At 46.7% G+C, this 57671-nt stretch carries 55 protein-coding genes (1 of these 55 running past the window's edge); 44 read left to right on the plus strand and 11 right to left on the minus strand.

The window, feature by feature from the left end:
- Positions 1-13: 13 nt before the first annotated feature.
- From RT269_RS05440 to sdaAA, 6 genes are all read left to right on the plus strand, one after another.
- Positions 14-826 carry a carbohydrate ABC transporter permease gene (locus RT269_RS05440; RefSeq protein WP_313181215.1) on the plus strand — a complete coding sequence of 271 codons (813 nt, stop codon included), beginning with the start codon at positions 14-16 and terminating at the stop codon, positions 824-826.
- Between the two features lie 14 nt (positions 827-840).
- Positions 841-3057, plus strand: coding sequence for an alpha-galactosidase (locus RT269_RS05445; protein ID WP_313181081.1), 2217 nt, complete (start codon positions 841-843; stop codon positions 3055-3057).
- 162 nt (positions 3058-3219) lie between these two features.
- Positions 3220-3903, plus strand: coding sequence for a helix-turn-helix transcriptional regulator (locus tag RT269_RS05450; RefSeq protein WP_313181083.1), 684 nt, complete (start codon positions 3220-3222; stop codon positions 3901-3903).
- A gap of 201 nt (positions 3904-4104) precedes the next feature.
- Positions 4105-5319 carry a dicarboxylate/amino acid:cation symporter gene (locus tag RT269_RS05455; protein WP_313181084.1) on the plus strand — a complete coding sequence of 405 codons (1215 nt, stop codon included), beginning with the start codon at positions 4105-4107 and terminating at the stop codon, positions 5317-5319.
- 27 nt (positions 5320-5346) lie between these two features.
- Positions 5347-6015: an L-serine ammonia-lyase, iron-sulfur-dependent subunit beta gene (sdaAB, locus tag RT269_RS05460; RefSeq protein WP_313181086.1), complete on the plus strand. Its 669-nt coding sequence runs from the start codon at positions 5347-5349 to the stop codon at positions 6013-6015.
- A 9-nt stretch (positions 6016-6024) separates the two neighbouring features.
- Positions 6025-6903 (plus strand): L-serine ammonia-lyase, iron-sulfur-dependent, subunit alpha, encoded by an 879-nt coding sequence (gene sdaAA, locus RT269_RS05465; RefSeq protein WP_313181087.1) that lies wholly within the window; start codon positions 6025-6027, stop codon positions 6901-6903.
- Positions 6904-6999: 96 nt separating this feature from the next.
- Here sdaAA and RT269_RS05470 read toward each other — a convergent pair whose 3' ends face one another.
- Positions 7000-7131, minus strand: a complete 132-nt coding sequence (locus RT269_RS05470; RefSeq protein ID WP_313181220.1) for a hypothetical protein — start codon at positions 7129-7131, stop codon at positions 7000-7002.
- Positions 7132-7461: 330 nt separating this feature from the next.
- Between RT269_RS05470 and RT269_RS05475 the strand changes: the two genes are divergently transcribed.
- The 5 genes from RT269_RS05475 (at position 7462) to RT269_RS05495 (ending at position 13222) form a co-directional block, all read left to right on the plus strand.
- A complete protein-coding gene (locus RT269_RS05475; protein ID WP_313181089.1) occupies positions 7462-7602 on the plus strand; it encodes a hypothetical protein in 141 nt (46 codons plus the stop codon).
- 76 nt (positions 7603-7678) lie between these two features.
- Positions 7679-10234 (plus strand): hypothetical protein, encoded by a 2556-nt coding sequence (locus tag RT269_RS05480; RefSeq protein ID WP_313181090.1) that lies wholly within the window; start codon positions 7679-7681, stop codon positions 10232-10234.
- Positions 10235-10450: 216 nt separating this feature from the next.
- Positions 10451-10900: a MarR family winged helix-turn-helix transcriptional regulator gene (locus tag RT269_RS05485; protein ID WP_313181092.1), complete on the plus strand. Its 450-nt coding sequence runs from the start codon at positions 10451-10453 to the stop codon at positions 10898-10900.
- Positions 10901-10908: 8 nt separating this feature from the next.
- A complete protein-coding gene (locus tag RT269_RS05490) occupies positions 10909-12297 on the plus strand; it encodes an MATE family efflux transporter (RefSeq protein WP_313181093.1) in 1389 nt (462 codons plus the stop codon).
- A gap of 34 nt (positions 12298-12331) precedes the next feature.
- Positions 12332-13222 (plus strand): alpha/beta hydrolase, encoded by an 891-nt coding sequence (locus RT269_RS05495; protein WP_313181094.1) that lies wholly within the window; start codon positions 12332-12334, stop codon positions 13220-13222.
- A 75-nt stretch (positions 13223-13297) separates the two neighbouring features.
- Here the strand turns inward: RT269_RS05495 and RT269_RS05500 are convergent, their stop codons facing one another.
- Positions 13298-14017, minus strand: a complete 720-nt coding sequence (locus RT269_RS05500) for an adaptor protein MecA (protein WP_313181096.1) — start codon at positions 14015-14017, stop codon at positions 13298-13300.
- A 349-nt stretch (positions 14018-14366) separates the two neighbouring features.
- Positions 14367-14768 (minus strand): pyridoxamine 5'-phosphate oxidase family protein, encoded by a 402-nt coding sequence (locus RT269_RS05505; protein ID WP_313181098.1) that lies wholly within the window; start codon positions 14766-14768, stop codon positions 14367-14369.
- Positions 14769-14906: 138 nt separating this feature from the next.
- On the opposite strand from RT269_RS05505, the gene RT269_RS05510 reads away from it, so the two are divergent.
- The 7 genes from RT269_RS05510 (at position 14907) to RT269_RS05540 (ending at position 21876) form a co-directional block, all read left to right on the plus strand.
- Complete coding sequence (locus tag RT269_RS05510) at positions 14907-15284, plus strand: winged helix-turn-helix transcriptional regulator (protein ID WP_313181099.1); 378 nt, start codon at positions 14907-14909, stop codon at positions 15282-15284.
- 47 nt (positions 15285-15331) lie between these two features.
- A complete protein-coding gene (locus tag RT269_RS05515; RefSeq protein WP_313181101.1) occupies positions 15332-16771 on the plus strand; it encodes a serine/threonine protein kinase in 1440 nt (479 codons plus the stop codon).
- A gap of 18 nt (positions 16772-16789) precedes the next feature.
- Positions 16790-17407 (plus strand): hypothetical protein, encoded by a 618-nt coding sequence (locus RT269_RS05520; protein WP_313181102.1) that lies wholly within the window; start codon positions 16790-16792, stop codon positions 17405-17407.
- Positions 17408-17496: 89 nt separating this feature from the next.
- The gene (locus RT269_RS05525) at positions 17497-17742 is read left to right on the plus strand and encodes a hypothetical protein (RefSeq protein ID WP_313181216.1); all 246 of its coding nucleotides are present in this window, start codon (positions 17497-17499) and stop codon (positions 17740-17742) included.
- A 235-nt stretch (positions 17743-17977) separates the two neighbouring features.
- Positions 17978-19639 carry a glycosyl hydrolase family 18 protein gene (locus RT269_RS05530; RefSeq protein WP_313181104.1) on the plus strand — a complete coding sequence of 554 codons (1662 nt, stop codon included), beginning with the start codon at positions 17978-17980 and terminating at the stop codon, positions 19637-19639.
- A gap of 34 nt (positions 19640-19673) precedes the next feature.
- Positions 19674-21101: a metallophosphoesterase gene (locus RT269_RS05535; protein WP_313181105.1), complete on the plus strand. Its 1428-nt coding sequence runs from the start codon at positions 19674-19676 to the stop codon at positions 21099-21101.
- 61 nt (positions 21102-21162) lie between these two features.
- Positions 21163-21876, plus strand: coding sequence for an N-acetylmuramoyl-L-alanine amidase (locus RT269_RS05540; protein ID WP_442913813.1), 714 nt, complete (start codon positions 21163-21165; stop codon positions 21874-21876).
- Between the two features lie 294 nt (positions 21877-22170).
- On the opposite strand, the gene RT269_RS05545 is transcribed toward RT269_RS05540, so the two are convergent.
- Positions 22171-23193 carry a LacI family DNA-binding transcriptional regulator gene (locus tag RT269_RS05545; RefSeq protein WP_313181107.1) on the minus strand — a complete coding sequence of 341 codons (1023 nt, stop codon included), beginning with the start codon at positions 23191-23193 and terminating at the stop codon, positions 22171-22173.
- Between the two features lie 206 nt (positions 23194-23399).
- Between RT269_RS05545 and RT269_RS05550 the strand changes: the two genes are divergently transcribed.
- The 22 genes from RT269_RS05550 to RT269_RS05655 all read left to right on the plus strand — a co-directional run bounded on the left by RT269_RS05550 (position 23400) and on the right by RT269_RS05655 (position 46217).
- Positions 23400-24572 (plus strand): diphosphate--fructose-6-phosphate 1-phosphotransferase, encoded by a 1173-nt coding sequence (locus tag RT269_RS05550; RefSeq protein WP_313181108.1) that lies wholly within the window; start codon positions 23400-23402, stop codon positions 24570-24572.
- A gap of 37 nt (positions 24573-24609) precedes the next feature.
- Positions 24610-25446: a triose-phosphate isomerase family protein gene (locus RT269_RS05555; protein WP_313181110.1), complete on the plus strand. Its 837-nt coding sequence runs from the start codon at positions 24610-24612 to the stop codon at positions 25444-25446.
- Between the two features lie 47 nt (positions 25447-25493).
- Complete coding sequence (locus tag RT269_RS05560) at positions 25494-26987, plus strand: lactate racemase domain-containing protein (protein ID WP_313181112.1); 1494 nt, start codon at positions 25494-25496, stop codon at positions 26985-26987.
- A 12-nt stretch (positions 26988-26999) separates the two neighbouring features.
- Positions 27000-27821, plus strand: a complete 822-nt coding sequence (locus tag RT269_RS05565) for a glucosamine-6-phosphate isomerase (RefSeq protein ID WP_313181114.1) — start codon at positions 27000-27002, stop codon at positions 27819-27821.
- Between the two features lie 15 nt (positions 27822-27836).
- Entirely contained in the window at positions 27837-29000 is a 1164-nt protein-coding gene (locus RT269_RS05570) for a class II fructose-bisphosphate aldolase (protein WP_313181116.1), read from the plus strand.
- Between the two features lie 56 nt (positions 29001-29056).
- Positions 29057-30319, plus strand: coding sequence for a glucose-6-phosphate isomerase (locus tag RT269_RS05575; protein WP_313181118.1), 1263 nt, complete (start codon positions 29057-29059; stop codon positions 30317-30319).
- Between the two features lie 87 nt (positions 30320-30406).
- The gene (locus RT269_RS05580) at positions 30407-31195 is read left to right on the plus strand and encodes an ABC transporter permease (RefSeq protein ID WP_313181119.1); all 789 of its coding nucleotides are present in this window, start codon (positions 30407-30409) and stop codon (positions 31193-31195) included.
- Positions 31171-31962, plus strand: a complete 792-nt coding sequence (locus RT269_RS05585; protein WP_313181120.1) for an ABC transporter ATP-binding protein — start codon at positions 31171-31173, stop codon at positions 31960-31962. The genes RT269_RS05580 and RT269_RS05585 overlap by 25 nt, the downstream gene beginning before the upstream one ends.
- Before the next feature lie 13 nt (positions 31963-31975).
- The gene (locus RT269_RS05590; protein ID WP_313181122.1) at positions 31976-33070 is read left to right on the plus strand and encodes an ABC transporter substrate-binding protein; all 1095 of its coding nucleotides are present in this window, start codon (positions 31976-31978) and stop codon (positions 33068-33070) included.
- An 89-nt stretch (positions 33071-33159) separates the two neighbouring features.
- Positions 33160-34665, plus strand: coding sequence for a sensor histidine kinase (locus RT269_RS05595; protein WP_313181123.1), 1506 nt, complete (start codon positions 33160-33162; stop codon positions 34663-34665).
- Positions 34666-34679: 14 nt separating this feature from the next.
- Entirely contained in the window at positions 34680-35363 is a 684-nt protein-coding gene (locus RT269_RS05600; RefSeq protein ID WP_313181124.1) for a response regulator transcription factor, read from the plus strand.
- Between the two features lie 90 nt (positions 35364-35453).
- A complete protein-coding gene (gene nagA / locus RT269_RS05605; protein WP_313181125.1) occupies positions 35454-36599 on the plus strand; it encodes an N-acetylglucosamine-6-phosphate deacetylase in 1146 nt (381 codons plus the stop codon).
- Positions 36600-36625: 26 nt separating this feature from the next.
- Positions 36626-37420, plus strand: coding sequence for a sulfite exporter TauE/SafE family protein (locus RT269_RS05610; protein WP_313181127.1), 795 nt, complete (start codon positions 36626-36628; stop codon positions 37418-37420).
- Between the two features lie 72 nt (positions 37421-37492).
- A complete protein-coding gene (locus RT269_RS05615; RefSeq protein ID WP_313181129.1) occupies positions 37493-38209 on the plus strand; it encodes a sulfite exporter TauE/SafE family protein in 717 nt (238 codons plus the stop codon).
- A 120-nt stretch (positions 38210-38329) separates the two neighbouring features.
- A complete protein-coding gene (locus RT269_RS05620) occupies positions 38330-39694 on the plus strand; it encodes an L-fucose/L-arabinose isomerase family protein (protein ID WP_313181131.1) in 1365 nt (454 codons plus the stop codon).
- 66 nt (positions 39695-39760) lie between these two features.
- Positions 39761-40771, plus strand: a complete 1011-nt coding sequence (locus tag RT269_RS05625; protein WP_313181132.1) for a LacI family DNA-binding transcriptional regulator — start codon at positions 39761-39763, stop codon at positions 40769-40771.
- 140 nt (positions 40772-40911) lie between these two features.
- Positions 40912-42264, plus strand: a complete 1353-nt coding sequence (locus RT269_RS05630) for an ABC transporter substrate-binding protein (RefSeq protein ID WP_313181134.1) — start codon at positions 40912-40914, stop codon at positions 42262-42264.
- A gap of 49 nt (positions 42265-42313) precedes the next feature.
- Positions 42314-42457, plus strand: a complete 144-nt coding sequence (locus RT269_RS05635) for a hypothetical protein (protein ID WP_313181135.1) — start codon at positions 42314-42316, stop codon at positions 42455-42457.
- Between the two features lie 17 nt (positions 42458-42474).
- Positions 42475-43398: a carbohydrate ABC transporter permease gene (locus RT269_RS05640; RefSeq protein ID WP_313181137.1), complete on the plus strand. Its 924-nt coding sequence runs from the start codon at positions 42475-42477 to the stop codon at positions 43396-43398.
- Positions 43399-43412: 14 nt separating this feature from the next.
- On the plus strand, positions 43413-44252 hold the full coding sequence (locus RT269_RS05645; RefSeq protein ID WP_313181138.1) for a carbohydrate ABC transporter permease: 840 nt from the start codon (positions 43413-43415) through the stop codon (positions 44250-44252).
- 16 nt (positions 44253-44268) lie between these two features.
- Positions 44269-45123, plus strand: coding sequence for a class II fructose-bisphosphate aldolase (locus tag RT269_RS05650; RefSeq protein ID WP_313181140.1), 855 nt, complete (start codon positions 44269-44271; stop codon positions 45121-45123).
- Positions 45120-46217, plus strand: coding sequence for an SIS domain-containing protein (locus RT269_RS05655; protein WP_313181142.1), 1098 nt, complete (start codon positions 45120-45122; stop codon positions 46215-46217). The genes RT269_RS05650 and RT269_RS05655 overlap by 4 nt, the downstream gene beginning before the upstream one ends.
- Positions 46218-46309: 92 nt before the next feature.
- Here the strand turns inward: RT269_RS05655 and RT269_RS05660 are convergent, their stop codons facing one another.
- The 5 genes from RT269_RS05660 to RT269_RS05680 are packed head-to-tail and all read right to left on the minus strand — an operon-like array spanning position 46310 to position 51264.
- Entirely contained in the window at positions 46310-47149 is an 840-nt protein-coding gene (locus tag RT269_RS05660; protein ID WP_313181144.1) for a sugar phosphate isomerase/epimerase family protein, read from the minus strand.
- Between the two features lie 24 nt (positions 47150-47173).
- Positions 47174-48001, minus strand: a complete 828-nt coding sequence (locus RT269_RS05665) for a carbohydrate ABC transporter permease (protein WP_313181146.1) — start codon at positions 47999-48001, stop codon at positions 47174-47176.
- Positions 48001-48891, minus strand: coding sequence for a carbohydrate ABC transporter permease (locus RT269_RS05670; RefSeq protein WP_313181147.1), 891 nt, complete (start codon positions 48889-48891; stop codon positions 48001-48003). The genes RT269_RS05665 and RT269_RS05670 overlap by 1 nt, the downstream gene beginning before the upstream one ends.
- Positions 48892-48941: 50 nt before the next feature.
- A complete protein-coding gene (locus RT269_RS05675) occupies positions 48942-50204 on the minus strand; it encodes an ABC transporter substrate-binding protein (protein ID WP_313181148.1) in 1263 nt (420 codons plus the stop codon).
- Between the two features lie 34 nt (positions 50205-50238).
- A complete protein-coding gene (locus RT269_RS05680) occupies positions 50239-51264 on the minus strand; it encodes a Gfo/Idh/MocA family protein (RefSeq protein WP_313181149.1) in 1026 nt (341 codons plus the stop codon).
- A 633-nt stretch (positions 51265-51897) separates the two neighbouring features.
- On the opposite strand from RT269_RS05680, the gene RT269_RS05685 reads away from it, so the two are divergent.
- The gene (locus tag RT269_RS05685) at positions 51898-53094 is read left to right on the plus strand and encodes an ROK family transcriptional regulator (RefSeq protein ID WP_313181150.1); all 1197 of its coding nucleotides are present in this window, start codon (positions 51898-51900) and stop codon (positions 53092-53094) included.
- Between the two features lie 47 nt (positions 53095-53141).
- The gene (locus RT269_RS05690; protein ID WP_313181151.1) at positions 53142-54200 is read left to right on the plus strand and encodes a Gfo/Idh/MocA family protein; all 1059 of its coding nucleotides are present in this window, start codon (positions 53142-53144) and stop codon (positions 54198-54200) included.
- 240 nt (positions 54201-54440) lie between these two features.
- Here RT269_RS05690 and RT269_RS05695 read toward each other — a convergent pair whose 3' ends face one another.
- On the minus strand, positions 54441-54695 hold the full coding sequence (locus RT269_RS05695; RefSeq protein WP_313181221.1) for a hypothetical protein: 255 nt from the start codon (positions 54693-54695) through the stop codon (positions 54441-54443).
- A gap of 46 nt (positions 54696-54741) precedes the next feature.
- Here RT269_RS05695 and RT269_RS05700 point away from each other — a divergent pair, with 46 nt between their 5' ends.
- Entirely contained in the window at positions 54742-55725 is a 984-nt protein-coding gene (locus RT269_RS05700; RefSeq protein WP_331664085.1) for a methyl-accepting chemotaxis protein, read from the plus strand.
- Positions 55726-55830: 105 nt separating this feature from the next.
- On the opposite strand, the gene asnA is transcribed toward RT269_RS05700, so the two are convergent.
- Entirely contained in the window at positions 55831-56838 is a 1008-nt protein-coding gene (gene asnA, locus RT269_RS05705) for an aspartate--ammonia ligase (RefSeq protein WP_313181153.1), read from the minus strand.
- A gap of 180 nt (positions 56839-57018) precedes the next feature.
- Here asnA and RT269_RS05710 point away from each other — a divergent pair, with 180 nt between their 5' ends.
- A protein-coding gene (locus RT269_RS05710; RefSeq protein ID WP_313181155.1) for an L-threonylcarbamoyladenylate synthase crosses the window boundary here: on the plus strand, positions 57019-57671 show its 5' portion. Its footprint extends 436 nt past the window's final position; 653 of the gene's 1089 nt are visible here — the first part of the coding sequence; the start codon lies at positions 57019-57021; its stop codon lies beyond the right edge, outside the window.

Raw genomic sequence — 57671 nt, forward strand, 5'->3', positions numbered from 1 at the left:
TAAGAGTAGAAAAATTAAAACGGCCATCGTTTACTTTATTCTTACAATCGGGTCTGTCATTATGCTGGTTCCCTTTTTGTGGATGTTTTTAACGGCCTTTAAAAGCACGTCGGAGGCAACGCAGATGAATCCGTTCATCATTTTTCCCACGGTATGGAGAAAGGAAGCATTTTTATCCATCATAAGCAAAATGAACTTTTTAAGGCTGTACTGGAATACGCTGCTGCTTATCGTAGAACGGGTCATTTGCGCGGTGCTTACTGCGACCATGGCAGGATATGCCTTTGGACGCCTTCACTTTAAGGGAAAGAATCTGGCCTTTTCCCTGGTTTTGTTCCAGATGATGGTTCCATCCCAGATCTTTATTATTCCTCAATACATAATGGTGAGTAAGCTGGGAATGTTAAATACCTCCTTTGGCCTGCTTTTTCCGGGGCTCGTGACAGCTTTTGGAACCTTTTTATTAAGGCAGGCTTATATGGGGCTTCCATCTTCCTTGGAGGAGGCGGCCAGGCTTGACGGCTGCAATATCGGCCAGACCTTTCTTTATGTAATGGCTCCCCTTACAAAATCCTCCATGGTGGCGCTGGGTATCTTTACCGCGCTGTTTGGGTTTAAGGAGTTGATGTGGCCTCTGGTCGTCAACACAGAGCAAAATACCATGCCCCTGTCTGCAGCCCTTGCAAAGCTGCAGGGACAGTTTGAAACAAATTATCCGGAGCTTATGGCGGCATCCTTGCTGGCCTGCATCCCCATGATCATCATTTATCTGATATTCCAGAAACAGTTTATAGAAGGAATTGCTACATCCGGAGGAAAATTATAAAAGGAGTATGAATTATGTCTATCATTTATCATGAACAAGCGAACCAGTTCCACCTGTATAACCAGTCCATGAGTTATATCATTCAGATCATGGCCAATGGCCAACTGGGAAATCTGTACTATGGGAAACGGATTACGGACAGGGAGTCCTATGCATATCTCCTTGAGACAGGAGAGCGCGCCCATGCCGCCATAAGCTGCCCGGAGCCGGACCGCTTATGTCTCCAATATACGAAGCAGGAATATCCTGCTTATGGTACTGGGGATTACCGGTATGGCGCCTGCATTGTTAAGCAGGAGAATGGCAGCAGGATCACAAACTTTACCTATGCGTCCCACCGTATCTTTGAGGGGAAGCACTCCATAGAGCCTCTTCCTGCCACCTATGTGGAAGAGGAGAGGGAGGCTGCCACCTTAGAGATCACCCTTCATGATGATGTGATGGATACGGACCTGATCCTTTCCTATACGATCTATGAAGATATGCCGGTCCTTACAAGGCATGCCCGTTTTGACCACCATGGCAAGGAGGAGATCGTTCTCTTAACGGCTATGAGCGGAGCTGTTGACCTGCCGGATTGTGATTATGAGATGATTCAGCTTTCCGGGGCATGGTCCAGGGAGCGGTATTTAAAGAGGCGTCCCCTGGAACAGGGAATACAGTCCATCTACAGCATGAGAGGGATCAGCAGCGCAGAGCACAATCCATTCCTGGCACTTGCAAGAAAAGAGACTACGGAGAAAAGCGGCCAGGTATATGGCTTCAGCCTTGTGTACAGCGGCAGCTTCTTAGGCCAGGTGGAAGTCTGCACCCATGATACTACCCGGGTGCTCATGGGAATCCATCCGGATACCTTTGAATGGCCTTTGAAAGCAGGGGAATCCTTCCAGACTCCGGAGCTTGTGATGGTTTATTCGGAGCAGGGGCTTTCCTTTATGAGCCAGATCTTCCACCGCTTATACAGGACCCGGCTTGCGAGAGGGTATTGGAGAGACAGGGAAAGACCGGTGCTTTTGAATAACTGGGAAGCAACTTATATGGATTTTAACGAAGAAAAGATTCTTGCAATCGCCAAAAAGGCGAAGGAAACGGGCGTGGAGCTGTTTGTTCTTGACGACGGCTGGTTCGGCGAACGAAGTGATGACCACAGGGGCTTGGGAGACTGGCAAGTGAACCGGAATAAGCTGCCGGAAGGAATATCCGGACTGTCTGAGAAGGTGGAGGCCCTGGGCTTAAAATTCGGTCTGTGGATCGAGCCGGAGATGGTCAATAAAGACAGCCGGTTTTATGAGGCCCATCCAGACTGGATTTTGTCTGCTCCCGGCCGTTATGAAACGCCAAGCAGGAATCAGCATGTTCTTGATTTTTCAAGAAAGGAAATTGTTGATGCGGTTTACGGCATGTTAAAGGATATTATTTCCAATGCAAGAATCTCCTATATCAAGTGGGACATGAACCGGTATCTGACGGAATGTTACTCCAGAGGAACCACCCCTGACGGGCAGGGAATGGTGATGCATAAATTTATCCTGGGAGTCTATGACTTATATACCCGGCTCACCAGGGATTTCCCGGAGATCCTGTTTGAATCCTGCGCCAGCGGAGGGGCCAGGTTTGATCCTGGAATGCTGTACTTTGCTCCACAGGCATGGTGCAGTGACAATACGGATGCCATGGACCGGTTAAAGATCCAGTACGGGACCACCATGGTTTATCCCATATCCAGCATCGGAGCCCATGTCTCCGCAGTGCCCAACCATCAGGTACACAGAATAACGCCTTTGGATTCCAGGGGAAATGCAGCGATTTTCGGTGCTTTTGGATATGAACTGGATTTGAATCACCTGTCTCCCGAGGAAATAGAGACGGTAAAGCAGCAGATCGCATGCTATAAGAAGTACCGGAAACTTTTACACCAGGGAACATTTTACCGGTTAAAAAGTCCATTTGAAGGAAATGACACGGCATGGATGGCAGTATCAGAAGATCTGGAACAGGCAATCGCCGCTTATTATCAGGTTTTGAATCCTGCCAATGCAGGCTGGCTGCGGTTAAAGCTCCAGGGGCTTTGCGAGGATATGCTCTATAAAGTTTCCCTGCCGGGAGAGACCGGGGAATACTATGGAAGCGAGCTTATGTACGCCGGCATTCCCATTAACAGAAGCCGCCTTTTTAGAGAATCAGGGGATTTTGCCTCTTTCCTCATCTTTATTAATAAAAAAACAGAATAAAGAAAGAAGTCCGGGCAGGCATTGCCTGGACTTTTTTAATGTAATAAATTACATTACTGTTAAGTAATCTGCCTTTTTATTGAAAAATATTTTACAGCATGCTATAATTCCTAAAAATAATGCATGATTCCTTAAAAAAAATGAATGTAGGGGATGAATACAATGAAGGATTATAATGTACACTTAACACTGATTGACCGAATCATACTGGAATCCTATATGACCATGATGGAAGGGCTTGCAGATTATCTGGGGGGAGGCTATGAGATGGTGCTTCATAGTCTGGAGGATACGGAGCATTCCGTCATTAAGATCATCAATGGACACCACACAGGACGTACGGAAGGAATGCCGATTACGGACCTGGCCCTTCAGATGCTGGAAGAAATTGAAAAGGATGGCGAAAAAAGTTACATCTCCTATTTTACCAAGAACAAAAAAGGAGAACCATTAAAATCCTCTACCATTGTGGTGCGGGGGGAGGAAAAACGGATTATCGGTCTTTTATGTATCAATTTTTATTTGAATACAGGTTTTTCTGAAATCCTGACCAGCTATATCCCTGCAATATCTACTCATTCCATGGTTAAAACTGAAACCTTTGCTAAAAATGTGGATGAATTAATTTTCAGCAAAGTCCAGGAGGTTCGGAAAACGGTATTGGCAGATGAAGGGATACTTCCGTCTCTTAAAAATAAGGAAATCATTAATTCCCTGCATCAACAGGGGGTTTTTACCATGAAAGATGCGGTTGTAAAGGTAGCCGACTATCTGGGAATATCTAAAAATACCGTATATATGCACATTCGGAATGTGGGAGGAACTACAGAAAAAAAGAACGAATAAACATTAATACAGCGGAATAGATGATAATGAAAATTCCTGCAGGTTTTTGTGAGAAATCACAAAAAACCTGCAGATTTTTTTGGTTATTTGTTAGAAGAACATAATAATATTGCAATTAAAAAGCATATATGGTAAAATAAATTACATCATATAAACGAATACAATAAAATTTATTTTATTGTATGAAAGGAAGGTATTGATATGGAGGAAAGTAAAAAGAGTAAGAAGGGACTAGGATTGGTACCAAGGCTGATTATTGCAATTATCATTGGTATTTTAATTGGAATGTATTGTCCCAGTTTTGTAACTTCAATATTAATTACAGTATCAGATTTGTTTAAACAGTTTTTAATGTTTATCATTCCTCTTATGGTAGTGGCTTTTGTTACTATGGGAATTGCGGACCTGTCTCAGGGAGCCGGAAAGCTGCTGGCATTTACCGCAGCGATTTCCTATGCTTCCACGCTGCTGGCAGGCAGCGCATCTTATGTGGTAGCCAGTACATTTTTCCCTTCTTTTGTGAATGAAGAGGTTGTTGCAAAAGTTGCATCTGCAAGTGACAAGGCGATCAGCGGATATTTCTCCCTTGAAATCACACCGTTACTTGAAACAACAGCGGCTGTTGTGCTGGCCTTTGTACTGGGAGTATGCATCAGCACCATGAGGGGCAAAGAGATCGGAGATGCCCTGTATAATGTATTCAAAGAGTTTTCCGAGATTATTACTAAGGTACTGGGCCGGGTGATCATTCCGCTTCTTCCTTTGTATATCTGCGGAACCTTTGCCAAGATGACTTATCAGGGAACTACCTTTGCCATTATGTCAGTGCTTTGGAAGGTATTTGTGATCGTGATACTGCTTCATTTGATCTATCTGCTTGCGGCCTTTACCTTTGCAGGTATATTGACAAAAAGAAATCCGCTTACCATGTTAAAGAACCAGTTGCCCGGCTATTTAACTGCGATTGGTACCCAGTCTTCTGCGGCTACCATTCCGGTTAATATTAAATGTGCGGAAAGCAATGGTATTTCAGAAGAAATCCGTAACTTCGTAATTCCGCTGTGCGCTAACATTCATATGGCAGGTTCTATGATCACAATTACCTGCTGTGTGACTGCAACCCTGCTAATTTACGGCATGCCTCATGGATTCCTTACCCTGTTCCCGTTTATCTGTGTACTGGGAGTAGCCTTAGTTGCATCTCCTGGAGCTCCGGGAGGCTCTATCTTTACGGCGACTCCATTCTTCCCGATTGCAGGAATACCTGCAGTAGGAGATATTGCCAGCCTTCTTCAGGCAATGTATATTGCACAGGACAGCTTTGGAACTGCATGTAACGTATCCGGTGATAATGCGATCAGCGCGCTGGTTGATATGTATTACCATAAATATATTAAGAAAGATAACAAAGGCTAAGGTGATTGCGAAAGGAGAAGGCTGATTATGCCGTCTATCAGTATTTTCGAGGTAATCGGCCCTAATATGGTAGGGCCATCCAGTTCCCACACTGCGGGTGCTGTGGCAATTGCTCTTCTGGTTAAAAAAATGTTCAATGAACCCATTCGCGAAGTGGAGTTTATTTTGTACGGTTCCTTTGCAAAGACCTACAAAGGCCATGGAACCGACCGTGCGCTTCTTGGCGGCATCCTGGGGTTTGAGACTTATGATCTAAGAATCAAGAATTCCTTCCAACTGGCTGATGAATGTGGGATAAAGTATTCCTTCCAAGTGGATGAAAAGGAAACAGAAGTTCATCCAAATACAGTAGAGATTCATGTGTCCGGAGAAAAGGGCGGAACCATATCGGTCCGCGGTGTCTCCGTAGGAGGCGGTAAAGTTAAAATCATCAGGATCAACGGCATTGATGTAGACTTTACCGGGGAATACTCCACACTGGTTATACGCCACCTGGACTATCCCGGCATGGTGGCTTATATTGCCACCAGTTTAAGTGAGCGCAATGTAAATATTGCTTTCATGCGCCTGTTCCGGGAACAGAAAGGGGCGACTGCTTACTCTGTGGTGGAATCTGATGAGGAAATCCCGCAGGAATTGCTGGATAAGCTGCGGGAACACCCCAAAGTAGAAGATGTTATGCTTATACAGGTTTAGGAGGCTTTTATGGACTTTATATCAGGAAGTGAATTGTTGAAATTGTGTGAGGAAAATCACTGCCGGATTTCAGAAGTGATGCGGAAACGGGAAGCCAGTGAGTTCGGTGCCGAACCGGAAGAGACCATAAGCCGGATGAAGGAAGCTTACCGGATCATGAAGGAAGCCTGTCATAAGCCGTTAGATGAGCCGGTGGCTTCCATCGGCGGATTGATCGGGGGAGAAGCTGCAAAGGTACGCAACAGAAGGAGATCAGGAAAATCCATATGCGGAAGCATGCTGTCTAAGGCGATTACCTATTCTCTGGCTGTTCTGGAAGTCAATGCTTCCATGGGCCTTATTGTAGCGGCGCCCACGGCCGGAAGTTCCGGGGTTCTTCCTGGACTGCTGCTTGCTTTGGAAGAAGAGTTTTCCTTAGATCACGAACAGATCATAGATGGCCTTTTTACAGCAAGTGCGGTTGGTTATCTGATCATGCGGAATGCTACCGTGGCCGGAGCACAGGCCGGCTGTCAGGCTGAGGTTGGCGCTGCTTCCGCAATGGCTGCGGCGGCTGCAACGGAAATCATGGGCGGAACGCCAAAGCAGTGCATGGATGCGGCTTCCTCCGCAATCGTGAATCTCTTAGGGCTGGTCTGCGATCCGGTAGCCGGTCTGGTGGAGTATCCCTGCCAGAGCCGAAATGTTCTGGGAGCTTCCAATGCACTGGTATGTGCCGAAATGGCATTATCAGGAGTAGAGCAGTTCATACCATTTGATCAGACGGTGGACACCATGATGATGGTGGGACGTTCGATCCCATTTGAATTAAGGGAAACTTCCCTTGGCGGATGCGCAGCTACGGAGGCCGCTTGCAGGAAAACCTGTGAGATTTTTAAAACAAAATAAAAAATTAGTATGATAAGCGGTACCGGTTTTGTAAAATCGGTACCGCAGTATGTAGACAAATCGGTGCTCAGGACGCAATTCCAGGCACCGATTTTTTTAATGTAAATTTCTTTGTGTTTTAATAAATATACAATCAATAGGCTCAGCCATAAGCCCTAATCTTTGCTTCATTTTTGACAGCTTTTTCAGATCCATACATGCAAAGGTCAGTCCGGCTTTCATTTCCATTCGGGCTCTCCCGATCATTTGTGTATAACGGAAACCATGATTCTCATGCTGAAAATCAGTTGGCTCCTCCTTAAAATAGAAAAATGTCAGGGAATGTAAGTGCTTAACAAAAAATAAATATAAAATAATGACCAAAAATAAATGGTAAATATGTAAATGATATACAATGATTTCTATGCTGAAACTTAATGGGTATGATGAAATATTCTAATAGAAACTGGTATTTATGTATAAAATTAAAATAAAAGTAAAAATATAGTTGATTATTAATTTTCTGCGCAGTAATATTTAAATGTAAGCGCTTACACTACTATTATGGAAGAGGAAAAAATGAATGCTATATTGAAGAGGTGCAGGAAAGCACTTCTGGATACGGCCTCCACCGTCCGTTACCAGGAGCTTTGCAGAGAGCATTGGAGTACCGTGATTATTTCGTGCAGCTTCATGGAAACCCTAAGGATTCTTCTTTAAAGCATTACTGGGGAGGTGATTGAGTCGTACAGATTCACATGTCATTATTTTAAACCAGATCGGAGGAAATTTGACGTTGAAAAAGAAACTTAATTACATTTTAATCTGTGTAAGTATCGTGCTTTTGGCGCTGTCCGGCTGTAAAGCTTCACCAGCTAAAGCGGAGCCATCATCGGAGCCTTCAGCCGAAGCATCATCTGAGGCAGAGCCGTTGTCTGTAAGCAATATGGCTCATGAGCTTGAATGGAATTACCGTGCTTTCGGCCAGTCGGTTGATTTGCGCTTTCAAGCCTCAGGCAATGTTCCGGAGCAGGATGGCATCAACAATGTATGGATCAACCCGTCATGGTTGGATCGGCCGGATTTAAATGATCCAACGCCGGTTGTGGGCGAACCTTCTACCCGCCCCGGACATGTCGACCCTAACGGACAGGTGGGGAAATCAGGCGTCCGTCCTTATATCTTTACAAAAAGCTCGGCCTTTATTCCGCCGTTAGAGGGCGCACTTGAGCATGATAAACCGGTTAAGCTGAAGGAAGGCGACAAAATTGTGCTTGAAAGCCGGGGAGGTAAGATTACCAATGGACATGACGGCATTACCTTCTTTTACGTCACACTGCCCACTGACCGGCTGTACAAGCTGACCGCCGATATCACCAAAAGCTCCGTAGCCTCTAATCCAGCGTCCGGTGCAAATGGAACCAGTAACCAGGCCGGAGCCGGTATCATGGCCCGCGACTTCGTGGGAGAGCAGCGTGCGGAGCCTTACAGGGATGGATATGAGGAACCCCCTGTTTGTTCCAATTTTGCCGGAATCGGTCTGTGGAATGCGGCAGACGGCAGGCCCAGTTATGCCAGCCGGACAGGCGTTACCTCACCAATTCATGCAGTAGGCCACAACACCGAACGGGGAAGCGCCGTATATGGAACCGATGATACCGACATGAATGCGATTGCCGTTGGCCTTACCTTTACCTATACGTTAGAGCGTGGGAACGATGGCTTCTATTATCAGGTAGGCGAAACAAAAGCAAATGGAGGGAAGGTGTTGGTACCCCGTACAAAAATACCTGATTCCACCCCGGATATGCTTCAGATAATAGACGGTGTTAATATGTACTGGGGGTTTGCCGCTGCACGGGAAATTCGTATCCTGGTTGAAAACGTTGTCCTGACTGATGAGGGAGAAGCGAACTTTGTCCCGGCTCCGCCTGCTGTTACGGATATGAACCCGGATGCAGAGGTCGACTTGAGGAGCCGCAGCCAGACGGCAAAGGACAGCAGCGTCCTTGCCCTTCGGCCCAACCACAACGGCGTGATGAAAGTAACTGAAAAAAGTACCGGCGCAGTGGTCTTTGACGAGCCTGTTACCGCATACAACGAGGCTTATATCAGCGTAAACCTTGAGATGGGAGACAATGACTTCGATTATGAATTTGAAACTAAGGAACCAGATGTAAACGTTAAAATTGCCAGGGGTACAGCTGTCATCACCCGAAACGCTGCGACCCCCACAACGGATATCACCTATATATGGGCGGCGCCGGAGGCGAAAGGGAAAGGTACCGGCACTGACCGGGCAAATGCCATGGATATTTCCTCTGCCACAGCTGCCGCAGAGCCGGGTCAGACAATTTATTTAATTGACGAGACGTACACTGAAATATCTATCGGAAACAGCAGCAGTGGTTCGCCGGATCATTACGTCACCATCATGCCGGAGCCGGGCGTACCCTATGTCCGCGCGCGCAACGTAAAAGCGGAAGACCATAGCACCTATATGCATTTCAAGGGTATTCATGCAGGAGGGGAGGAAGGCAATCCCTATAAAGGGACTGATGGCGACGAGAATGGCAGCGTGTTTGACATGGGGCAGAGCGACTACATGATCGTTGAAAACTGTACGGCCATGTACAGCACCGGTTCCGGCTTTTCCCATAACGGAGGCGGCGGAAACAAAGGGACCTGGGCAAAGTACAATACCTATATAAACTGTACAGCCATGTATAACCAGGATGAGTTCAAGCAGAATTCCGACGGTTTCCAGATGCAGGGCTTTGGTGTGGGGAATAAGTACATCGGCTGCGTGGCTGCCTATGCCGGCGATGATGGCTGGGATCATTTCCTGCGTGTGGGTGAAGGTCCCGGCGGAGATATCTATTATGAAAACTGCATCGCCTACGGCAATAATGCCAATGGCTTCAAGCTTGGCGGCGAGGGCCAGCCGACGCCAATGGAGCTGGTAAACTGCCTTTCCTATGACAATGGCATGGCAGGGTTCTCCGATAACTTTAATCCTGGCAATGTAAAGCTGATCAACTGTACTGCCGTCGACAACGGGACTCAGAACTTTATCATGCGGGATAATCCAAACGTTACTCCAAAACAGGAATTGGCAGGCTGTATTTCTTACCGGACTGTTGAACCTGGGAAATTCTATATTGATGCTGTGGCGGGCAGCGTGAGCAATTCAGCGCTGATCCTTGACGACAGCAGGAAATCAGTTCTGGACGGAGAGGTTTTGTCAGATAGTGCGTTCGTTTCGTTAGACAAATCATTGGCTTATTCCCGGGATAAGGACGGCAATCTCGTGCGGGGGGACTTTGCCAGCAGAAGGAAAATCTCCAAATAAACGCATCGGCAGGGTGTTGTTTTAAGGGCAGTATGATGTTATACGGGATTTGATAAAACAGGCGGTATCGGGAAATTACACAGGATACCGCCTGTTTCTGTGTAAAATCACAGGTCCCGGATAAAAAATAGTTGCGAATGCAACCACTTTATGTTATGCTGTTTATCATCTTAAAATAAGATGAAATGCTGTCCAATAGGCTTGGAGGTGGAAATCATGTGCGAGCACAAGGAAATCGGGAAATATATCTCGATTATCCAGAGACTTAATAATATGTATTTTGCAAATCAATTATCTACTTATCAGATAGGCTGTGGACAACAGTTTTTTTTATTGCAAATTTTTAAAAAACCTGGTATGAGTCTGCATGAGCTGGCTTCTTTTGGACATTACGATAAGGCCACTGCCACCCGCGCGGTTAAGAAGCTGGAAGAAGAAGGATATGTTGTGACGGAAATGGCACAGGAGGATAAACGCATCCGGAGGATTTACGTCACAGACAAAGCGGCAGTTGTCGTGGGAAAGACCTTGGAGAGCGTAAATGAATGGGCAGATATTATATTAAAGGGGTTTACCAAAGAGGAACGTGATGCAGCAGAGCAGTTGCTCATTCGCATGGCTTACAATGCTCTCGATCACATCGTGGAACAGAAGGGAAAGGAATAGAATACTTTATGGAACAAAACAGGATAAGACAGGGGGAAAATCCCCTGGGATATAAACCAGTGGGACATTTGCTGCTTCAGTTTGCACTTCCGGCAATTGTCTCCATGCTGGTAAATTCGGTTTACAATATTGTTGACCAGATCTTTATCGGTCAGGGCGTTGGGTATCTGGGAAATGCGGCAACCACCATTGCATTTCCGATTGTCACCATCATTTTAGCCATATCGACTCTCTTGGGAGCGGGGGGAAGCGCCTATGCTGCCATTAAGCTGGGTGAAAAAAATGAGGAAGAGGCAGACAAGACCCTTGGAACCGTTTTTCTGATGACCCTGGCAGCCAGCATAGCAGTTATGGCGGTAGGATTCCCGCTTATGACGCCTATGTTAAAGATTTTTGGAGCTACCGCCAATACCATAGAGTATGCAAGGCAGTACACTTCTATCATATTACTGGGCACACCCTTTAACATGCTCTCCGTAGTGCTGAGCAATATGGCCAGGACAGACGGGAGTCCTGCCTTATCCATGTATGCCATTTTGATCGGTGCCGCTTTAAATACCATACTGGATCCGATTTATATTTTTGTATTTCATTGGGGCGTGACCGGAGCGGCCATTGCCACCATTACTTCTCAGATCATTTCCGCAGTTGTGCTGGTCCTGTATTTTGTGTACAAAGGAAAGCATATGCGCCTTAATAGAAATAGTTTACGCATTGATATGGATATCTGCAGACTGGCCCTGCCTCTTGGGATCTCAAGCGGTATCACCCAGATGGCGTCCACCATTTTGCAGGTTGTCATGAACAATTCCCTGGTGTATTATGGAAATAAGACGGCCATTGGCGGCGATGTGGCCTTAAGTGCCATGGGTATTGTAAATAAGATCGGCATGATCCTGATCTCCATCTGTGTTGGGATCGGCATCGGCTCCCAGCCTATTCTCGGGTTTAATAAGGGAGCGAATCAGCCAAAGCGTGTGAGGAAGACTTATCTTTCGGCGGCTGTGGCGGCAACCTCAGTTGCCCTTACGGGCTGGCTTGCCTGTCAGTTGTTCCCAAGGCAGATTTTAAGTCTGTTTGGGACGGAGGATGTGCAGTTCACCCAGTTTGCCATCCGCTGCCTGAAGGTGTATATGCTTGGAATCTTTTCGGCCGGATTCCAGGTTGTGACAACCAGCTATTTCCAGTCAACGGGACAACCCTTAAAGGCTTCCATTTTATCCATGCTTCGTCAGCTTTTGTTATTGATCCCGCTGATACTTATCCTTCCTCTTTCTTTTGGACTGGAAGGAATCCTGTATGCAGGGCCTGTGGCGGATATTACTTCAATGATCATTGTCAGCCAGTTTGTTCTGCATGAAATGAAAAAATTAAACTTATTATGCAAAGAATCGTAACGTGTGGAATAAAGGGAAAGGAGATGTGGAAATCATGAGCATGAAGACGGAGATGGCAAGATTTGCTGCAGAGCTAAAAAAAGCGGACAAAAAGATGGCCCTTGAACTGGAACAGCCGCCCAGAGGAACGGGGGCATTGACCCAGGAACAATTTACAAAAAAAGTACGGGTAAAAACCTGGAACATAGACGGTTTCCCCGGAGTCACCATAAACGGAAGTTATACAAAGACTGCCCATATCCTCATGCTGCCGGGAGGGGCCTATACCCTGGAGCCGTCAGAGCGTTACAGGGAAATGGCGGAGCATTTTGCCATAGAGAAGCAGGTAAAGGTGACCATACCTTCCTGCCCTCTGGCTCCGGAATATACGGCGATAGATGTCCACCGTTATCTGGTCCGGGTTTACACCTGGCTGACGGCAGAGTATCCGGAAGATGAACTTTTTCTTTTTGGGGATTTTTCCGGCGGTGGTCTGGCTCTCTCGTTATTGCAGGAGCTGCGGGACATGGGGAATCTGCCTATGCCGGTGAGAACTGCCGTGGTTTCCCCGTGGCTGGACATTGCCCTTAACAATCCGAAGATAAAGATAATGAAAAAAGCGGATCCTATCCTTCCTGTAGAAGCGTTAAAGGAAGCAGGTGCCCGCTACTGCGGCCCTTTGGAACCGGATCACCCCTTTGTCTCGCCCCTTTATGGAAACTGGGATGAGCTTGGACAGATTCTGATATTTTCCGGTACAGATGAGATCCTTACGCCGGACTGTGAGCTTCTGGCCGAAAAGGCGGGAAAATTTAAGGGAACGGAAATCATTTATAAAAAAGGGGCTAAGATGGTTCATAACTGGATATTGATCCCCAGCAAGGAAACGGATGCCACGTTAGAATTGATTTTTGCATTCTTCCTGGAAGAAGGTTTGGGATTTTAAAATGAGGCTCGGCCCTTTTAAGGGGCCGAACCTCATTTTTGATTTGTGATGAAGTACTATGAACAAAGGAACGGATTAAAGTTTGGCAAGAGACTGAAGGGCGTGACCTTCAATCAGCACCTCGTAATGTTCCCTGTAGTACGCTTCGGAGGCGTAGTCCTGGTGAATCTTGGAACCATATTCCGCAAGCAGGTTGCAGACACGGCTGAAATCCAGAGATTTGTCAGGAGTGTTCCTGATCACCAGATAATACTGCCTGGTATCAGGTTTTTTATATAATGTATTCTCGCCATCGTAAACCTGCCCGATGGTCCTTGCAGCATCAGATATCTGGTCCAGACTTTGAAAACAATAGATTCGTATCGAGGAAGCGCTTGATTGCTCTTTTGGCTCTTCGGTCTCCGGTTCTTCTTTCTTGTCAAGTCCTAACAGGTTTAACAGTCCGTCGGCGCCTTCCAAAAGTTCGCTTGCTAAGTCTCCTGGCATGGAATCCAAGTCTTCGTCGGCTGATGGTGAAAATTTTGCAAACCTTGTATCTAATTCTTCCGGATCTTCGATTTTTGTGATTACTAACATCACACTTTCATTGGACAATGGAATTGCTTCTACCATGAGAGGAATGTCTTCTGCTTCGAATCCCACTTCGTTAGAGGCTTTCTGAATCATCTCGCGGAACAGGTTGCGGGCTTTTTCACTGCCATAGGCAAGCTCGCCTAAATTTAAGTTTCTGACGCTTAAATCAAAGCTGGTAAGCGTACAGCGAATTTGATTTTCGTTAATACGTTCTATCTTCATAGGATCACTTCCTGTTCTTTTTAAAATGGTGAATGAATGTTTACATACTTCCTCAACATAACTATACTATATAATATAGCGAAAAAGCAATTACTATGTGAAAAAATTTATATAATTTTAAGGTTTGAATGCTAATAACCGGGAATCCTATTTGCTTATTGGAATTTCCCGGTTTTATTTTAGGTATGATGATAATATAATATAGATTTATTCAATTTCTTCGTAATCTTCACAAGGTGATTTAGAAGAAAGCTTCAATAACCATTAGTTTCTATGTAAATATAATCTAAAAGATTAATTTCCAAGTTTGCATAAAAAAGGAATTTTAATGGTTCATTGGCGTTTGCGGTTAAATGGTATAAGTTTTTGGGCCATCCGTAAAGCTGAAAGTTTCAACTCCCTCTACATCAATGTAGAAAAGCTCAAAAACAGGATTGTCTGGTGTATTGTACAGGCCCTTTATACCGGGATTCTCGTCCAGTGCACGAGCTTTTAAAGAAAGATCGTTGACAAAGGCAGCCTTGCCGTTTACAGATACCACCGGCGTAAAGTTAGTTGGGTAGGTGCAGAAAGAAACATTGGGGTTGGCCTTAATCTGTTCGTAGACCGGCTTTTTGTTGCTGGTGCAGAAATATACTTTGTTGCCGTCTGTAAACAGGTACTGGAATACCCGGGTTTTTACCTTGCTTCCATCCTGTGTAGCCAGGACGCCGTTGGGGTTCTTCTTCAAAACAGCTGCATAATCAATCATGACTGATCCTCTATTCTTTTATTGGCAAATTGTATTTTGTCTTGCCTTATGCTATAATTATAGTGTGCACAGATCAAAGTACAAGTACGATTTTTTAGTATAGTAAGTATCTAATAGGATAGTAATGGAGGTTTTATTATGAATAATGAAAGTGAAAAAAAAGACCTGTTCGGTATCTGTCCTTATTTTACCTCTCAAAAGGTATTGAGCGGGAAATGGGCGCTGCTGATTCTTCACTATCTGGAAGAACAAACACTTCGGTTTAAGGAATTAGAGCGTGCACTGGCTCCCATTACTCAGGCTACACTGACAAAACAGTTGCGTAATTTGGAAGAACATGGTCTGATTACCCGTACCGTTTATCATACCATTCCTCCCAAAGTGGAATACTCTTTGAGTGAATTGGGCCTTCAATTTAAACCGGTGTTGGATAGTCTGGAAAAATGGGGAGAGTTATACATTGCCCATATGGAAGGTAAAGACATCCAGGAAGTTTCAAGTTTCCGTAAAAAATAGTTGAAAAAACAAATAGAATATATTAGAATATACCCCAAGAGATGATATTGGACAGACTAAAGGAGGTGGTTTTAGTAAGCGCCGTTCTGTTTGGCAAATATCAGTTATACGGCATCTTGGGAACCGGCCGGGCAGGGACAGTTTTTCTGGCGGTTCATCTTGGGCTTGAGGAATACCGGGCAATCAAGCGGGTACCCAAAAGCTTTCTGAAATTCCAACGTCTAAGGCATGAAGCGCTTGTTCTTAAGGAACTTCGCCATCCTGGAATTCCCATTATTTATGATGTAGAGGAAGACGAATTTTATAGTTATTTAATCGAAGAGTATCTGGAAGGAGATTCTTTATATGACCTTGTGAAAAAACAGGGCCATCTATCGCGGGAACTGGCCATCTCATATGGAATCCAGTTGACCAGCATCATCAGTTACCTGCATCTCGCAGGACCAAACCCCATATTACATTTGGATTTACAGCCGAAAAACCTGTTATTGTGTCATGACATCGTTAAACTGATTGACTTTGAACTTGCCGCGTCCGTGGATGATGCAAATATGCCCGGAGAGCGGTATGGAACCGTAGGATGTGCGGCGCCGGAGCAGTATTCAAAGGATGGAGTATTGGATGAAAGGACAGATCTATATGCCATTGGTGCTATCATCCATTTTCTATTTACAGGAGAATTCCCCAAACTGCCCTATAAACCGGCTTCATCAATGGATGCAGATCTGGCTGCCGTCTTAAACCGGTGTATGAAAAAGGAAAAAGAAGAACGGTTTTCATCAGCACAGGAGCTGGGTGAGAGGCTTGGACAGCTTAAAAACATGGGAACGGCTGCAAAAGACCGTCTACAATCGTCATCTCTTACAATCGCTCTTGCAGGGAGCAAATCAGGGGCCGGAACGACTCATATTGGAATCGGCCTGTCTGTCTATCTTAGAAATCACGGATATCCCAATTTATTTGAAGAAAAAAATGACTCCGGCATGGGCACCGGGCTTGGTGATCATGCAGCCGCAAAGCGGGACCAGTTTGGCCTGATGAGGTACCGGGGGTTTATTTGGAGACCCTATTACGGGCCTGGAGTGAAATTAAAAGAGCCGCCTTATAAAATTCGTATTCTGGATTACGGAAAAAATGTTGAGCTGGCTCGGATGGGCAGCCCGGATGCATTGATACTGGTATGCGACGGCAGCAGCTGGAGCAGAAACAGTGCCTATTTCTCCGCAGAATATGTAGTGAAAGGCCAACGCTCCTACGGGATCGTTTATAATCATGCAGCCAGGACAGCCAGGATAAGGCTGCCTGAAGGGGCAGCCCCTTCCAGGTGCATTAAGGCCCCTTATTTTCCGGACCCTTTTGAGACAAATGCAGAAACAGGAGGCTTTTACAAGACTCTTCTGGAAGAGATTTTAGAAATAAAAAGCAGGAGGAAAAAAGGGAAAGGAAGGTATGGAAGACGGATCAGCGATTGGTTTTTTGTGCCATAGGGAAAGGATAAACGCCTTATGAATAGAACGGTAATAAAGGTGAGGAAGCTTTTACGATCCGGTAAAAAGCCGGTCAATCAGGAGATCATTGGGATCATCGGAACCGGAAGAGGAGTGGGGGTGACCCATTTTACTGTTATGACAGCAGGATACTTAGGTGGAGTCTTAAGAAAGCGGTGCGCGGTTTTGGAATGGAACAGCCATGGGGATTTCCGGAATATGAGAAAGATGTGCGCAAAGGAACAGTCCCAGGCCGGATGTTTTCATATACTGGAAGCGGATTATTATGAAAGGGCGGGGATCGATACGCTGTTATTGTGCAAAAAGTCCGGTTACCAGGCAGTGATTGTGGATTACGGAACCGTAAGGGATGGCAATCTGGAAGAATTTTTAAGATGCGGCAGGCAATTTGTTCTCGGGAGCTTAAGCGAGTGGCAGATGGAAACGTTTCTGGAGTTTGAGAAAAAAGGGAAAAAAGCGGAAAAGAGCTGGAAGACGCTCGTGTCATTTGGCAGCGAGGAAGCCAGAAAGAATGCAGAAAAGAGGCTTAACATACCCATCTCCCGAATTCCGGTTTCAGTAGACGTGTTTGCTGTCACCGGTGAAACCATAGGCTTTTACCAGCAGTTTTTTTAAATACCGGGGGAGGAATTGTGTCACGGCAAAACCCTTGTGGTCCTCCCCCGGCCTTTGTAACAAAAGAGAATCAGACGGGGGATATGCAGATGAGAACAGAAGATGCCAGGGAAAGGAACGGGCAGACAGAGAAAGGCCAGTATCTGGCAGGGCTTAAGAAATACCGGGATCAGGGAATCGCCATCATTATAGATGGAGAAGAACTGCCGGAGAAAGACTGGAATAAAATCTTTGAAATAAGGGAGGACGATAGTTTTTATATGGCCGATTTTGTTCCTGACGGAGAGACTGGAAAACTGCGGGAAATAAGATTTGACCGGGTTTATTACCGGTAAATGCTGGATCGTGCCAAAAGGGACGCATGCGGGATGCCATCTTCAGCCTTAAGCTGGCTGTTTCAGTGCGTCAGGGTGGGAATAGGGGATATGGAATGTAATGAAAATGTAAATTCCAAAAAATAAGAATTGTGATATAATGGGCAAAAGAGAGCGAAGATGAGTTCGCTCATGATATAATCCAAAGGATAGTACAGGCAAAAGACGATACGATCCATTAGCAGGAGGAAAACAGATGAAGAAGAAAACAGCGCCGGTTCTTGCGACGCTAGGATTGATTTTGTTAGTGACCGCCATATTTTCGGGGGTGTGGTTTCTGGAACGGTATATTCCCTCAAAGGAACAGGCAGATATAGCCGGACTGCTGGGAGTAAAGGGAGATGAAGTAGCCCTTTATCTCAATGAGGATCTGCAGGAGGCAAAAGGGCTTTACCTGCAGGAACAAACCTATCTCCCGATTGAGTGGGTGAATGATATGTTAAATGAGCGGTTTTACTGGGACAGCAATGAAAATCTTCTTGTGTATGCCCTGCCGGACTCCATTGTCTATGCGGATCATTCCACGGTCGGAATGTCTGGGAAACCCCTGATCTGGGTGAATGAGGACCAGGTTTATTTGTCTATCGGACTGGTGGCAAATTATACGGATATCCGTGTGACTGCCTATGACAGCGCAGAGCATAAGCGGATTTTTATTAATAATAACTGGGAGGCCCAGCAAAAGGCGCTGGTTTCCGAAAAGGGAAATGTCCGGGTAAAAGGCGGAGTGAAGAGTCCCATCGTAACATGGATTTCTCCAGGAAGCCAGGTCACTGTTCTGGAATCCATGGGAAAGTGGGATAAGGTGCGGACGGAAGACGGATTTGTAGGCTATGTGGAACGCAAACGGCTGGGGGAAGTGACTAGTGAGGTTCTTAAAAGTACTTTTGCAGCGCCGGTCTACACCAATGTTTCCATGAATGAACCGGTTTGCCTTGCCTGGCACCAGATGACAACCCTTGAAGGAAATGGTTCTTTTGACAGCGTGATCGCCAATACAAAAGGGGTCAATGTCATTTCTCCAACCTGGTTTGAGCTTACGGATAATGAAGGAAACTTCCGGTCCCTGGCCCAGGAGGATTATGTAAAGAAGGCTCATGACAAGGGCTTAAAGGTCTGGGCCCTCATTAATAATTTCAGCCCTGATGTAAATACGGAGATCCTGATGTCAAAAACCTCCATCAGACGGAAGCTGATTGATGCCCTTATGTCGGAAGTGGATCGGTACGGCCTTGACGGGATCAATCTGGACTTTGAAGGGATCAAGGAAGAAGCAGGGGTCCATTATGTTCAGTTCATACGGGAGCTTTCCATACCTTGCCGCGAGAAGGGGATCGTCTTATCCGTGGATAATTATGTTCCGGCTCCCGGCAATCAGTTTTATAACCGGAAAGAGCAGGGGATCGTGGCTGATTACGTGATTATTATGGGATATGATGAACATTATGCAGGCGGGGACGCCGGTTCTGTGGCTTCCATTCAATATGTGGAAAACGGTATCAAGGATACCCTGGCCCAGGTGCCAAAGGAAAAGGTGATCAATGGAATCCCCCTCTATACAAGGGTGTGGACCGAGGGACCTGACGGAAAGGTTACCTCCTCCTCCTTGGGCATTGCCCGTGCAAAGGAATGGGTCAGCGAAAAGCAAATGGAATTATACTGGCAGGAGGAACTGGGCCAGTATTACGGAGAATTGCAGTCAGAGGAAGGGCTAAAAAAACTGTGGCTGGAAGAAGAACGGTCCATAGGACTTAAGATGGATTTAATAAAGCAGTATGGCCTGGCAGGCGTGGCTTGCTGGAAGCTGGGATTTGAACCGTCAGACTTGTGGGATGAAATCCGGCTTGATAAAAAGTAAACGAAAGACGTGTAAGAGACAGAAAGGTCAGGTTATGAGAAACAGGATCGTATTGGCAGCATTGCTGGGCGTGGCATGTATGCTGGCAGGCTGCTCGTTCAAAGGAACAGAGCCGGAAAGCACCAGCGCAGAGAGTACAGCTTTGCAGGAGACAGAAACAACGGGGACGGAACCGGCAACCATTGAAGAATTCCCCCAAACCTCGGAGGAACCGGCTTCACAGCCTCTTAAGGAAGCCTTTGAAAGTGGCTGCAAGATCATTGTCGCTACGGATATGCATTATTTAGCCAGGGACTTGACGGATTTTCAGAAGGGCTTTCAATACAGTATAGACCATGGTGACGGCAAGGTGATGCAATACATCTGGGAGATTACGGACGCTTTTGTGGAAGAGGTAAAGATGGAACGGCCCGATCTGGTAATCTTAAGCGGAGATTTGACCTATGAAGGCGAAAAGGAAAGCCATGAAGAATTTGCCGAAAAGCTTGGTAAAATTGAAGAAGCCGGAATTCCTGTAATCGTTATTCCTGGAAACCATGATATCAATAATTCAAAGGCAGCTCAATTTGTGGGAGATACCTTTTTGGGGGCGGAAAATGTAACTTCGGATGAATTCGAGGAGATTTACCAGGATTTCGGATACAATGAGGCGGTCAGCCGGGACCCTGCTTCCTTAAGCTATGTTTATCAGGTAAATGATTATACCAGAGCCTTAATGCTTGATACATGCCAGTATGAACCGAGAAATCTGGTTGGAGGAATGATTCGGGATGATACATATGACTGGATTGAGGAGCAGATGGAGGAAGCCTGGAATCTGGGGATGAATGTGATTCCGGTAGGCCACCATAATCTTCTTGATGAAAGTGAAGTATACTTACAGGACTGCACCATTGAACACAGTGAACAGCTTATTGACCAGCTGGAAAGCTGGGAGGTCCCCTTGTTTTTAAGCGGTCACCTTCATGTGCAGCACTATATGAGGTCCAGAAGCGACTCCGGGATCTATGAGATCGTGACCAGTTCCTTATCCACACCGCCTTGCCAGTATGGGATCTTATATTATGGAGACGACGGAAGCTTCCGCTATCATACAAAGCCGCTGGATATGAAGGAATGGGCAAAAAAGACGGGAAGCACTGATAAAAATCTTTTGAACTTCGATGAGTTTGGGAAAAAGTTTTTAAGCAAGGTATTTTACAATCAGGCCCAGGATGAGTTCAATAGGCTTGATACACTAAAGGGATTGACCAAATCTCAGAAGGAACAGATGGCAAAGGTCTATGCGGAGCTTAACGAAGCCTGTTATGCAGGAAACGTTACAGACATCCGGGATAAGGCCAAAGCCAAGGCCGGCTACAAGCTGTGGGAAGAGGAAGGGTATCCCAGCATCCTGGCTCAATATCTGGAGTGGATTACCAGCGATGGGACAAGAGACTATAATGTATTGAGCTCAGAATAACAGGAAAGTCGCAGGGAGCAGTTCTTTTTTATTTCACTAAAAGATATAATTCATTAAGAAGATGAATCAGGTAGAAAATGTGAAATTTAAGAAGTGGGAACCCCTCATGGCACTGGTTTTGCTGGTGCTGGTATATGTAATATCAAGTCAGGCTGGAAAGATGACGGCAGGGGTCAAGGCAAAGGCCGGAAAAGAAAGGCCAGTCGTCGTCATAGATGCGGGGCATGGAGGAAATGATCCGGGAAAGATCGGCGTTGACGGAACCCTGGAAAAGGATATAAATTTGCAGATAGCATACCGGTTAAAAAAGTATCTGGAAGCTTCTGATGTGAAAGTGGTTCTGACCAGAGAAGATGACAACGGATTGTATTCGGAAAGGGACAACAGAAAAAAGATGGCGGACATGAGCAAGCGCTGTGAGATCATCAATGATGTAAGTCCTTCACTTACCGTCAGCATCCACCAGAACAGCTATCATGAGGAAAACGTATACGGAGGACAGGTATTTTATTATAAAAAATCGGATAAGGGAAAAGAATTGGCTGAGATTTTACAGAGCCGGTTTGATTATGTGCTGGGCGAGAAAAATACCAGACTGGCAAAGCCCAATGATAACTACTATCTTCTTTTACATGTGCGGACCCCGATCGTAATCGTGGAATGCGGCTTTTTAACCAATTGGAAGGAATCAGCTCTTTTGAATACCTCGGATTACCAGGACCGGGTGGCCTGGACGATCCACATGGGGGTTATGGAATATTTAAATACGAAATAAGGAAAGTACAGGTAATCTTGTTAATCGAATGAAGTGAATTGAGAGAAATCCAAGAAAAACCGTCCGGTATCGGGCGGTTTTTCTTGTTTGACAAATATATAGAATTGACAAATAAAATATTTAACTAGACAGTCAGCAAGGGAGGTTAAGGCTCCCCGCCCTGGCAAATAGTTTTACTAAGAACAGCCGTCTGCTTTGTCAGGAGCAGGGCGGCTATTTCTTATGTGTATAATTCAGGATAGATACGGTTAACCCAGCAATCCCTATAATAATCATGAATTTTTCAATCGAATTTTACCGTTTGGGAGCTGCACAGCTGTCACGGACAGCAATGTAAAACGGCAGGTCAATTTTAACAGGAAGACGGTGGCCGCCTTCGATACGGTCGATCAGGATCTTTGCCGTCATCTGCCCCATCTCCTCTACCGGGATGTGGACCGTGGTGAGCATGGGAGTTAAGTACTGGGCCGTGTCAATATCATCAATGCTGATGACCGAGATATCCTCAGGGATGCGAAGTCCGGATTCGTGAAAGGCTTTCATGGCTCCGATGGCCGTGATATCGTTGCTGCAGAAATAAGCGGTAGCGTCGCAGCCTGCTTCTAAAAGGCGCTTGGCTCCCTGATATCCTCCCTCAGAGGAGAGGGCCACGTTGGCTAGATATTCTGTTCGCAGGGGAAGCCTGCCGGCCTTTAATCCTCCGCAGTATCCGGTATAGCGGTTTTCCGCTTTGGTTTCTCCGATGTATGCGATCTTCTTGTGCCCCAGGCCGGTTAAATAGCTGGTGGCAGCAAGGGCGGCCTGATGCCCGTCACAGATGATCTGATCGTATTTTGCCTCCAGATTGTTTAAACCCGTATAGGCCAGGCAGTTGAAATACTTTTTTAAAAGGCCGAGAAGCGGTTTATCACAGCGCCCCAAAATGACCATGCCGTCTACGTGGTTGTCGGTGATCAGCCGGAAAGTGCCGGGGTGGCTGATATCAAAAGAAGAAAAGGAATATTTTAATACATAGTTTCGTTTAAAGGCTTCCTGCTCGATGCTCCGGGCAAGGGAGGAGAAAAATAAGTCAGTTACCGTATCCGTGGTCCTTGCAAACAGGCAGGCGATGGAACGGGAGGAGGTCAAAGAAGCTTTATTTTCTCCAAGCTTTAAGCTGCGGGCTGTGGGATTGGGGGTGTATCCGGTCCGGCGGACGATTTCCCATATCCGGTCCTGGACTTCTTTGCTGGCGGCGCCGGGAATGTTTTTGTTAACGACTCTGGATACGGTGGAAATGGACACGCCGGCTTCTTCCGCTATTTCCTTTAATGTCATAGGCTACCTCCGGAAAAGAATTATATTTCATGTTATTATAAACCATGATCAGTGAAAACAGTATATCATAAAACCCAAACGTTTGGGTAAAATTTGCACAAATCCGGAGGAGAATATGGTACGCTGATAACATAAGGACGGAAGACCGGCGGGTTCCGTAGAGAAACAGTGAAATGTTTTTACGAAAAGGAGAGTGGATCAAACATATGAATGGCAATGTTCTGGTGGTACATGGAGGCGGTCCTACTGCGGTGATCAATTCATCTCTTTACGGCGTGATCAAAGAGGCCAGGGAAAGCAAAAAGGTTGATAAGGTATATGCTGCCTTGGGAGGCAGCGAAGGGATTTTAAAAGAGAATTTTCTGGATCTCATGGAGTTTCCGGAGGAAAGGCTGAAGCTTCTTTTGGAAACCCCTGCCACGGCCATCGGCTCCTCCAGGTACGCGCTGGAGAAGGAAGATTATGAGGCCATGCCGGCCATATTTGAGAAATATCACATCAGGTATGTACTTCTTAATGGAGGCAATGGAACCATGGATACCTGTGGAAAGATTCATGAAGCCTGCAAAAAATCAGGAGTTACGGTGGTTGGGATCCCAAAGACCATTGACAACGATATTGCAATTACCGATCACACCCCGGGATTTGGCAGTGCGGCAAGGTATATTGCGGCTACTACGGCGGAGGTTGGAATGGATGTAAAATCTTTGCCCATCCACGTATGCGTAATAGAGGCCATGGGAAGAAATGCAGGCTGGGTCACGGCAGCTTCAGCCCTTGCCCGTAAAAAACCGGGAGATGCACCTCATCTGATTTATCTGCCGGAGCGTCCGTTTAAGGAAGAGGAATTTTTAGCGGATGTGAAGAAGCTTTATGAAGAAAAGGGCGGTGTGGTCGTGGTTGCCAGCGAAGGCTTAAAGGGGGAAGACGGAAAACCGGTGGTACCTCCGATCTACAAGACCGGGCGGGCAACCTATTACGGAGATGTAAGCGCCTATCTTGCCAATCTGGTGATTCAGAAGCTGGATATTAAGGCCAGAAGCGAAAAGCCTGGAATCTGCGGCCGTTCTTCCATTGCATGGCAGTCCCCGGTCGACCGGGAGGAGGCCGTGCTTGCAGGACGGGAAGCCTTAAAAGCAGCCATGGAAGGACAGGGCGGAGTAATGATCGGTTTTATCCGGGAGGAAAGGACGGATGGAGAATACTGCATCCATATGGAAAGGATTCCCATTGAAAAGGTCATGCTCCATGAAAGAGTCATTCCGGAAAGCTTTATTAATGAGCGGGGAAACGACGTGACCAATGAGTTTGTAACATGGTGCCGTCCACTGATCGGCCCGGAACTGAGGGATTTCATAGACTTTCATGAAAATATATAAAATTAGTGAAATACAAATAAAAGGGAGGATAATGTAAATGAAGCATATTTTTTTAAATTTAAAGCGGTTTGATATTCCCCGGGAAAAGGGCGGCGTGAATTCCATAGCGCCTGTCAGGGAGTGGGGAAGCTATATTGTTTCAAACACCCAGGAAGCTTTAAAAAAGTATGAGAATGATGATGTGGAGTTTGCCATGTATTTTCCTGAAGCCCATTTGATCCAGGCGGCAGGAGCTTTGGAGGAAAACAGCCCGGTGAACATCGGCTGTCAGGGAGTGTTCCGTGAGGATACTGCAGCCGGGGGGAATTTTGGGGCCTTTACAACGAACCGCACGGCAAACGCGGCAAAAGCCATTGGCTGTACCACCACGATCATCGGACATTGTGAGGAACGAAGGGACAAGGCAGGGATTCTTTCAGAAGCGGGAGTAACCGATTCCCATGCGGTTAACCGCCTGTTGAATCAGGAGGTTTTACAGGCGCTTAAGGCCGGACTGTCCGTGCTTTACTGCATTGGGGAAACCGCAGAGGAGCAGCCACGCTGGCAGGAGGTATTAAAGGAGCAGCTTGAGACCGGATTATCTGGTGTGGACACTGGGGGAGTAGTCATCGCCTATGAGCCGGTATGGGCCATTGGACCGGGGAAAACACCGCCGGATCAGGAGTACATAGCCAGGACCGGCTCTTATATCAAAGAAGTCACAGGAGGTCTTCCCGTCGTCTACGGCGGTGGATTAAAGGCTGACAATGCACAGATGCTGGCTTCCATTCCTGTCATTGACGGAGGACTGATCGCCCTGACCAGATTTCAGGGGGAAATCGGCTTTTACCCTGAGGAATATTTAGAGATCATAGGAGCCTATTTAGGAAAATAGGGCCTGAGTTATTTTTAAACAAAATTGGAGAAAAGGAGACGTGTAAGATGAATGTAGCATTAGAGTATGGACAGGGAACTGTAAACGTCACATTGCCCGATACTGCGGATCTATTTATTCCGGGGGAGACAGTACCGGATCCGCCTTATATTCCGGAGGATCAGCTGGAGGAAAAGACCCTAGAATCCTTACGAAACCCCATGGGCATGGAGCCGCTTTCAAAACTGGCTCAAAAGGGCTCAAAAGTAACCATTGTATTTCCCGACCGGGTAAAGGGGGGAGAACAGCCCACCTCTCACAGGAAAATTTCCATAAAACTGATTTTAAAAGAATTGTATGATGCGGGCGTGGAAAAGAAGGACATCCTTTTGATCTGCTCCAACGGTCTCCACAGAAAGAATACGGAAAAGGAGATCAGGGCCGTGCTTGGGAATGAACTGTTCCATGAGTTCTGGTACACCCATCAGATCATCAACCACGACAGCGAGGATTACGATCATCTGGTGGATCTTGGGACAACAGAGCGGGGCGATCCGGTTCTGATGAATAAATACGTGTACGACAGTGATGTGGCGATCCTCATCGGGCACACCCAGGGAAACCCATACGGCGGCTATTCCGGCGGCTATAAGCATTGTTCCACGGGAATCACCCATTGGCGTTCCATTGCCTCCCACCACGTACCGGAGGTCATGCACCGGGCAGATTTCACTCCTGTAAGCGGAAAATCTCTTATGAGGACAAAGTTTGACGAGATCGGGCAGCATATGGAAAAATGCATGGGAAAGAAATTTTTCTGCTGTGATGCGGTTCTGGATACAAAGTCCCGCCAGATCGAGATCAACAGCGGGTATGCGGCTGTGATGCAGCCCCACTCCTGGATTACGGCTGATAAACGCACGTACGTGCCATGGGCAGAAAAGAAATACGATGTAATGATTTTTGGCATGCCCCAGTTTTTCCATTACGGGGATGGGATGGGGACTAACCCCATCATGTTGATGCAGGCCATTTCCGCCCAGGTGATCCGCCATAAGAGGATCATGAGCGATAACTGCGTCATCATTTTTACCTCCACCTGTAACGGATATTTCCATGACGAGCTTTGGCCGTATTTAAGAGAAATGTATGAGATGTTCCAGCATGACCAGATGAATACTCTGCCGGATATGAACCGTTACGGAGAGTATTTTGCCACCGATGAAGCGTATATCAGGAAATACCGCTACTGCAATGCCTTTCATCCCTTCCATGGTTTTTCCATGATCAGCTGCGCCCATGTTGCGGAGATGAATACCTCCGCCATTTACCTATGCGGAGCCCAGGATCCCGGGTTTGCCCGGGGCATGGGATTAAAGACCAGAGCTACGGTGGAAGAGGCCCTGGAAGATGCAAAGAAGAAATTTGTGGGAGCAAATCCAAACATCCTGGTGCTTCCCCAGACCTTTAAGTTAAGTGCCGTCCATCTGATGATGAAGGGGGAGACTCCTGGCGGAAAAGGGAATGAGGATTGCGGATGCATGGCTCATCATCATAAATAAGGGGGAATTCACATGAAGCATGAATATTACGGATACCATAAGGAAGCCCTTTTAAAGAATCCCAAGATGAAACTGATTTGTATGAAGGATAACAGTGAAGTGTTCCGTCAGATGGCGGAGCAGATGGCGGAAGAGATAAAAAGCCATAATGCCAGGGGAGAAAAGACCGTATTCATCTGCCCGGTAGGACCCGTTGGTCAGTATCCTTACTTTGTGGAAATGGTGAATGAGGAAAATATAAGCTTAAAGAATGTTTGGTTCATAAATATGGACGAATACCTGGATGAAGAAAAAAGGTGGATCTTAGCAGATCACCCCTTAAGCTTCCGGGGATTTATGGACAGAAACGTTTATTCCAAAATCAGGCCGGACCTGATAATGCCGGGGGAGCAGAGAATTTTCCCGGACCCGGACAACCTCTCTTATATTCCTGAGCTGATTGAACGGCTTGGAGGTGTGGACATGGTCTTTGGAGGAATCGGCATTAACGGCCATGTGGCGTTTAATGAGGCGGACGGCACCATGAGTGCAGAGGAATTTATGGCCCAGAAGACAAGGGTTTTAAAAATAAGCCCGGAAACAAGGGCGGCCAATGCCATCGGGGATTTTAACGGGGCGTTAGAGGATATGCCTTCTTACTGTGTCACAGTCGGAATCCATGAGATTGCACATGCGGGAAAAATCCGTTTGGGCTGTTTTCGAAACTGGCACAGAGCCGTGGTACGGAGGGCCGGATACGGTGAGCCGACCCCGGAATTCCCTGTAAGTCTTTTGCAGAACCATCCGGATATCACCCTTACGTTTACAGAATTTGTAGCTGCCTTAACCGATTGAATATAGGAGAAACAGATGAGCTTAATACCATTGAGACCTCTTATGGAGGCCTCCATAAAATATGGCTTTGGTCAGGGAGGCTTTAACGTGAATGCGGTCGCCCAGGCAAAAGCAGTAATCGAAGTACATGAAATGTTCCGCTCCCCTGCCATTTTGCAGGGGGCGGATCTGGCAAATGGATTCATGGGAGGACAAGTTGATTTTCTAAATTCAACCCTGGAAGATAAAAAGGCCGGGGCAAGAAATATAGGGAATGCGGTGAAAAAATACGGTATGGATTCTGATATTCCGATTGTTCTCCATTTGGATCACGGCAGAGACTTTGATTCCTGCGTGGCTGCCATTGAAGGCGGTTATACGTCCGTCATGATCGACGGTTCTTCCCTGCCTTTTAAAGAGAATATTGAGCTTACCAGGGAAGTGGTAAAGTATGCCCATGGCAGAGGAGTCAGCGTAGAAGGGGAACTGGGAGTGCTTGCCGGTGTGGAGGATCACGTATTTTCTGATTCTTCCACTTATACCAATCCCTTGGATGCTGTAAAATTCTTCCGGGAAACCGGCGTTGATGCCCTTGCGATATCCTATGGCACCATGCACGGGGCCTCTAAGGGAAAAGATGTAAAGCTGCGCAGGGAGATTGTTATAGCCATCAGGGAATGCATGAATCATCTGGGAATTTTCGGCGCTCTGGTTTCCCATGGCTCTTCCACCGTACCGAAATACATCGTAGATGAGATCAATGGCCTTGGAGGAAAGCTGTCAGGTACAGAAGGCATATCCATGGAACAGCTTACGGCTGCCATTGGAGCAGGAATCAATAAAATTAACGTGGATACGGATATCCGTCTAGCTGTTACCAGGAACATGAAGGAATTCTTTGAAAAGTATCCGGAAAAGAGGAGCAGCAAGACAATCGGAGCCATTTATGAGCGGCTGGAAACTATGAAGGAAGCTTTTGACCCCAGGGTATTCCTGCCTCCCATCATGGATACGGTGATGTACGGAACCATTCCCGATGAGGATGTAGCTGCCATTGTGGACTGCGTGGAGCAGGGAGCAAAGGAAGTGGTAGGAACCCTGATCGTAAAGTTCGGCTCCTACGGTAGGGCCCCGCTGGTTGAATGTGTGACCCTTGATGAAATGGCAGAGCGCTACAGAAAAATTGATAAATGGCTATAAAGAAAAGCCGGTTCAGAGAAAGATCTGGATCGGCCTTTTTGAAATGGAGGGAAGGCATGAACGTTAGAATAGATTTGAAAAAAACAGAAACATATTTTGGGGAAGAGGATTTTAATGCCAGCCGGGAAAAGGCAGGAGAGGCCATGAACATGCTGCTTACCATGGAGGACCATGATAAAGTTCTGGGCTGGGTTTCCCCGGCCATACCGGATGATGAACTGGAGGCAATAAAGGCGAAGGCTGAGGAGATCAAAAGAGAGGGGGACCTTTTTGTCCTTGTGGGAGTAGGGGGATCCAACCAGGCAGCCAGGGCTATGATAGAGGCCCTGGCAGACGGGAAGGGGCCGGAGATCCTCTATATGGGAAATACGCTGTCTCCTTATTCTGTCAGCAAAATGCTCAAGCGGATGGAGGGACGGAACGTCTATATCAATGTCATTGCCAAGAATTTTGAGACACTGGAGCCGGGAAGCCATTTCCGCATCCTGCGCCAGTGGATGAAGAAGAGGTATGACAGAGAGGAGATGGCAAAGCGGATCATTGTGACTGGTACGAAAGGTTCCCGGCTGGAGGAGATCGCAAAGGAAAACGGTTATCTGTTTCTTTCCTTTCCCTCATCTGTAGGAGGGCGGTACTCCGCATTTTCTCCGGTCTGCCTGTTGCCCATAGCGGCAGCAGGGCTTGATCCGGACAAGTATCTTGCCGGGATGAAGAGGGCCGCAAAGGATTGCCGGGTCAATCCATCTTCCAATCCTGCAGTACTTTACGGGGCTGCCAGAAACCTGTTATATGAGAGGGGATATGATATTGAGATGCTGGTATCCTTTGAACCACGGTATTCTTATCTGACAAAATGGTGGGTACAGCTTTTTGGAGAAAGTGAGGGAAAGGAGAAACGGGGGATATTTCCTTCCTCAGCAATTTATTCGGAGGACTTGCATTCCATCGGCCAATATATGCAGGAGGGAAGACGCAGCCTGATAGAGACCTTTGTCTCAGCAGAAAATCCAGGCGCAGAGGCGGTGATTGAGCCTGATCCGAATTTTGGGGATGGCTTTGACTATCTGAATGGCATGGATTTTGACCAGATGAACAAGGCGGCTGAGGAAGCCACCCTGAACGCCCATTGGAAGGGCGGGGTGCCCTGCATCCGTTTTTTAACAAAAGATGTTTCAGAGGAAACCTTTGGAGAACTGTTTTATTATTTTATGATGGCATGCGGGATCTCTGGTACCATGATGAATATAAACCCCTTTGACCAGGAAGGGGTGGAGGAATATAAGAGGAGCATGTTTGCCGCTCTGGGAAAAAAGGTATGATAAAAGATCCCCCTCCCCAGACCGCTTTTTTGGGTGTAAACTACAGATAATAAAGCATTCGAGAAAGACAGAGAGGGAAAGGGTAGCATGAGCAGTAAAAAAAAGAACAGTATGTTAAACCGCATTCCTGCAAAGCTATGGATGCTGATGTCCATCCTGGCAGCATTTCTGCTATGGATCTTCATAGCGTCTACAGATGCAGGCGGAATCATCTTTGCAAAGCCGTGGGAGGTAATATCCAAACTGGCAGGAAAGCTGCAGGACGGAACCTTGTGGCCCCATATTTATATCAGTCTGTTCCGGGTAATCGCAGGTTTTCTCTGCGGCTTCATCGCATCGATTCCCATTGCATTTCTTATGGGCTGGTACGCACCGTTTCGGAACCTGGTGGCTCCCTGGATCCAGTTTGTGAGAAATATTCCGCCCCTGGCCTATATTCCCCTTGTCATTGCGGGAGCAGGGGTGGGGGAAAAGGCAAAGATCATCGTAATATTTATCGCTTCTTTCCTCGTACTGGTGGTCACCATTTACCAGGGCGTCTGCAATGTGGATGTAACATTGATTAAGGCGGCAAAGGTACTTGGGGCTACAGACCGGGACATATTTTTTCAGGTAGTCATACCGGCTTCCACGCCCTTTATCCTGGTGGGGGCCAGGCTTGGGCTTTCCGCTTCTTTAACCACCCTGGTGGCGGCAGAGCTGACGGGAGCGTCTAAGGGGCTTGGAATGATGATCCAAAAGGCACAGGGCTATTACGATATGGCGACCGTACTTATGGGAATCCTGATTATCGGCGTGATTGGCCTTGCCTTTGAACAGATTGTACGATACTTGGAAAGGAAGTTGACCGGATGGCAGGAGACAATGCAGCAGTAAAAGTAAAAATCGATCATGTGGTAAAAACATATAATACCCGCAAGGGAGAGATGACCGCCTTAAACGGAGTCAGCCTTGACATAAAAGAGAATGAGTTTATCTGTGTGGTAGGCCCATCGGGCTGCGGAAAATCAACGCTGCTCAATATCATCGCCGGACTTTTGGAGACTACCACAGGGAGCGTATACGTGGATGGCAAAGTGGTGGAGGGCCCGGGACCGGAGCGGGGGGTAGTGTTCCAGCAGTACGCCTTGTTTCCATGGCTCACGGTACTTAAAAATGTGGAATTCGGCTTAAAGCTAAAAGGGATAAAAGGGGTGCAGGCCAGGGAAGAAGCCATGAAATATTTAAGAATGGTGGATTTAGAACCTTTCGCGGGCGCTTATCCAAAGGAACTGTCCGGCGGAATGAAACAGAGGGTTGCCATAGCCAGAGCCTATGCGGTAAATCCTCAGGTGCTTCTCATGGATGAACCTTTTGGAGCTCTGGATGCCCAGACCAGGACCCAGCTTCAGTCAGAGCTTTTAGCTACCTGGCAGAAAGAGCGTAAAACCTGCTTTTTCATTACTCATGACGTGGACGAGGCCATTATTCTGGCTCAAAAGGTTATCATTATGAGCGCCAGGCCAGGGCGGATTAAAGAGATCGTAGAGATCGGGATTCCATATCCCAGAACCCAGGAAACAAAGATGACACCGGAATTTTTAGAATTAAAAAGTTATATATGGTCCCAGGTGTATCAGGAATATTTAGAGATCAGGAAATAAGGAGGAGAAAGGAATGAAAAAAAGAATTTCGTTACTTATGGGGATGGTAATGACGGCAGCGGCTTTGACCGCATGTACGGGCGGAGCGAAGACGCCTGCAACTACGGCGGCGCAGACAAAAGCAGAAGACACGAAAGCAGAGGAAACAAAGGCAGAAGAAACCAAGGCAGAGGAAACAAAAGCTCAGGATATCATAAAGCTCCGGATCGCCTATATGCCCAATATGGGAAGCGCTTCTCTGGCTGTTACGGCAAGGGAAAAAGGCTATTTTAAGGAAATGGGTCTGGAAGTGGAGATGGTGGAATTTCAGGGAGGTCCAGCCGAAATTGCAGCCATGGCTTCCGGTGATATTGATATTTCCCAGATCGGACACGGGGCCCATGCTCTTTGTGCATCAGGGGAAGCGGTGATCTTCCAGATCGACTGCACCAGCTTAGCCGATGCTGTCATCGGCAACAAGTCAAAAGGGATCAATTCCATTGAAGATCTAAAGGGAAAAAAGGTTGCCGTTACCAGCGGTACATCTGCAGAGATCATTCTGAACCTGGCTCTTAAATCCAAGGGAATGACGACAGATGATGTGGAGCTGGTGGAAATGGATGCCAACGGTACCGTATCAGCAGTCATCAGCGGTAATGTGGATGCATGTGCCACCTGGTCACCGGGAACCGGAACCATCATGAAAGCTCTTGGAGACAATGGAATCATGTTAGCCAATAATCAGGATTATTTAGATCAGGTCACATTTCCTTCCAGCTTTATCACCACCCAGAAATATGCCGATTCCAACCATGATGTTCTGGTGCGCTTTGCCAGGGCTCTTCAAAAAGCCGGGGATTACCGGGCGGAGAACATCGATGAAGTCGCAAAGCTGGTAGCAAAACAGTGTGAGGTTGATGAAGCCACCATGCTGGCAACTACGGAAGAAGGAAACTGGCTGACCGGAGAATTTGTGGGAAAAGCCCTGGAGGACGGAACCATCAAATCCTATTATGAGAACCAGCAGAAGGTGTTCTTAGACGCAGGCCGTCTGGAGAAGCCGGTAGATGTAAACAATTATGTTCTCTTTGATATCATGCAGGAAGCATATGATGAAAACCACAAATAATTAGTAATTTTAAATGGAGGTATCCGGGAATAACGGGACACCTCCATTTGTGGCGCACTGGGATCTTAAAATGATTCAGGAGGAAAGCTATGCTGTTTGTTGTATTGTTCTTTATTTTATCCTCCTCTATTGCGATTTTTTTCCTTAGAAGAGATAAACAGACAAAGCTCATGCTGGGGCTTTGCGTCAGCTTTGTCTGCATGTTTATCGGGATTATCATTTATCTGTCAAAGACAGGCGGGCTGCAGACCGGGCAGAAGTTCTTCTTATTTTTTGATTTAAGGATCCAAAGAAAATTGTCTTATATGATATTTCCATTAAGGAAGCTGGGATACATGATCGCTATGGGTAGAACCCTGTTTCCGGGATTTCTGCTTATGCTTGCCTTTGATTATTCCATGATTCCCTGGATCCTGCGTAGTAAATCCAGGCATATCCTGATTATGGCACTGCCCTGTATGACACTGATTCTCTATTATCCCTCCCTGTTTTTAGGGCTTGCAAAAACAGGAAAATGGCTGCAGTTTCTGGTTATTAATTTCACAATTTTGTGGATCGCCTGTTATCTGGCGGCGGCTTTATGGCTTCTGCTTCATGAATACAAAAGCATTACCATTCCTTACTGCAAAAGACAGTTTCGCTACATTATGGTGTTTCTGATCTGTATGGGAATTATGTACTGTTTTTATTTCCGCCAGGATCCCATTCAGGTATATCAGATGTATTCCGCAGAGTATATGCGTTATGGGGGGCTTCTTTATTCTTCATCGGCAAGCGGAGCCGTCAGCCGGTGGATGGTACTGTCTGTGTTTACCACGCTGTTTGGAATTCTGGGGTTCTTAAGCCTTAAATCCTATACGGTTATGGAACATGAGGAGACCAGGGGAGATGTCATTATCCAAAAGAAAATGGATATGGCAAGCAAAGGCCTTTCCGTGTTTGTCCATGGTATGAAGAATCAGCTATTGTCCAACCGGGTCATCCAGGAAAGGATCAGTGAGGAACTTAAAAAAGCCGATCCTGATAAGGAGAAGCTTCTGGAATATTCCCATATGCTTGAAACCATCAATCAGAATATGATTATCCGGATGGAAGAATTATATAGGAGCATTAAATCCAATTACATGACTTTGGTACCTACGGAAGCTTCAGAAGTGGTCCGTAAGGTTCTGGACCGGTTTCATGAAAAATATCCGGATGTAGCGGTGGAAACGGAGATAGAAGCCAGAACATTGATCCTGGCGGACGCTGTTCATTTAAGCGAAGCCCTGTATAACCTGGCGATCAATGGCTATGAAAGCATTCTGGAATCCGGCAGGCAGGAAAAGCACTTAAGCATAAAGGCATACCATGAACGGCTTTATGTGACCATTGAAATCCAGGATAATGGAAGGGGCATGTCCAGACAGGTACAGAAAAAAATATTTGACCCGTTCTATACCAGCAAGAATACCAATAATAATTGGGGACTTGGGCTATATTATGTGAGACAGATCATAAAATACCATTTTGGAATGCTGAAGTTAGAAAGTACGGAGGGAGAGGGAACCACCTTTTTTGTTGCGATACCGAAGTGTAAAAACCAGGATGAATAAGGAAGGGGAATAAGATGATAAAGGTGCTGATTGCAGAGGATTTTACCATACTTTGTGATGATTTAAAAAAGCAGCTGGAAAGGGATGAAGAGATAAAGGTAATAGGCTGCGCCTCCACAGGAAAGGAAATCGTGGAAATGGCCCTTATAATGGATGCAGATGTGATCTTGATGGACATTGAGATGGAATCCAGGAATGCCGGGATTCTGGCGGCCGAGCGCATCCGGGATATAAAGCATGACCAGAAGATCATCTATCTGACCGTTCACGAGACCGAGGACATCATCATTACTGCTATGGGAACCGGGGCTGTGGATTATGTTGTGAAAGGCGGAGCAATAGAAAATCTGATGGAACATGTTAAAAATGCCCACATGGGAAAACCGGTGATGGAAGCAAGAATACAGAAAACCATTATGAATGAATACAAAAGGCTGCAGCGTTCGGAACGGAGCCTGTTATACTTCATTAATAATGTTTCCCAGCTGACTGCCGCAGAGCGGGAGCTGGTGAAGCTTCTTTTGGAGGACCGGAAAATAAAGGAAATTGCAGGGATCCGCTGTGTGGAAGTCATAACCGTCAAGACCCAGATAAAAAGCCTTTTAAGAAAATTCGGCTGCAGCAGGTCAAAGGAGATCGTCTCCATCATCAGGGAATTAAATTTGTCCCATTTATTTGAGGAGCAAACGTTTGGTTAAATAAAATGGAATCTTTTGTCGAATTATGATATGATAGAAGCATATCGTATGAAAAAGCGGCGGTCTGAAGAATGAGAAAGGGGAATTTTTATGAAAACGCTATTCAGAAACGGGCGGTTTTATGTAAACGGAAGCTTTATTTTGGGGGATTTGCTGGCAGAGGATGGATTCATACGGGAGATAGCAGAAGTTCACAACGGGGATGCAGCCGTTGTTTATGATATGGAAGGAAAGCTGGTGGTTCCGGGATTTATCGATATACATACCCACGGAGCTGCAGGAGTTGATGTGAACAAGGCAACAGCGGAGGATTATGAAACAATCTGCCGCTTTTTTGCCGCCCAGGGGACAACGGCCTGGCTGGGGTCGGTGCTAACGGATACAAAGGAGCAGACCCTTTGGTGCATAGAAGAGTATAAAAAATGGAAAACCAGAGAGCATCAGGGAGCAAAACTTTTAGGAATCCACTTAGAAGGCCCCTTTCTGTCACCGGAATATAAAGGAGCTATGCCAGAGCACCTGCTTCGGAAGGGGGATTTGGAGCTCATTAAGGAATATCAGAAAGCGGCAGAGGGTGATGTTAAATATATCACATTGTCACCTGAAATTGAGGGCAATATTCTCATGATCCCCAAATTAAAGAAGCTTGGAATCCAGGTTGCCATCGGCCATTCCGGAGCTGATTACGATACAGCGTGTGCGGCCATTGAGGCGGGAGCCAGAGGCGCCACCCACACGGGAAATGCCATGAAGCTTCTGCACCAGCATTTTCCGGCGATCTGGGGCGCTGTGCTGGAGTCTGACCAGGTTTTTTGTGAAATCATCTGTGACGGACGTCATCTCCATCCCGGAACGGTCCGGCTGATTATCAAGACCAAGGGACTGGACCAGGTGGTTGCTGTGACGGATTCCATTATGGCAGCAGGGCTTCCGGATGGGAAATATAAGCTGGGAGTAAATGATGTTATTGTGGAAAACGGAGATGCCAGACTGGCTTTCGGAGGAAGCCGGGCAGGAAGCACTTTGACCATGGGAGCCGCATTAAAGAATCTCCTGGAATATACGGGAAAGCCACTTACGGAAGTACTCCGGCTTCTTACGGAAAATCCCGCAAGGCTGATCGGCGTTTATGACAGGATGGGTTCCATTGAGGCGGGAAAAGAAGCGAACCTGGTGGTGCTTGATGAAGCATACAATGTTCTTAAGACTTATGTACATGGAAGAGAATGCCGCTGACACCGGCGAGGAAGGATTTTGATAAAATGAGCGGTTATATGTATGGATTGTTTCTATTGATCAGTTTTGGCGCATCCATTGCAGGCGCCATCTGCGGAATTGGCGGAGGCGTTATCATTAAGCCCACATTGGATGCATTTGGGGTGTTAAGCGTATCTGCCATAAGCTTTCTGTCAGGTTGTACGGTGCTTGCAATGACCTGTTATTCTGTAATCAAAGGGAAAATGAGCGGAGAGTCCCTGGTGGATATGAAGACAGGGACGCCTCTTGCCATAGGGGCGGCCATTGGGGGAGTCGTGGGAAAATCCATGTTCCAGGCAGTTTCTTCCCTGTTTGCAGACAAGGACATGGTGGGGGCTGTTCAGGCGGCCTGTCTCCTGGTGATCACTCTGGGAACGCTGATCTATACGGTTAAAAAGGACAAGATCCATACTCATCATGTGACCCATCCGTTGATTTGCGTGCTGATCGGACTGGTGCTTGGGATCCTTTCTTCCTTTTTGGGAATTGGAGGGGGCCCCATCAATCTGGTGATGCTGTTTTTCTTCTTTTCCATGGATACGAAGGCAGCCGCCCAGAATTCTCTGTACATCATCCTGTTTTCCCAGATCACAGGACTTTTGAATTCCATGGTAACAGGAACGGTCCCGGAATTCTCCATCTGGCTTTTGGTCCTCATGGTGATAGGAGGGATCTTAGGCGGGATGAGCGGCCGGGTGATCAATAAAAGGATTGACGAGAAGGTAGTGGACAAGCTGTTCCTGTTTTTGATGATAGTCATTATTGGAATTAATATATATAATATTTATCAGTTTATGTAAACCGTCAGGGCTGTTGCGGATACGGTTCCCTTCAGCTCTTTTTGTTGCACGGAATCAGGAAAGGAGACTTTGATGATAGGAATACTGGTTGTGGCTTTTTCCGCTCTTCTTGGAGGTCTTGTCCAGGCGGTAACAGGCTTTGGAGGTGCGATCATCATTATGATTTTTCTTCCCCTCATCCTGTCCATGAATGCGGCTCCGGCTTTAAGTGATGTGATTACCATGATCCTGTCCTTTTCTATGTTCTGGCGGTACCGGAAGTCGGTAAGGATAAAGCCGATTCTACTTCCGGCAGGGATCTATCTGGCGGCAAGTACCATTGTCATTCACTGGTCCGCTTATTTTGATGCCGGTAAGCGAAAAGGGATTTTTGGCCTGTTTCTCATAGGGCTGGCTGTTTACTTTTTCTTTTTTTCAGGGAAAGCCAGAGTAAAGCCGTCACTGTCAATGGGAGCGGCCTGCGGGCTGGCGGCCGGCATATGCGGCGGCTTTTTTGGGATCAGCGGTCCGCCTATGAGCCTTTATTATCTGGCTGTCCTGGATTCCAAAGAGGAGTATCTGGGGACATTAAATGCATTTTTTTCCATTACCGTGGTTTTTAACATCATCGCCAGGATCTCCAATGGATTCCTGACCGCGGATCTGGTTCCTTATATGGCAATTGGGATTGCGGCGATATTGGCAGGAAGTGTCTGGGGCAGCAAACTGGTGGCGGGGATCGACCGAAAGACTATGAGCATGTGCGTATATGGGCTCATGGCAATCGCCGGGATCGTTGCACTGCTGTAGAAATTATAAAAAAGAGGAGGGGGATATTGACAAAATAAATAGAATGTGGTACATATGTATTATACACACGAGTTGATATTAAAAAATATTGTGCAATATTTTTTGTATTGGAGGGAAATGATGAAAACAAAACTGAATATTGGGTTTGTTACTACCTATTCGGGCAGGTGGCCCAAGGAGGTTCCGGAACAGAGAAACCGGGAATATGGGGACTGGCTGGCTGAACATCTTCCGATGGCCCGGATCGTGAGGGCTTCCATCCTGGGCAGCAGCCGGGAGGCGGTAGAACAGGTGACAAGGGAGTTTAAGGAACAGGACGTTGATGTGATCGTTCTGGTCTATGGTGCGTTTACAGGAGATGACGTGCCTTCTTATCTGGCGGAGATGGTAAGAGTGCCCCTTATCTTATGGGCGCCCTATGAAATACCTTTTGAAAAGGATGACAGGCTTTATTCCAATGCACTTTGTTCCATGACAATGAATGCGGCTGCCATCAGAAAGCTTGGGGCAACCTATCATACCGTATACGGAAGCCTGGAGGATGAAAGGGCGGCGGAAAAGGTGAAAAACCTGGCTCTGGCCTACGGCGTGGTCAAGGCGTTACGGCATACCAACCTGGGGCTTTTTGGATACCGTCCCACAGCTTTTTACAACTGCAGTTTTGATGAAAGCCTGATCCGCAGGACCTTTGGGGTAAAGATCGAAGAAACTGATTTAAAGGTGATCTTTGACCGGATGGCAGAGTTATCCGGAGAAGATTGGAAGGCTGACATGGAAAAGGTGTCCTCTGAATATGACGTGGCGCAGCTTCCTGAGGGACATTTGGAGAACCATTCCAGACTGTATCTGGCTCTTAAAGAGGTGATGAGAGAGCAGAAGTATGATTTTGCAACCATCAAATGCTGGCCTGAAATGGGAAATCTCCATACAACGCCCTGTGCAGTCCTTGGACGCCTGGCTGATGAGGGAATTAACATCGGCTGTGAAGGGGATGTGGATGCAGAGCTGGCCCAGATGACGGAATACTATCTTACGGGGAAGCCAAGCTTTATTACAGACTTAATCAATATCGATGAAGAGGAAAACGTGATCACCTTCTGGCATTGCGGAAATCCTGCTCCATCCTTGTGCAATAAAGATTATAAAGTTCAGCTTAGAAATCATCCTCTGGCCGGCCAGGGCACCGCATTTTATGGGGCTTTAAAGCCTGGGAAAGTGACCATTGCAAGATTCTGCAACATAGACGGAGGCTACAAGCTGTTCCTTATGGGAGGAGAGGCACTGCCAATGGACCGGTATACAAAGGGAGCCATGGCTAACGTAAGAGTGAAACACCCTGTGAGGGAAGTGATAGAAGGGATCATAGCAGAGGGAATCCCTCACCATTACAGCATCGTATGGGAGGATGTGGCGGAAGCCATGAAGCAGGTATGCGGGCTGCTTGGAATCCCTGTTATTGAGATGCAGCCTGGAAATAACCGTTGACACCATTTGGACCAGACGGGTATAATGAAAAATATACATACGAGTTTATGGTGAGGAGACAGGATTATGAGTCAGAACGGCGAACGGGTGACAAGGTCGGATGTGGCAAAGGCTGCAGGAGTCAGCGAGACAATCGTATCCTATGTAGTCAATAACAATCGCTATGTGGCAAAGGAAAAGAGGCAGAGGGTGGAGGAGGCCATTGCAGCCCTTCATTACAGGCCCAATAACGTCGCACGGGCTTTGAAGGGAAAGCGCAGCAACCAGCTTCTCTTTATTGCAGATCAGATCACCAACGAATATTTCAGCCGGATCGTCAGCGAGATGGACAAATACGCCTATGAGGCCGGATTCCTGATTTCACTGTGTGCCAACCGGAATACGCCGGAATTTGTTTCCCAGGTGATCAGCCGGCAGTATGACGGCATCATCATCAGCTCCATCAGTTTTCCCATGGAATATGTGGAGTCCTTCAGCAAGGCGGGAATACCCGTACTGCTGTTTGAGCACAGGACCCATGGCGAACTTCCTGAGAATGTGGCTACCCTTGCTTCCGGCCTGTATCCGGGAGCCAGAATGGCGGTCAGCCATTTAGTCGGCAGAGGGAGGAAGCATATCATATATATTGACCGCATCAGCAAAAAAGGAAATGTAAGCGGACCTACGGACTTACGGCTTAGCGGATACCTTGACGAGATGAGAGAGAACGGGCTTTATGCCGGTGAAGATACGGTCATTGCAGGCTGTCATTCAGAAGAGGAACTGGCAGAGGAAGTTGTTAAATATTTAAAGGAACATAAGGAAACAGACGGAATCGTGGGGCGGAATGATATGGTGGCCTGCATCGCCATGTACGCGGCTGTTGGCTGGGGAAAGAGAGTGCCTCAGGATATGGGCGTGGTGGGTTTTGACAATTCCAGCATCAGCATGTTTTGTTTTCCAAGGCTTACGACCCTGGAGATGCAGCGGGAGGCTATAAGCAGGACCGCCATTGATATGATGGTACAAATGATCGGCGGAAAGCATCCGGAGAATGGGAAATTTGAAACAAAGCTGATTGTAAGAGAAAGCACGTAATGGTTTTATTCTGGAGGAAAAACACAGGTTTTTCCGGATGATATACACACGAGTGTATAACGGAATATGGGGATGATATTGTCCCGAAAAATCTGGTTTTAATAAAACAAGCGGAATCTTAAAGAAAGAGAGGGTATTTTATGAAAAAAAGAAGATTAGCAGCGCTGGCACTTGTTAGTCTCATGGCGCTCACAACCGGCTGCACCGGTGGGGGAAAGACTGAGACGGGGACAACCGGAGGGGAGCCGAAGACAGAGGCGGAGGCAAAGACAGAGGAGAAAGCCCAGGGTTTAAGAAGCACGGAGCCCATCACCTTAAAGATTGCCAATTATGCGGTTCTGGAAAAGGGGTATGATGAGTTTTGGAAAAGCACGAAGGAAGGCTTTGAGGCCAGGTATCCCAATGTAACGATTGAATGGGTCACCGCTCCATACGGTGAAATCTTAAACCAGGTCATCAACATGGCAGGAGGCGGAGACCGGGTAGATTGTGTTTTCAGTGAGATGATCTGGATCCCTGCCTTAGTAGATGCAGGTCTTGCGGCTCCTATGAAGGATGTCTTGGATGAAGACTTTTTAAAGGATTACTATCCCAATATTCTGGAGGCTCATAAGGTTGACGGAGAAGTTTACGGAGCGCCGCTTTACGTATCTCCTTCCCTATTGTTCTATAACAAGAACCTGTTTGAAAAGGCCGGCCTTGATCCCAGCAAGCCTCCAAAGACTTATGAAGAAATGCTTTCCATGGCGGAAAAGCTGTCTGGGCTTACTACGGACGATGGAAATAAAGTGTATGCATTCGGCCAGCCCACTGCATCGGTGATTGTCATCGGGTCTTCCATTCAGGCCTTTGCCGCAAACTTCGGGGGGTATGTATTAGACGAAAACGGGAAGCTGAATGTGGAAAATGAAGGCTTAAAGGATTCTCTTAAGATGTTAAAGCTTCTTGATGAAAAGGGCTATAACCCTCAGAACGCCAAGCCAAAGGACTTAAGAAACTTATTTGCCCTGGGGCAGCTCGCCATGTATTATGACAATTCATGGGGCTTTAACGGAGCCAAATCCATCAACCCGGATGTGGTGAATTTTGCGGCAGCAGCAGAGCCCTTAAAGGGCGGTAACGGGGATGGAGCCTCCAATCTCCAGTCTCATTGCTTTGTGGCGGTTGACAACGGACCGGAGCGCGTGGAAGCGGTGAAGAACTTTATCCAGTATGTGGTTACACCGGAGGTTTTAAATGATTACATTGCCAATATTGCCCCAGCACTTCCTGCAAAAGATGCCATGAAGGACATGGAAGCCGTAAAGAACAGCCCGATATTAAACGGCGCAGGAAATTCCGTGGAAAAGGCGGAGCCGGTGCTGATGTTCCCTTCCTTATCTGAATTTAACTTAGAGCTGTGTGCATTGGCCCAGGCGGTAACGGTTGGAGGAGAAGACGTTGATACTGCTCTTAAGAATTTCCAGAATACGGTACAGCCCCTGCTTCCATAAGGCGCAGACAGTTATTTGACTTAAGCAAATTAAGGAAGTGATCGGCAGGATGAAAAAAAAGATGGAGCTTTGGTTTCTTCAGTATGCCGATCCAAGAGTTGACGGTTCAAGGGAGCCGGTCATGGGCGGGGGACAGAGCTGTATGGCCGGAGTATTGGGACCTGGAATCAATGTTTACGGAGAGAATAAATAGAAAGTGGGGAAAGAACCTTGAAGGAGAAGGCAATTAAGAGGTCGTATTTTAAGGCTCAGACAGGAGATCGGGTATTCGCATTTGCATTGCTGCTTCCGGCAATTATTACAACCGTATCGTTTATATTGATTCCGGTGGCGGATTCCATATACAGAAGCTTTTTCGATTATAAGGTAAAAAATATCATCTCGGGAAAACCAGGAATATGGAATGATTTTGCCAACTACACAAAGCTTTTTTCCAATGGAAAGCTGCTTCCTTCCATAACAAACACCCTGGTATTTGTGTTCGGTGTGGTTACAGTACAGTTTATTCTGGGAATGGCCCTGGCCCTGATTTTAAACAGCGACATAAGGTTTTCCCGGTTTATAAGAAGCATTATGATGGTCCCCTGGGTGGTGCCGACCCTGATTTCAGGACTTATATGGCTGTGGCTGTTCCAGCCGCAGTACGGTCTGGTTAAATATTTCGTGGGAATATTGACCGGAGGCAGGGTGACGGAATTTGCCGTTTTGAATAATCCGGCTACGGCCATGTTTGGCGTTTCCACAGCCGCTTTGTGGAAACAGATCCCTCTTGCAGCTCTGCTCCTTTTAGCTGGTCTTGCCAATGTGCCTGAGGATATTTTAGAGGCGGCTAAAATTGACGGGGCTAATGGGGTTCAGAGATTTTTTAACATTGTCCTGCCTTATATGAAGAGCGTGATCAAGGTCACGGTTTCCATGTCCATTATTGAGAACTTCAAGCAGTTCCCCTTATTCTGGACCATGACAGGAGGCGGACCGAACAACTCCACCACTACCATGGCCATATTAAGCTACCGGGAAGCTTTTGTATCCAATAATTTTGGCTCCGGAGCGGCTGTTACTACGGTATGGATGCTTTTGATGATCGTGGTCGTATTTGTTTATAACCGCATGTTTCAAGCGGATGATATGTAAGGAGGAGGCTGAATATGAAACGAAACCGTACCTTAAACAACATTCTGAAGTATGTGGTTTTAGGCCTCATCCTTTTGTTTTTACTGTTCCCTCTGTTATGGGTTCTGATCACATCCTTTAAAACCAATATGGAGGCATACAAGTTTCCGCCTACCTTTCTGGTCGGGAACCCTACGGTTCAGAGCTACATCAATTTGTTCACCGTTGATAATGATTTCTTTACATATTATAAAAACAACTTTATTGTGGCGGGAAGCGCTGCGCTCATCACCACCTTTATGGCGGTCATTTCCGGCTATGCGTTGTCCCGGTTCCATTTTAAATGGAACAATTGGATTGTGGCTGCATTCACTTCCGCACAGATGTTTCCCGTGGTCAGCCGATTGATTTCCCTTTATAAGATCCTTGGAGATGTAAAACTGATTAATACGCACCCGGGGCTGATCCTGGCTGTTACGGCAGGTATGCTCCCGTTTACCATTATGCTCATGTCCAGCTTCTATGACGGGATTCCAAAGGAGTTAGAGGAAGCGGCCAGAGTGGATGGAGCGGGCAGGTTCGGAACGCTTTTTAAGGTCGTGGTACCGCTTGTAAAGCCGGGGATGCTGGCAGTGGGAATTTATGCATTCCTGCTTTCCTGGGATGATTATCTGCATGCATCGACCCTGATCCAGACAGATGACTTACGGACTCTGTCGGCAGGCGTTGCACTCCGCTATTTGGGCGAGCTTTCCTATGACTGGTCCCTGATCAACACCATTTCCATTGTGGGTACCATCCCTATGGTAGTGATATTTTTCTTCTTCCAGAAATATATGGTCAAGGGCCTGGTAGCGGGTGCAGTAAAAGGATAAAAAAGGAGAAAAAACCATGCTTGTAACAAACAAAGAGAATTTAATGAAGGCATCAAAGTCAGGGTATGCCATCCCGGCTCTCAATACCCAGGGAGGAAATTATGATATCATCTGGGCTGCCTGCCGGGCGGCGGAGGAGATGAGATCTCCGGTCATTCTTGCCCACTACGTATCCACAGGAGCCTATTCCGGCCACGACTGGTTTGTGGAAGTCTGCAAGTGGTGCGCGGGCAAGGTTTCTGTTCCGGTATCCATTCATCTGGACCATGGCGGGGATTTTGATATCTGCATGGAGGCACTGAAGCTTGGCTTTACTTCCTTAATGATCGACGGCTCGGAAAAGCCTGTAAAGGAAAATGCGGCTATGACCAACGAGGTATTAAAGGTAGCCAGATGCTTTGGAGTGCCGGTGGAAGCCGAAATCGGAGAGCTTTTGCGCTTAGATAACCTGGGAGGAGTGATGGAAAATAAGAATATTGTGAATCCTTGGGAAGTAAAGGCATTTTTAGAGCTGTGCCGGCCCGATTCCCTGGCCATCGGCATCGGCAATGCCCACGGATATTATAAGGGAGAACCGGACATCCATCTGGAGGTTTTGGAGGCAGTGAGAAAGTTTACGGATATCCCCCTGGTTCTTCATGGCTGTACCGGAATGAAAGAAGATATCATCAGAGAGGCCATAAAGCTGGGAGTGGCGAAAATTAATTTCGGCACGGAAATCCGCTATCAATACGTAAACCACTATGAGGAAGGTTTAAAGAATATGGATCATCAGGGGCATTCCTGGAAGCTGTCCCAGTATGCCAATAACAGGCTGACAGAGGATATTAAGGATATCATCCGCCTGGCAGGGTCAGAAGGGAAAGCATGATTCACTTTAGAATAAAAGAACAGTATGAGAGGAGTCTTGACATGGAAAAGAAAAACAGCCAGTTAACTTACGGCGAGGTATATAAACAGCCTGAGTCCTTTGAAGCGGTCAATAAGTCATTGGAGGATATTTACAGGGTCCTGGATCAGGCATTTGCAGAGGAATATGATGAACTGATCTTTACCGGCTGCGGCACCAGCTTTTATCTGGCCCAGGCTGCCGCCCATGCCTTTTCTGCTTACAATTGCCTTCCGGCTAAGGCCATGTGCTGCTCCGAGCTTTACTACTTCCCGGAGACATTTGTGAAAAACAGAAGGGTTCTGGTTCTTCCCATTACCAGGAAAAGCTATACCACTGAGGTCCGTATGGCGATTGACAAGGTGAGAAGCTTTCCCGGGGTTAAAACCCTGGCTATCACCTGTGACAAGGATAGTGCGGCCTATAATGATTATATGATCCTGTCTCCGGATACTGCCGAGGACAGCGTGATCATGACCCGTTCCTTTACCAGCATGGTTTACTTATCAGTGATCATGGCCATGTATGTGGGAGGTAAAAAGGATGAAGTGGCTGCAATGGCAGACTACGGAGACAGCGCAAGGGATGTCCTTGGGAAAATGGATGTCCTGGCAAAGAAAATCATCGGTGAAAACGAACATTTAAACCTGTTCATTACCCTGGGGCAGGGCATTTACTACGGGGTTGCCAATGAGTGCATGAACAAGATAAAGGAAATGGGAATTTCGAATTCAGAGGCTTATTACAGCCTGGAGTACCGTCATGGTCCCATGAGCCTGGTGGATGAGAATACCCTGGTCCTTTTCTTAAGTCATTCGAAAACCGTGGAAGAGGATGCGAAGCTCCTGGCCCAGATGAAGGAATATGGTGCGGTAACGGCGGCAGTCGGAAATACCGCTGCCGTGGATATGAAAGAGGCAGACTATTGCCTGGATCTGCCCTATGGGTATAATGACATGCAGAATGCGGCGTTAATCGGATTTATCGGACAGTTTATCGGTTATTACATTGCTGAGAAAAAGGGCATTGACGCGGATCAGCCAAGGCATTTGTCCCAGGCGATTGTTATTCAGTGATTTTTGTAATTTTAAAGAGATACAGGAATTCATAAAAATGGCTGCCCATGGCTGATTATAATCAGACAGCGGGCAGCTCTTTTCATGTAAATCTATTCTTCATTTATCAGTTGTTCCAGAAGATTTTTTGCCATGAGAATATCCTTTTTTTGCTCTTCGCCGGATATTTCCCGTTCTATGGTAATATCTCCGTCATATCCTATTTCTTTCAGCTTTGCCACAAAGGCGGGGTAATTCACTTTTCCTTCTCCGAGAGGAACCTCTTCGCCAAGCATATGACCGTCCGTAGGATATTTTCCATCCTTTCCGTGAATTCCCATCACGTATTCCCCGAATACTTCCAGGGCATCTACCGGGTTGGCTTTGCCGTACATGATTAAATTGGCAGGATCCAGGTTGATTCCCACATTGCCTTTTCCTGTTTCCTTTTCGATATCCTGTATGGCTCTTTTTAATGTGACCGGGGTTTCCTGGCCTGTCTCAAAAAGGAAATTCTGCTGATTCTTTTTACACTGTTTTACCAGCGTTTTTAAGCATGCCAGGACGCCCTGGTAATTGGGATCATAGGGATTTTCCGGCATGTAGCCCACATGGGTAGCCACATCCCGCACCTGTATCATGGCTGCGAATTCAATCCCTTTTTCCAACATCTTCATTCTCTCAAAACGGAATGTCTCTGGCACAAGACCCAGGGTAAGCTGACCGTCATAGAAATCCCATATTTTCGGGCCTTCCCAGCCGCACCAGAAGGCGGTAATATCCACTTTGTGACGGCCTGCTGCGGCAATTACCTTATCTGCAGTGTCCTCATTCATCAATTTCTGGTCCCAGCACACCAGCTGGCAGCTTTCCATACCCATAGAGCGCAGCTCCGCAAATCTACCATCCACGTCCGTATCCTGAAATAGTTCAACCAAACTTCCGATTCTCATAGGAAATACCTCTCTTTCTCTTTATCAGCCCTTGACAGCTCCGGCCGTAATGCCTCCCACAATATGCTTCTGCATGAAAACAAAGAAGATCAGGCTTGGGGCCATGGACATCACAATTCCCGGAAGGGCGTGTTCCCAGTCCGCCGACTGGGCGGAAAACTGCATGTAAAGCGCATTCTGGATGTTCATTGCCCGGGCATTCCCACCGACGATCAGCTGGTTGGTGATGATATCATTCCATGTGGCAAGAGTGTCCAGAACCACAACAGTTGTCAGTATGGGCTTTAGCAGCGGGAGAACAATGGTGAAATAGGTCCTCACCTTGGAAGCGCCGTCAATACAGGCGCATTCCTCTAGCTCAATGGGAACATTTTTTACAAACCCATGAATCATATAGACTGCCAGGGGCATACACAGCCCTGTACTTACCAGGATATATCCGATCTTATTCCCTGTCATGCCAAAACCTGCCACCAGCCGGGTCAAAGTGATCATGTAGGACTGGAAGGGCACCATCATTGGCATGATAATGAGTGCAAAGCACACCGCGGACAATCTGCCCTTTGTCCTTGCCAGCTTATAGGCTGCCATAGGAGCCAGCAGTGCGATCACGCATACCGTGCAAGCCGTATACAGCAGGGTATTGCTGATGAGCATCGGAAATCGGAATTTCGTCCATGTTTCCATGTACATATTCAGACTCCAGCTTTCAGGAAGGGCCAGGAACTTTTGAAGCATGTCGTTATAAGGTTTAAAAGAATTAATAAATATCAGAAGCAGGGGCATCAGCCAAAATACAGAACAGATAAACACAATAACGGAAAGCATGCTGATCTTTTTTATTTTTTTCATTACGCCTCTATCTCCTTACCCTTAGTTACCTTAAGCTGGACTGCAGTGATCATAAGCACGAAAACCACAAATACCAGTGACTTCGCGGTAGCCATTCCGTACCGGTTGTTGAAAAATGCTTCTTTATAGATGTTGTACGCCACGGAAATGGTGGAATTGGCCGGTCCGCCCTTGGTAAACACCATGATGACATCAAACAGTTTAAATGAGAATGTCAGGGAGGTAAGCATACAGATGGAAACTGCAGGCATGATAAGGGGAATGGTCACCCTTCTTAACACCTGGAATCTGCTGGCTCCGTCTATTTTGGCGGCTTCGATCAGTTCCCTTGGTACGGAAATGATGCCGGCAATATAATTCACCATATAGAATCCCAGATTCTGCCACACGGTCATGATCACGACTACGAAAAATGCCAGCTTCGACGAACCCAGCCAGCTCCAGTGAAACACCTCCCAGCCGGTTGCCTGATACAGAGCCTCAAACCCGGGACCAAGAATGAATTTCCAGATCAGGCTGATGGCCGTCAGGCTTATGATATAAGGTATGTAATAAAATGCCCGCCCCACGCTTGAGATTTTCTTTTCCTCCGCCATGACCAGGGCAACCGTCAGGGATATCGTGTTTACCGCCACTACAAAAAACACCGAGAACTTTAGTGTAAATGCAGCGCTTTTCCAAAACAGTGCATCATCTGAGAATATATTAACAAAGTTCTGAAGTCCCACAAACTTCATGTCCTTACTGATCCCATTCCAGTCAAAGACTGAGTAGTACAGGTTCATCAGAAACGGTACGTCTGTAGAAAACAGTACAAATGCCACCGCTGGAAATACAAACAATGCGAATATCAATAAATCTTTTGCTTTTCCTTTGTTTTTCACTTTCATCCCTCCTGGATTTCCATTTCCGTCAGGCTCCGGTTTCTAAAACTGAGGGATCAGTTTTTCTGGATCTGCCATCCCTTCTGGAACTCCTCAGTCACCTGCTGCGCCGTCATATCGCCTATCATATACGCCTGCATCGCAGGCCCAACGATATCAGAATATCCCGTAGGTGCAATGGTGTGGATCCAGCCGTTTGTCTTTCCGTTTTCTACGTATGATGACGCATCATTGGCAAGAGCACCCTTAACTTCCATGGTCGTCTTAGCTCCCGGAACGCCTCCTACGCCGTCGCACATCCATTTCTGACCTTCCTCTGATGTGAGGATATACTCCAGATATTCCTTTGCCAGATCCAAATGCTTGGAATCCTTATTCACGATATAGGTCCAGTTGCAGGAAGACAGCAGTGTGGCATCTTCCGGATTATCACTCACCGGGCAGGGAAGGAATGCCAGGCGGGCATCGGGGTTAAAGGAATCCAGGGTAGACTGGCACCAGTCGCCCATATGGATAATGGCTGCTTCTCCATTTGCCAGCATGTTTTCGCTTGTTTCCCAGTCGATTTCAAGCGGCTTGTCAGGACCATATTTCACAGCAAGATCCAGAAGACGGAAGAGATTCTGGAAATTCTTCATATCCTTAAAGGCAAGATCGCCGCTGTTTAATTTATCCACGACTCCCTTTGCATCCAGGGATTTATCCATTATAAAATGAGTGGATAGGTGATGAAGGACCCATGTTTCCTTTGCTGCCAAAGCAAAAGGTGTGATCCCGGCTGCGGACAGCTTTTCGCAGGCTGCCTCAAGCTCATCCATGGTATCCGGAAGTTCTGTGATCCCGGCTTTTTCAAACAGCTCAATGTTATAGATCAGGCCTAAATTCTCATAGGTCCAGGGCAGTGACATGATGTTCCCGTCCCCGTCTTTTCCCGTGTCCAGAGCTGCCTCCTTGAATTTGCCTAATACTTCTTTGCCCTCTGACCAGTTATAAGCATATTCATAATATTTCTGGGCTGCCGTACCGGATTCAACATCAAATACATCCGGGATATCTCCTGAATTCACGCGGGACTGTAGCAGCGTACTGCTGTCGTTTGCAGCGTGCTGTACTTCGATTTTAACGCCAGGGTGGGCTTCTTCGAACTTTCTAGCCATCTCTGCATACTCTTCTAGGCCGTATGCATGTGCGTCAAATACCTTTAAGGTGATTTCTTCCGCCGTTTTCGCCTGATCCTTTGAGACGCTTTTGCTGCATGCCGTAAGGCTGGGAACAGCCAATGCCGTTGTCATCAGGATAGCCAATGCTTTCTTCATCATAATTTTTCCTCCTAAAATATGAAAATTTTAATTGTTACCTTTTGTTTACATACGCCTTTGCCTGCTTCCATTCCCTGATCGCCTGGCGTACAGACTGGATGCCTTCCTCCAGGGGGGCGACTTCAACCGGTTTTCCTTCCTGGAGACATTGGATGAAATATTTTATTTCCGTATAATAAGGCCCCAGATTGGATATGTTGATTCCGGCAGAGTCATCGCTTACGTCATACTCCCGGTGGAGTTTCGGATGCTCGATCCTGCCGTCATTTTTATAAATGGTCAGAGGCGTTTCCTCCCGTCCTTTAAATACGACGCTGGCTTCCTCAAAGCATGCATGGAAGCTGGCCTCAAAAGGAAGAGCGGAGCTTATGTCCCATATTCCTTCCGTTATGGCAAAAACCTTGCCGAATTCATAGGCGGTAAAGATCTGATTGATCATGCCGCTGGAAAAGGCCGTGGCCCTTACATCAAAGGAATCCGGTTCTCCCAGCATATACCGGAGAAAATCTAAGTCATGTACATGGAGGTCCAGTACAACGGAACCGCTTTTCCCCTCCTCGTGGAACCAATCCTCATATCCCCAGGCGGCATCTCCGCTGACTCTCTGCATGGTGATGGATTTCAGTTCTCCAAACCTGCCGGTATCGTAGCACTCCTTTAAGTACCGGTATTCATCAAAGGATCTCACCACCTGACCTACCATAACCTGAACCCCATTTCTTTTCTGGGCTTCCATAAGCTTTCCGGCCTCTTCCTCTGTCAGGCATACAGGCTTCTCCACAAATACATTCATTCCCTTATCCATAGCTTCCAGAGCATGCTCCGTATGGAGATAGCTGGGGAGGCAGATATGGACGCTGTCCAGGGACTCTGCCTCCAACAGCTCCATGCCGGTTTTATACTGCCTTGCATTGGGCCATTGTATTGCTGCCTTTTTAAGAAATTCCGGCCTGCAGTCTGCAAGGGACGTTACTTCCACATTCATGTTTGCTGACAACGCCTTTAACGATAGGTTATGAGTCGTGCCCATTCCTCCGCATCCGATCAGTCCTACTTTCATTTCATCATCCTCTTTCATTAGTTTGTACAGTGACCTTACTAATATAATTTAAAATTAAAAGCCATTGGGATCAAATCGTTGAATTCCGGCTTTTGGTATCTACGAGTTATATTAATTTGTTGAAATTACAATAGCATTAAGCGACATATATGTCAATATATTTTTTGGATTCGTATAAAATAAATGTAATTAGTGATATTTATTTAGAAAATTAATTATTTATTTTATGAAATATTCATATAAAATGACGATTGGTCATATCAAGTTACAATTTATTTATACTAATCCTTATATTTATCATGGATAAAACCTCCTTTTATATAATGATTTTCAGGAATGAGGCTTTTCTCCGTATTTTTTTCGGAATTATTGCAACTATCTATATTTTGTGATACATTATTTGATAAGGTTACTTTACTAAATATGTGTTAAGGAGGTGGGGGTGCAGCTTCTAATGCAGCAGATCATGAGAAGGGGAAAGGTGTTGCAGTTGTTTTTAAGCCTAAAAGTCAGAAAAGGGCTCTGCCTAAGGAGAAGCCAAACTGCTATTCGTGGGATTTTCCAGGACTTCATGGGGACAGAGGCAGTTCAATCAGTAATTTATCATAACAAGCAAAGGACAGGCAGGAAATTATGAAACTTGTAAACCAGCAGTTAATTAAAAATACAAATCTAAAGCAATTGTACAATTCCATTTACCGAAACCCAGGGATCTCAAGAGCGCAGCTCTCAAAAGATTCTAATTTAAGTAAGACTGCAGTTTCCTCCCTGGTGGATGAATTGATTGCGCGCAAATTTGTATACGATTCCGGTGCCAGTGATAGTACGAATGTGGGCCGTAAGCCCAACAGTCTGCTGCTTCGTGCGGAACAGTATTATGTGGCTGTTTTCTTACTGGAGGAGAAGAGGTTGAATGCGGCCCTGGTGGATATCACCGGCACCTCTTCCTTTTGTGAACAGGTGGATGTTCCTTCCCTTGACAGCTACATTCTTCTGTGCCAGGAATACATTCATCAGACTGTGCTGCAGCAGATAAACAGGGAGCAGTTTTTGGGGATTTGCGTGGTGGTTCCTGCCATGATAGATCCTGACAAGCGGGAAATATTCGCAACAACACTGAACCTTCCGGAAAAAGATTTTGTAGGTCAGCTCCAGCGTGCATTCTCCGGTTTTCCGGTGGCTCTTCTAAATGATACGGCCTGCTTTGCTTATGCGGAAAAGGTTTATACTCAGATTACGGAAAAGGATTTTGCATTTATTAACTTCGGGAAAGGGATCGGCGCCACCTTATTCATCCACAATGAGATGCTGGGCCGTGCTTCTGCTTCCTACACCCAGTTCGGCCATTATTCCATTGACCCTAAGGGAGAGCTTTGCTCCTGCGGGAACCGGGGCTGCCTGGAGTTAATGATCGGGGAAGCGTCCTTAAAAGACCGTATTTCAAAAGCCGGAGGAAGTCCGGCTTTCAGGAGATCATCGGCCGTTACCTATGGGGATCTTGGTCAGGCCAGTGTATATGGTGATATGGTTTCCTGCAAAGTAGTGCGGGATATCGCTGATGAATTTTCCATGGCTTTATGCAATCTGATCTGTATGGTGCATCCGAAGCTGATTATCATCGGGGGTAAGGGAAAAGACCTTGGGCCTTTATTTCTCCAGGAAATCCAGGAATGCCTGCGTACCATGGGATTTCGCCGTATGGTGAACTCCGTCAGCGTTAAGTACAGCCTTCTGGATTCCAGCGCCCTTTATAATGGCGCAATGAAATATTTCTTTGATATCCATTACAATTTTACTCAGGATATGGCCGGAAGCTTTTTTATCGGCTGATGGGGTTTTCCGGCTATGTTGTTTTCTTATGAAACGGAGGTACGCCAATGGAAAAATTAAGAGCTGCAATTATGGGCTGCGGAAGAATCTCTTCCTGTTATGAAGATGCCTTTCGCAGACTTTCGGATTATGTGGAGTTAGTATGTGCTATTGATATTGACGAAGATAAGGCAAAAGCTTTTGGGGAAAAATTCAACTGCCATTACAGTACGGATTTAGAGTCCGCGCTGCAATACCGGATTGATGTAATACATCTGTGCCTTCCCCATTATCTGCATCCGGTCATGGCTGTAAAAGCCATGGAGGCAGGAATACATGTGCTCACTGAAAAGCCCATTGCTATTTCCCTGCAGGAGGCTGACAGGATGATGGAGGTACAGAAGCTTACAGGGAAAAAGCTGGGCGTCATTTTCCAGACCAGATATACAAAAAGTGTGGAGAAGTTAAAACAGCTGATTAGTGAAGGATATTTTGGAAAGATTTTATCTGCCCGGTCTTATCTCACCTGGAACCGCCCTGCCTCTTATTACGAGGGCTGCGACTGGAAAGGAACCTGGGATAAGGAGGGAGGCGGCGTACTGATTGACCAGGCCATTCACAGCATGGACCGTGTCCGTTACATGCTGGGCAGTGACATTGAATGGATAGAAGGAAGCGTTCACAACCACTGTCATGAAATGGTGCATGTGGAGGATGCCGCAGAAGCCGCTATAAGGTTTAAAAACGGCTGTATCTACAGCCTTTATGCCTGCAATTCCTATGCTTCCGACTCACCCATTACCATAGAGCTCCAGGGGGAAAAGGGACGCTGCGGCCTGATACAGGATATGGGCTTTTATGAAGCGGATGGCTGCTATACAGAAATAAGAAATACCTATGAGACCACAAACATAGGACCGGATTACTGGGGAAGCAGCCACCATCTTCAGATCAGGGATTTTTATGAATCGATTCTGCATGATGGACCTGTAGCTGTAGACGGGTCGGAAGGCAGGAAGACTTTGGAGATGGTTAAGGGAATCTATTTATCTTCTTTGGAAAAAAGGCGTATTTATCTGCCGTTTGAGGACGTGTATTATAAGGATTTGAATACGCAAAAGGTATGAAATACATACTTTCATTTGCTTTACTCTGCAAATGATCCAGTGCCCGTTCAGGGATTATGATTATGTATCAGTTGGAATAGGCACCTATGCAGCCTGCGCTCGTCCGTCATATTGTATTGAGTTACGTTCATATTTTTTATATAGATAAATTTATATAGATAAATATCGTAATTTTACTAAAATTATGCCGGAAACTGCCGATATAAACAATAAGTATAAAAACAAATTAAGGGGTGCGGCTCATATGGAAATACGGGATAAACAGGAAAGACAGAATTCAATTGCTCTTAGCAGAAGGCTGGCAATAGGATTCGGCATAGTGAACGCCATAACAGTTTTAATATCTTTGATAAGCCTTTTCACCATTTTCAGATCACATTCTGCAAACAGTGTTTCAACGGGAGTTTTTGCGCTTTCCTCGGCCGCAATACTTCTGCTTGCCATTCTATCTGCTGTTGCAAGTATCATAATATGCAGGGTCTTAAACAGAAGCATTGTGCGCCCTCTTAAAATTCTCAACAATATTGCACGGCAGCTATCTATGGGAGATGCAAGCGCAAACGTGCGGGTCCTCACAAAGGACGAAGTGGGAGAATTGATGGAATCCTTCAAGGCGATGGTGGAAAACACCAGGAGACAGGCTCAGACAGCCGAAGCAATCGCCCGCGGAGATCTGACTGTCGATGTGAAAGTTAATTCGGAAAAGGATGTCCTCGGCATTGCGTTAAGCAGCATCGTAGAGAAAAACAACCACATTCTGTCTCAAATATGCGATACATCGGGACAGGTTTTAAGCGGGGCCGGCCAAATATCCGAAGCAAGCATACGCCTGTCGGAAGGGGCGGGCCATCAGGCTGGATCCCTTCAGGAGCTGGCAGCAGCTGTAACGGAGGTGAAAAACCGGATCGGCTTAAGTACAGATCATGCAGCCATGGCTATGACATGTGCAAATGACGTCAGACACGGAGCCGTGGATGGCAACAGGCACATGGAGGATATGCTGAAAGCCATGGATGAGATCAACCTATCCTCGTCAAATATCTCAAACGTAATTAAGGCGATCGAGGATATTGCCTTCCAGACAAACTTACTGTCATTAAACGCTTCGGTAGAGGCCGCAAGGGCAGGCCAGTACGGAAAAGGTTTTGCGGTTGTGGCGGATGAGGTGCGGAGTCTGGCGGCCCGTTCGGCAAAAGCCGCAAAGGAAACCGCAGACATGATTGAAAACTCCATTCAGAGGGCCGAGCATGGAATGAAGATCGCAAAGACCACTGCAGACGCTTTTAACAAAATTGTAGGTGGGATAGAGCAGGTCGCCGGGTTGGCGGAAAAAATTGCCGGTGCATCGTCAGAGCAAGCTTCCGGTATCGCCCGCATTAATGATGAAATCAGCCAGGTATCCAATGCGGTGCAGGCAAATTCGGCAGCGTCTGAGGAAAGCACCGCCGCAACGGCTGAGCTGTATAAGCAGGCGGAAGCGCTGAAGGGAATGGTACAGACCTTCAAGCTGAAAACGCCCTGTTAAAGAGAACTGTCCATCAACTCTGATATAATTTACATAGAAAAGGGGTGTTGTTCCATCGCGATCAATTGCAATGGAACAACACCCCTTTTTATTTATCCGGTCGGCCTACAGCAGAATGATGTTATGCTTTCTGCATTCTTCCCGCATTTCCTTTGGCCAGATGCTGGCCTGAACTTCTCCCACATGGGCCCTGTCCAGAAGAAGCATGCAGAGACGGGATTGTCCGATACCGCCTCCGATGGTATAGGGCAGTTCTCCATTTAAAAGCATTTTATGGTAAGGCAGGTTTTTCCTGTCTTCGCAGCCGGCTTTTTCCAACTGGCTTGCCAGGGATTTTTCATCCACCCGGATGCCCATGCTGGAGATTTCCAGGGCGCAGTTTAAATTCTCAAACCAGAACAGGATGTCCCCGTTTAACTGCCAGTCATCATAGTCAGGTGCTCTTCCGTCATGGGGCTTTCCGCTCCCAAGCTTGTCCCCGATCTTCATGAGAAAGACGCAGCCGTATTCCTTTGTGATTAAGTTTTCCCGTTCCTTTGGGGTTTTGTCCGGGTAACGGTCCTCCAGCTCCTGGGAAGTGATAAAGGTGATGTCCTCTGGCAGATGCTTCACAGCATGGGGGTATTTGTACCAGACCTCGTGCTGCATGTGCTTGATGATCTTAAAGATGGTTCGGACGGTTTCCTTTAAGGTTTCTTCATTCCGATCTTCTCTGGTAATAACCTTTTCCCAGTCCCATTGGTCTACATAACAGGAGTGGAGGTTGTCTAAGTCCTCATCTCTCCGGATGGCGTTCATGTTGGTATAAAGGCCTTCCCCGGGCAGAAAGCCGTATTCATGAAGGGCCATGCGCTTCCATTTGGCAAGGGAGTGAACAACTTCAACGGTTTCGTCCGGAATGCCGGCGATATCAAACCGTACCGGGCGCTCCACGCCGTTTAAATCATCGTTTAATCCGCTGCTGCGCTCTACAAACAGGGGGGCTGAGATTCGTTCCAGATTCATTTCCTTACCAAGCTCTTTTTGAAACGTATCTCTAATGTATTTAATGGCCTCCTGAGTCTCCCGTACGGAGAGCTTGGGGTCATAGTTTTCCGGTATGATGATTTCCATGTGGTATTCCTCCCAAATAAAATGTTTTTATTATGGTATCATTAATATGAAAATCGTGCAACCATTGTTTTATCCTGAGTAACAGGAAGGAATGCTTTTGACAGGAAGCAAAAAAGTTGCATGGAAACTGGGCCTGTGATATGATAAATGGAAGTTATTAAAAGAAAAGAGCAAAGTAATATGAAGACAGAACGAATTATAATAGAAGATAAAGAGCAGCCGGAGGAAGATCTGTTAAAGAAGCCTGCGGAAATATTAAGAAACGGCGGTCTGGTGGCGTTTCCAACGGAAACCGTATACGGTCTTGGAGCCAATGCTTTTAACGAAGAGGCAGCGGGGAAAATTTATGCGGCAAAGGGCAGGCCCTCGGATAACCCGCTGATCGCCCATATCGCAGATTTTGATGATCTGCCTCCCCTGGTAACTGTCATACCCGAAGCAGGAAGACGGCTGATGGAAGCGTTTTGGCCGGGGCCTTTGACTCTGATTTTTCCGAAAAGCGAACTGGTTCCCTATGGGACTACCGGGGGACTTGATACGGTGGCAGTGCGCATGCCTGCCGATCCCGTAGCCAATGCTCTCATTCGTTTGGCCGGGGTGCCGGTGGCAGCGCCAAGTGCCAATACCTCCGGACGGCCAAGCCCCACTACGGCTGATCATGTATGGCAGGATATGAATGGAAAGATTGATATGATCGTAGACGGAGGAGCCGTAGGGATCGGAGTGGAATCCACGATCATCGATGTATCAGGGGACGAGCCTGTGATATTAAGGCCGGGAGCCATTACACAGGAAATGGCTTTTTCTGTTCTTGGACAAGAGGTCCCTCTTGA

This window comes from Lacrimispora sp., from assembly GCF_032078915.1.
GTDB lineage: Bacteria > Bacillota > Clostridia > Lachnospirales > Lachnospiraceae > Lacrimispora.

Excerpts from the sequence above, each read along its gene's own strand:
- RT269_RS05445 (WP_313181081.1), top strand. The coding sequence starts at position 841 with ATGTCTATCATTTATCATGAACAAGCGAACCAGTTCCACCTGTATAAC.
- RT269_RS05450 (WP_313181083.1), top strand. The coding sequence starts at position 3,220 with ATGAAGGATTATAATGTACACTTAACACTGATTGACCGAATCATACTG.
- RT269_RS05455 (WP_313181084.1), top strand. The coding sequence starts at position 4,105 with ATGGAGGAAAGTAAAAAGAGTAAGAAGGGACTAGGATTGGTACCAAGG.
- sdaAB (WP_313181086.1), top strand. The coding sequence starts at position 5,347 with ATGCCGTCTATCAGTATTTTCGAGGTAATCGGCCCTAATATGGTAGGG.
- sdaAA (WP_313181087.1), top strand. The coding sequence starts at position 6,025 with ATGGACTTTATATCAGGAAGTGAATTGTTGAAATTGTGTGAGGAAAAT.
- RT269_RS05470 (WP_313181220.1), bottom strand. The coding sequence starts at position 7,131 with ATGGAAATGAAAGCCGGACTGACCTTTGCATGTATGGATCTGAAAAAG.
- RT269_RS05475 (WP_313181089.1), top strand. The coding sequence starts at position 7,462 with ATGAATGCTATATTGAAGAGGTGCAGGAAAGCACTTCTGGATACGGCC.
- RT269_RS05485 (WP_313181092.1), top strand. The coding sequence starts at position 10,451 with ATGTGCGAGCACAAGGAAATCGGGAAATATATCTCGATTATCCAGAGA.
- RT269_RS05490 (WP_313181093.1), top strand. The coding sequence starts at position 10,909 with ATGGAACAAAACAGGATAAGACAGGGGGAAAATCCCCTGGGATATAAA.
- RT269_RS05495 (WP_313181094.1), top strand. The coding sequence starts at position 12,332 with ATGAGCATGAAGACGGAGATGGCAAGATTTGCTGCAGAGCTAAAAAAA.
- RT269_RS05500 (WP_313181096.1), bottom strand. The coding sequence starts at position 14,017 with ATGAAGATAGAACGTATTAACGAAAATCAAATTCGCTGTACGCTTACC.
- RT269_RS05505 (WP_313181098.1), bottom strand. The coding sequence starts at position 14,768 with ATGATTGATTATGCAGCTGTTTTGAAGAAGAACCCCAACGGCGTCCTG.
- RT269_RS05510 (WP_313181099.1), top strand. The coding sequence starts at position 14,907 with ATGAATAATGAAAGTGAAAAAAAAGACCTGTTCGGTATCTGTCCTTAT.
- RT269_RS05520 (WP_313181102.1), top strand. The coding sequence starts at position 16,790 with ATGAATAGAACGGTAATAAAGGTGAGGAAGCTTTTACGATCCGGTAAA.
- RT269_RS05525 (WP_313181216.1), top strand. The coding sequence starts at position 17,497 with ATGAGAACAGAAGATGCCAGGGAAAGGAACGGGCAGACAGAGAAAGGC.
- RT269_RS05530 (WP_313181104.1), top strand. The coding sequence starts at position 17,978 with ATGAAGAAGAAAACAGCGCCGGTTCTTGCGACGCTAGGATTGATTTTG.
- RT269_RS05535 (WP_313181105.1), top strand. The coding sequence starts at position 19,674 with ATGAGAAACAGGATCGTATTGGCAGCATTGCTGGGCGTGGCATGTATG.
- RT269_RS05540 (WP_442913813.1), top strand. The coding sequence starts at position 21,163 with ATGAATCAGGTAGAAAATGTGAAATTTAAGAAGTGGGAACCCCTCATG.
- RT269_RS05545 (WP_313181107.1), bottom strand. The coding sequence starts at position 23,193 with ATGACATTAAAGGAAATAGCGGAAGAAGCCGGCGTGTCCATTTCCACC.
- RT269_RS05550 (WP_313181108.1), top strand. The coding sequence starts at position 23,400 with ATGAATGGCAATGTTCTGGTGGTACATGGAGGCGGTCCTACTGCGGTG.
- RT269_RS05555 (WP_313181110.1), top strand. The coding sequence starts at position 24,610 with ATGAAGCATATTTTTTTAAATTTAAAGCGGTTTGATATTCCCCGGGAA.
- RT269_RS05560 (WP_313181112.1), top strand. The coding sequence starts at position 25,494 with ATGAATGTAGCATTAGAGTATGGACAGGGAACTGTAAACGTCACATTG.
- RT269_RS05565 (WP_313181114.1), top strand. The coding sequence starts at position 27,000 with ATGAAGCATGAATATTACGGATACCATAAGGAAGCCCTTTTAAAGAAT.
- RT269_RS05570 (WP_313181116.1), top strand. The coding sequence starts at position 27,837 with ATGAGCTTAATACCATTGAGACCTCTTATGGAGGCCTCCATAAAATAT.
- RT269_RS05575 (WP_313181118.1), top strand. The coding sequence starts at position 29,057 with ATGAACGTTAGAATAGATTTGAAAAAAACAGAAACATATTTTGGGGAA.
- RT269_RS05580 (WP_313181119.1), top strand. The coding sequence starts at position 30,407 with ATGAGCAGTAAAAAAAAGAACAGTATGTTAAACCGCATTCCTGCAAAG.
- RT269_RS05585 (WP_313181120.1), top strand. The coding sequence starts at position 31,171 with ATGGCAGGAGACAATGCAGCAGTAAAAGTAAAAATCGATCATGTGGTA.
- RT269_RS05590 (WP_313181122.1), top strand. The coding sequence starts at position 31,976 with ATGAAAAAAAGAATTTCGTTACTTATGGGGATGGTAATGACGGCAGCG.
- RT269_RS05595 (WP_313181123.1), top strand. The coding sequence starts at position 33,160 with ATGCTGTTTGTTGTATTGTTCTTTATTTTATCCTCCTCTATTGCGATT.
- RT269_RS05600 (WP_313181124.1), top strand. The coding sequence starts at position 34,680 with ATGATAAAGGTGCTGATTGCAGAGGATTTTACCATACTTTGTGATGAT.
- nagA (WP_313181125.1), top strand. The coding sequence starts at position 35,454 with ATGAAAACGCTATTCAGAAACGGGCGGTTTTATGTAAACGGAAGCTTT.
- RT269_RS05610 (WP_313181127.1), top strand. The coding sequence starts at position 36,626 with ATGAGCGGTTATATGTATGGATTGTTTCTATTGATCAGTTTTGGCGCA.
- RT269_RS05615 (WP_313181129.1), top strand. The coding sequence starts at position 37,493 with ATGATAGGAATACTGGTTGTGGCTTTTTCCGCTCTTCTTGGAGGTCTT.
- RT269_RS05620 (WP_313181131.1), top strand. The coding sequence starts at position 38,330 with ATGAAAACAAAACTGAATATTGGGTTTGTTACTACCTATTCGGGCAGG.
- RT269_RS05625 (WP_313181132.1), top strand. The coding sequence starts at position 39,761 with ATGAGTCAGAACGGCGAACGGGTGACAAGGTCGGATGTGGCAAAGGCT.
- RT269_RS05630 (WP_313181134.1), top strand. The coding sequence starts at position 40,912 with ATGAAAAAAAGAAGATTAGCAGCGCTGGCACTTGTTAGTCTCATGGCG.
- RT269_RS05635 (WP_313181135.1), top strand. The coding sequence starts at position 42,314 with ATGAAAAAAAAGATGGAGCTTTGGTTTCTTCAGTATGCCGATCCAAGA.
- RT269_RS05645 (WP_313181138.1), top strand. The coding sequence starts at position 43,413 with ATGAAACGAAACCGTACCTTAAACAACATTCTGAAGTATGTGGTTTTA.
- RT269_RS05650 (WP_313181140.1), top strand. The coding sequence starts at position 44,269 with ATGCTTGTAACAAACAAAGAGAATTTAATGAAGGCATCAAAGTCAGGG.
- RT269_RS05655 (WP_313181142.1), top strand. The coding sequence starts at position 45,120 with ATGATTCACTTTAGAATAAAAGAACAGTATGAGAGGAGTCTTGACATG.
- RT269_RS05660 (WP_313181144.1), bottom strand. The coding sequence starts at position 47,149 with ATGAGAATCGGAAGTTTGGTTGAACTATTTCAGGATACGGACGTGGAT.
- RT269_RS05665 (WP_313181146.1), bottom strand. The coding sequence starts at position 48,001 with ATGAAAAAAATAAAAAAGATCAGCATGCTTTCCGTTATTGTGTTTATC.
- RT269_RS05670 (WP_313181147.1), bottom strand. The coding sequence starts at position 48,891 with ATGAAAGTGAAAAACAAAGGAAAAGCAAAAGATTTATTGATATTCGCA.
- RT269_RS05675 (WP_313181148.1), bottom strand. The coding sequence starts at position 50,204 with ATGATGAAGAAAGCATTGGCTATCCTGATGACAACGGCATTGGCTGTT.
- RT269_RS05680 (WP_313181149.1), bottom strand. The coding sequence starts at position 51,264 with ATGAAAGTAGGACTGATCGGATGCGGAGGAATGGGCACGACTCATAAC.
- RT269_RS05685 (WP_313181150.1), top strand. The coding sequence starts at position 51,898 with ATGAAACTTGTAAACCAGCAGTTAATTAAAAATACAAATCTAAAGCAA.
- RT269_RS05690 (WP_313181151.1), top strand. The coding sequence starts at position 53,142 with ATGGAAAAATTAAGAGCTGCAATTATGGGCTGCGGAAGAATCTCTTCC.
- RT269_RS05695 (WP_313181221.1), bottom strand. The coding sequence starts at position 54,695 with ATGCTTCTGTTTAAGACCCTGCATATTATGATACTTGCAACAGCAGAT.
- RT269_RS05700 (WP_331664085.1), top strand. The coding sequence starts at position 54,742 with ATGGGAGATGCAAGCGCAAACGTGCGGGTCCTCACAAAGGACGAAGTG.
- asnA (WP_313181153.1), bottom strand. The coding sequence starts at position 56,838 with ATGGAAATCATCATACCGGAAAACTATGACCCCAAGCTCTCCGTACGG.